Raw genomic sequence first — 56,281 nt, 5'->3', positions numbered from 1 at the left:
TCGGGTCCGGCGAAAAAGACGTTGGGTGGGCTGCGCGGCAAGGAAATCCCGCTCTCCGCCCTGTCCGACAAAGAAGCCCCGCCCAAACGCACCTCCTGCGGCCTGACCGAGTTCGACCGGGTTTTGGGCGGCGGCTTGGTGCCATCTTCGGCCATCTTGGTCGGCGGCGATCCGGGCATCGGCAAATCAACGCTTTTGCTGCAAGCGGCGGCGAAATTTGCCATGGCGGGACTGAAGGTCATCTATATTTCCGGCGAGGAATCCGCCGCCCAAGTGCGGATGCGGGCGCAACGGTTGGGCCTTGGCAATGCGCCGGTGCGGCTCGGGGCGGAAACCAACCTGCGCGATATTTTGACGACGCTTGAGGCGGAAATGCCCGATTTGGTGATCATCGACTCGATCCAAACCATGTGGGCCGACAATGTTGAAAGCGCACCGGGATCGGTGTCTCAGGTGCGCGCGGCGGCGCATGAATTGGTGACTTTTGCCAAATCGCGCGGTGTCTCGGTGGTTTTGGTCGGCCATGTCACCAAGGATGGGCAACTCGCCGGGCCGCGCGTGGTCGAGCATATGGTCGACACGGTGCTCTATTTTGAAGGCGAGCGCGGGCATCATTTCCGGCTCTTGCGCGCGGTCAAAAACCGCTTTGGCCCGGCGCATGAGATTGGCGTGTTTGAAATGACCGGCGATGGGTTGCGCGAAGTGACCAACCCCTCCGCGCTCTTTCTGTCCGAACGCGATCAACCGGTGCCGGGATCGGTGGTTTTTGCCGGGATCGAGGGCACGCGGCCGGTGTTGGTCGAATTCCAGGCGCTCGTCGCCCCCTCGCCCCACGCCCAAGCCCGGCGCACAGTTGTGGGCTGGGACGGATCACGTTTGGCGATGATCCTGGCGGTGCTCGAAAGCCGATGTGGTATTCCCTTTGCCGGGCTGGACGTTTATCTGAACGTGGCAGGTGGGATGAAAGTGTCGGAACCTGCCGCCGATCTGGCGGTGGCGGCGGCGTTGATTTCGGCCCGCGAAGATCAGGCTTTGCCAAAAGATTGTGTGGTTTTCGGGGAACTTTCGCTCTCAGGGAGCTTGCGACCCGTTGGTCAGACCGAAAACAGGTTGAAAGAAGCCAAAAAACTTGGTTTTTCATCGGCCATCGCCCCCGCCCGTTCCAAGGCCGGGGAAAAAAGCGGCATGGACGTCCGGCAGATGAGCGATCTGGTGGGGTTTGTCGGAGAGGTTTTTGGCGCGGGCTAACGCGCTCAGAGTTCAAAAGAGAGGCGCCATGGAAGGCTTTACAATCATCGACGGCATCGTCGCATTGGTCATCGTCGTATCGGCGATCCTGGCCTATTCACGCGGGTTTGTGCGCGAAGGCATGGCGATTGCCGGATGGATCGTCGCCGCGATCCTTGGCTACATGTTTGCCCCCAAAGCCGTGCCTTTGGTCAAAGAAGTGCCCTATCTGGGCGATTACATCTCTGGATCTTGCGAACTCTCGGTAATCACTGGCTTTTTCGCGGTGTTCGCCGTGGCTTTGATCGTCGTGTCGATTTTTTCACCGCTGTTTTCCTCCGCCGTGCAACGCTCTGCCTTGGGCGGGGTGGATCAGGGGCTTGGTTTCCTGTTCGGCGTGATCCGTGGCATCATTTTGGTCGCCATCGCTTTGGTCATCGTTGACCGCGTCTCGACTGGCGACCCAATCGCCGTGTTGGAAGACTCGCGCACCGCCAAAGTTTTTGCCCGCTCGCAAGATAAGCTGGACGAGAGCCTGCCCGAGGATGCGCCAGATTGGATCACCTCGCGCTATCAATCCTTGGTTTCGACCTGTACTGAGTAAATCACCATCCCTTCGGGCGGCACCGATCAAAAGCAGCCGCCCTTTTCATAAACCCCACCTTAAGAGCCACGGAACCCGCCCGTCTCACGACTGGAGCACAAGAAGTGATGAAATCTTTTGTGATCCTTTCGTGACACTGGGCCTCTTAGGTCTTAAAGGGTGGGACGAACCGCACAGCGTAGGATTCGGAGCTTGACCGAGATGCTCGAAATGCCCCCCGCTCACCCTTTTGACGATGACAAATTAAAAGAGGAATGCGGCGTTTTCGGCGCCGTTGGCGTTGCCGATGCCGCCTCTTTTATCGCCCTTGGCCTGCATGCGCTTCAGCATCGCGGCCAGGAAGCCGGCGGGATCGTCACCTATGATACCGAGGCCGGGTTTCAATCGGCGCGCCGCTTTGGCTATGTCCGCGACAATTTCACCAGCCAAAAAGTGATGGAAACCCTGCCCGGACCGATCGGCATCGGCCATGTGCGCTATTCCACGGCAGGCTCCAAAGGCAACACCGCGATCCGCGATGTGCAACCGTTCTTTGGTGAATTCGCCATGGGCGGGGCTGCGATTGCCCACAACGGCAATATCACCAACGCCGTCGCCCTGCGCCGCGAGTTGATCGAACGTGGATCGATTTTCCAATCCAGCTCGGATTCGGAATGCATCATCCACCTGATGGCCCGCTCGCTGCAACGCAACATCCCTGAGCGGATGAAAGACGCGCTGCGCCGGGTCGAAGGTGCGTTTTCCGTCGTCGCCATGACCCGCACCAAACTCATTGGTGTCCGCGATCCGCGCGGTGTACGCCCCCTCGTGTTGGGCAAGGTCGGCGACAAAGGCTATGTGCTCTCATCTGAGACCTGCGCGCTCGACATCATCGGCGCGGAATTTGTCCGCGAGATTGAGCCCGGCGAAATGGTGGTGATCTCGGATGGCAAAGTCCAAAGCTCGAAACCATTTGAGCCGAAACCCTCGCGGTTCTGCATCTTTGAGCATGTATATTTTTCCCGTCCCGACAGCATCTTAGAGGGGCGTTCCGTCTATGAAACCCGCCGTCAGATCGGCGTGGAATTGGCGATTGAAGCGCCTGTGGAGGCCGATCTGGTCTGTCCGGTGCCCGACTCCGGCACGCCCGCCGCCATCGGCTATGCGTTTCAATCCGGCATCCCCTACGGCATGGGCATCATCCGCAACCAATATATGGGGCGGACGTTTATTGAGCCATCGGAGCAGATCCGCAACATGGGGGTGCGTCTGAAATTGAACGTCAACCGTGCACTGATCCGCGACAAACGGATCATTCTGGTCGATGACTCGGTGGTGCGCGGCACAACCTCGCAAAAGATCAAAGACATGCTATTGGACGCAGGCGCGGCCGAGGTCCATTTCCGCATCGCCTCTCCGCCGACCATGTGGCCCTGTTTTTACGGCGTCGACACGCCGGATCGCGACAAATTGCTGGCCGCATACATGTCGGTCGAACAAATGCGCGTGCATTTGGGCGTCGATAGCCTTCAGTTCATCTCGCTCGACGGCTTGTATCGCGCGGCAGGCGTGGCCGAAGGCCGCGATGCCACCGCCCCGCGCTATTGCGACGCCTGTTTCTCCGGCGAATACCCGGTGGTGCCTTCCGATATGATCGACAAAGGCTTCAAACTGAAGGCCGCCGAATAAGTGGCCTCCATCCTCGATCTTGATCCCCGCTGGCGCGCCCTTATGGCGAAAGGCGGGGTGATTGACATTGGCTTTGATCATCCGTCTGAGTGGCCCCATGCGCCGCGTGGCGATCTGGCCTTTGTCAAAGAGGGCGCGGATCAATTGGCCTCGGAACTCTGCCGCTTGGATGAAACACGGTATCTGCGCGCCACGCTTACCCTGCCCATTCGCGGCGCAGAGGATGCTTTGGTGATCGCGCTTTGGGCCGAGGTGCCGCATCCGGTGTTTTACGCCTATCTTCAACATCTTGACGGTGGCCCCCTGCCCGAAGACACACCCGCCAGTCTGGCCAATGATCTGTCGCCTTTGGCCGCCCAAGACAGCGCTCTGACGCTGAGCTTTGACGATGGCTCCGCGCGGCCCAGCGTCACACTGACGGGCATCGCGGATATGTCCTTTGACGATCTTCTGACACTCTATGAGGCCAGTGGGACACTTGCGCGCGCCGATCTCACCGCCCCTTGACCGCGCCGCAATTTCCCCGCACACATCCCTCTGATTTGGCCTCTAATTTGGCCTCTTATTTGGCGTCCAAACTGGCCTCCCTCCGGCCCTGATGACTGGGAAGAACACATGACAGACCACACAAAAGTCGCCCTCATCACCGGCGCATCACGCGGACTTGGCTTTTTCCTTGCCGAAGCTCTGGCCCCGGCCTATCACATCGTCGCCGTTGCCAAGACCACAGGCGCGCTCGAAGAGTTGGACGACCGGATCAAAGCCAAAGGCGGCGACGCCACATTGGCCCCGATGGATGTGACCAATCCGGACGCGATGGCGCATCTGTGTCGTGGCATTTTTGACCGCTGGGGGCATCTCGACCTGTGGGCGCACACGGCGATCTACGCACAGCTTCTGTCGCCTGCCGATCACATCGACCCCAAAGACTTTGACCGCACCATCGGCACCAATGTGACCGCCACGGGCAAGTTGATGCCGATGATTTCGCCGCTTTTGAACATGGCCCCCACCCCCGCCGATGTGCTGTTTTTCGACGATCCGCATGCGGGCGAGAAATTCTTTGGCGCCTACGGGGCATCGAAAGCCGCGCAGATTGCCATGGCCAAAAGTTGGCAGGCCGAGGTCGCACATGTCGAAAAAGCGCCGCGCATTCATGTGCTGTCCCCGCGCCCGATGCCGACGGGCACCCGCGCGCGGTTTTTCCCCGGCGAAGACCGCGCCACGCTGACCCATCCGCGCGACGAAGCGCCGCGTTTGCTCAAAGAGATCGGGCTGATCTGAGTGCCGCTGATGACGGCCACGGATTACAAAGGCGCGAACAGGTCGATCTTGTAGCCATCCGGGTCCGCCACGGTGGCGTAGCGTTGGCCCCAAAACGCATCCCAAGGGGCGTCCACCACGGTGAACCCGGCGCTTGCAATCTCGCCCGCCACCCGGTCCACCTCTGTCGGCGCGGCACAGAGCATGGCAAAACCCGAATGGTTCGCGGGCCGTGGCTTTTCCCCGATCAGTGTTTCCGACAATGTCGCCGCGTCAATCATCAACCGCACCGACCCCGGCACGGTGTTGGGTTCGACGTGATCGGCATTGGTCTCGACCCCGTCGAAATCAAACCCCAATAGGCGATAAAACGCCACAGATCGCGCCATGTCGGTGGCGGTCACGGCGATTGCGTCGAGCACGGGGCGTGGGGCGGTTACAGACATACTCTCTCCAGTTCACAAAAGGCGTGTTGCGGCACCTTTAGACCTCAGGTTTTTCCCGAAACGCCATAAATATCAGGGCTGCGGCGGGCCACTGACCTTGCCGCGATTCCGAGCCTGCTTTAAGGAGGAAAGGAAGACAAGTGCCAGTCAGACAAAAGGGCCCCTCCATGCGCATCCTGATCACCAACGATGACGGCATCAATGCGCCGGGCCTCAAAACGCTTGAGGCCATCGCCCATACGGTTGCCGGTCCCGAAGGCGAGGTCTGGGTCGTCGCCCCCGCGTTTGAACAATCCGGCGTCGCGCATTGCATTTCCTATTCTCACCCGACCATGATCACCGAGATTGCCCCGCGCCGCTGGGCTGCCGAAGGCTCGCCTGCCGATTGCGTTTTGGCCGGGCTGCATGACATCTTGCCGCAGCGGCCGGATTTGGTGCTCTCTGGCGTCAACCGGGGCAATAACGCGGGTGAAAACGTGATGTATTCCGGCACGATCGGCGGCGCAATGGAAGCGGCGCTACAAGGCGTGAAAGCCATTGCCTTATCGCAATTCTTCGGACCGCAAAACGCCACACTTGAGGATATGTTTGAAAGCGCTGCCGTGCATGGGGCCGAAGTGGTCAACACGCTTCTGACCCAAGCGCCCTGGGGCGAAGGCGCAGATTACACCTTGTTTTACAACGTGAACTTTCCACCTCTCCCGGCCTCTGAGACCAAAGGCCTCGCCATTTGCCGCCAAGGCCGCCGGAAAACGCCGGGCTTTGGCATCGAAGGCCAAGTCTCGCCCACCGGGCGGCGGTTCTTGTGGGTGCGCGGGTCCGAGCAATCGGTCGACACCGGCCCCGGCACCGATGTGACAGCCAATTTGGCCGGCCATATCTCGGTCACACCAATGCGTGCCGATCTGACCGCGCATGACATGCTCAAAGGCCTCTCCGCCTTGGAAAAAGCCGTCTGATGACCATGAACCCCGAAGCGCAGATGCAGTTCCTCTACACCCTCCGATCCAAAGGGGTAACCGATGGGCGCACGCTTCAGGCCATGGAAAAAATCGACCGCGGCGTCTTTGTCAAAGGCCTGTTTGCCACCCGCGCCTATGAGGATATGCCGCTGCCCATCGCCTGTGGCCAAACGATCTCGCAACCCTCCGTGGTGGGGCTGATGACACAGGCGCTCAATGTGCAACCGCGCGATAAGGTGTTGGAGGTCGGCACCGGCTCCGGCTATCAGGCCGCGATCCTCAGCCAACTGGCCCGCCGCGTCTATACCGTGGACCGCTACCTGCGCCTTGTGCGCGAGGCACAACTCGTGTTTGACAGCCTCGGCATCGTCAATATCACTGCCATGGCGATTGATGGCAGCTACGGCCTACCCGATCAGGCACCGTTTGATCGCATCCTTGTGACCGCCGCCGCGGAGGACCCTCCCGGCCCGCTCTTGGCGCAGCTCAAAACAGGCGGTATCATGGTTTTACCAGTGGGGCAGTCGGACACGGTCCAAAGCCTTATCAAAGTGACACGCACCGAGACCGGGTTTGACTACGAAGAACTCCGTTCAGTGCGCTTCGTGCCCCTCGTCGAGGGGATGGGTCAGGAGTAAACGAACCCTCCGCAAGAGGGGGTGACAGGGGCGGCCATGGGGCCAATCTCCAACAGAGGGCAAAGCCCAAGGACTTGAGGATAGAGCCATGACGATTTCATCTTTGGTACAGACGCGCGGAACTGCGCAAAACAGAATGCGCGCCCTTTTGCTGGGGTCGGCCCTTTTGGCGCTGAGTGCGTGCGACAAACCGATCGACTTTGACATGCGCGGTCTGACCGATGCGTTTTCGACCGCCCCCGCCGCCAACGAGGCCAAAACCGCCGCCAAACCTGTGCCCAACGCGCAAGGCGTGATTTCTTATCCGAATTACCAAGTGGTTGTGGCCAAACGTGGCGACACGATCGGTTCTGTCGCGGCGCGTGTCGGCCTTCCCGTGACGGAATTGGCCCGCTACAACGGCATCCCGGTGGACGTGACCCTGCGCCCCGGCGAAGTGATCGCGTTGCCCCGCCGGATCGGCGACGGCCAATCCACCGCGACCCCAACCGGCACCATTGCCACGGGCGAACGCATCGACATCGCGGCTCTGGCAGATGAGGCCATCACCGACGCTGAGACCAAAACAACCACCACGCCGATTGCCCAGAGCAATCCGTCCGAACCGGTGGCCGGTATGGAACCGATCCGCCACCAGGTTCAGCGCGGCGAAACCGCCTATTCCATCGCCCGCAAATACGGTGTCTCCGTACGCGCCTTGGCCGATTGGAACGGGCTTGGATCGGACCTTGCTGTCACCGAGGGCCGCTATCTTTTGATCCCGGTGAAAACCTCCGAGGGCGTCTCTGAGACCGCCATCACGACCGAGCCGGGCAAAGGGTCGGCCACCCCCACACCGCCCTCTGCCGCCGCCCCCCTGCCGGACCCGGACTTGGCCAAACCGGCCCCTGCGGTCACCAAACCGGCCGCGGACCTTGGCGCAACACAGACGTCAAACTCAGAGATGGCCAAACCCGTCTCCGGCGCAATCATCCGCGATTACGACAAGACTAAATCGAAATTCATCCTGTTTTCCGCCCCCGCAGGCACGCCGGTGAAAGCGGCCAAGGACGGGACAGTCAAATTGATCTCGACCAACGCCGACGGGGTGAAAATCATGGTGGTCGATCACGGCGACGGCCTGCAAACCGCCTATAGCTTTATCGACAGCATTTCGGTGAAAAAGGGCGCCAGCGTCAAACGCGGTCAGACCATTGCAAAAGTGACAGCCAACGAATTCAACGCGTTGCAATTCATGGTCTTCAAAGGCACACAAACCGTCGATCCGACGCCCTATTTGAACTGACGGGTTTGAGTATTTTTTCACGGTAAAGACAAAAGGCCGCGCAGAGATATGCGCGGCCTTTTGGGTTGATTGGCGTTGATCTGTTTTACGGTACAGGCGGGAGCGCCGATGACCGCTCATGTTTCCGAGAGTAAAAGCCTCACTTACCCAAGCGCGATGCCTTTGCGCCCAGCCAAATCCGTGAAATATTGCCACGCCACCCGGCCAGAGCGCGAGCCGCGGGTGGCTTGCCATTCCACCGCCTCGGCGCGCAGCGAATCGTCGTCAATGTCGACCCCATAGGCGTCACAATAACCCCGGATCATTGTCAGATACTCATCTTGCGAACAGGGATGGAAGCCCAGCCATAGACCGAAGCGATCCGAAAGCGAGACTTTTTCCTCTACCGCCTCCGAGGGATTGATCGCAGAAGAGCGTTCGTTTTCAATCATATCGCGCGGCATCAGGTGCCGGCGATTTGAGGTGGCATAGAACAACACATTGTCCGGGCGGCCCTCGATCCCGCCATCCAGCACGGCTTTGAGCGATTTGTAATGTTCGTCATCATGGCTAAACGACAGGTCGTCACAAAACAGCAAAAACCGATACTCGGAGCCGCGCAAAAGCGCCAACAGCCGCGACACAGTGCCAAGGTCTTCGCGCTGCATTTCCACGATCTTGAGGCCCAACCCGTCGGCCACTACAGCCGCATGAACGGATTTCACCAAGGACGATTTGCCCATCCCCCGCGCCCCCCACAACAGCGCATTGTTGGCCGATAGGCCGCGCGCGAATTGGCGGGTGTTTTCAAGCAAGGTGTCACGCGACCGATCCACACCGACGAGCAGAGACAGATCGACCCGCGACACGTTTTGAACCGGCACAAGCGCGTCCGGTTCGGTGTGCCAGACATAGGCATCTGCCCCGTCAAAATCAGGTGCGGCCAGAGGTGCGGGGGCCATACGTTCCAGGGCCTCCGCAATACGTTTGAGGGTCTTTTTGCTCATGGCAACCTCGCTCATTTCTCGTCGTCAAACTCACCGAACAGGTCTTCGTCTTCTCCCAATACGCCAGCGGCGCGCAGCTCTTCGGTGCGTTTCTTTTCAACGCGGGCGACGAGGAAGATGGAGATTTCGTAGAGGCCATAGACCACGACAAACAGGATCAATTGTGTCGTCACATCCGGCGGCGTGACCAGGGCGGCGACGGTCAAGATGCCCACGACCGCATATTTGCGGGTTGAGCGCAGCCCGTGCGCCGTGGCCAATCCGGCCTTACCCATCAGGGTCAACAGCACCGGAAGCTGAAAGCACAACCCAAAGGCCACGATCATTTTCAACGTAATATCAAGGCTCTCATTCACCTTCCCGTTGAACACGATGTCAATGCCCGTGTCCTTGGTCGCGGTCGCCACATCGCCGCCATTGGCAACAAGCGCGCCGACAAAAGAGGGCAGATCGGCAAAGCCCAAAAAGAACGTCATCGCCAGCGGCACAACCACATATTGCGCGAAAGCCGCGCCCATGAGGAACAACACCGGCGAGGCGATGAGAAAGGGCAAGAATGCATTCTTTTCATTGCGGTACAGCCCCGGCGCGACAAAGCGCCAAAGCTGATAGGCGATCACTGGAAAGGCCAGAGCCAGCCCGCCGACCATGGAAATGCGGATCAGGGTAAAGAAATATTCTTGCGGTGCGGTGTATTGCATCACCGGGTTCGGATTGCCCAAGGCGCGCATGGATTTTTCGATCGGGATCAGCAGAAAATCAAGGATCGGACTGGCCACGGTAAAACAGATCACCATCGCCACGACAAAGGCCAAAGCGGCCCGGATCAACCGGGTGCGCAGCTCGGCCAGATGTTCGACCAACGGGGCGGAGCTGTCTTCGATATCGCTGTCAGTTTGGCTCATGCCTCGCCCTCATTCGATGTGGTCATCTTCGCGGCTTTGACGGGTTTGGCCGCCGCTTTTTTAGGGGCGGCTTTCGGGGCCGTTGGCTTTTTTGCAGCGGCGGGTTTGGCCACAGCCGACTTAGCCGCTGTCGCCTTAGCTGCAGGTTTCTTTGCAACAGGCTTTTTTGCCGCCGGTTTCTTCGCCGCAGGCGCCTTTACGGGGGCCGCAGCCGCCTCTGCCTCAGCCGCTTTGCGTTCGGTCGCCTTCTTCGCCGCACTCTCTGAAATTTTCTTGGCCGCCTCAGCTCGCTCGGGGCTCAGCTCATCTTTCTGGAGCGCCGTCGTTTTCGGCGCAGCCTTGCCATCAGAAGACTTCATCGGGTCCCATTTTTCAAAGGTCGATGCCGCCTCGTTGAGCTTATCAAGCCCGAATTTCTTTGGGTTTGTCGCGCCTTTGAAGGCGTCCGAGGCCTCTTTGATCCCACTCTCGTCGGCAGCACTTTCCATCGCCCGCGAAAACTCCCGCGCCATGGATTTCGCCCGCGCCGTGAACCGTCCCAGCGTTCGGAACATCCCCGGCAGGTCCTTTGGGCCGACGACGATCAACGCCACGACCCCGATGACCAAAAGTTCTGACATGCCCATGTCAAAGAAGAGCGGAATGGACGGCATCACGATAGCACTCATGCGCACACGCCTTTTTCACAAAAACCCAAAAGAAGCGGATCGACCCGCCCCAAACGAGGCTCAGATCCGGCGAAGGCGAGACTGGTCCCGCCAAAAGACAGGGTTTAGACCTTGTCTTTTTCTTCTTCGGGGGTGACGTCTTTTGCGACCTGTGCGGCTTCGTCTTCGATCTCTTTGGTGCCCTCAGAAACGCCTTTTTTGAACGACGTGATGCCTTTGCCGACTTCGCCCATGAGGCCGGAAATCTTACCGCGGCCAAACAGGACCAAAACGACGACAGCGATGAGCAGGAGGCCGGGAAGGCCGATATTGTTGAGCATGTGGTTCTCCATCGGTGCGGGCGATGCGCCCGGTGATCAAATCTCGCGAGAAATAGGATTAGGCGGCTCTGAGACCAAGGAAAAGGCCAAAACGACGGATTCCGCCCCGATGCACAACATTGGCGCGATGGGCAGGGGTAGAAAAACACTACTGACAGGTTTATGTCAGTTGAAACAGCCCATGGTGACGGTGTTGAAACTCGAATCGGAGACATTATGTCTGATATTCAAATCATTGAAACTGTTACCTTCCGCACCATCGCCGGGGTGAGCGAGAGCGACCTCACTGCGGTGGCCAAGGGGCTAGACGCTACCTGGATCGGTGCGAGGGCTTTCGCGCCCGCACTCTTTACAAGGACGCAAGCGGGCTTTGGCATGAGCACTATGTCTGGGCCAATGACGCCGCGGCCAAGGCGGCGGATGCCGGGTTTATGGCCGCCCCTGAGGCACAGGCGTTCATGGCGCTGGTGGACCGCGACACGGTGAGCATGGGCCACGCCCCCATCACCCTCGCCCGCACCACATCGGCCGAGGCGGCATAACCATGGCAGGCGGTCGCAAGCAAACCGGTATCCGGCGCAGCGACCGCCTGTTCGATCTCATTCAAATTCTACGCGACGGCAAGCTGCACAAAGGCCATGAACTGGCCGCAAAACTTGAGGTCTCGGAACGCACGATCTGGCGCGACATGGCCACGCTGCGGGCCTCGGGCGTGCCCGTCGAGGGCGAGCGCGGCGTCGGCTATATGGTCACCTCCCCAATCACCTTGCCGCCGATGAACCTGAGCATGGGGGAATTGGAGGCGCTGCATTTGGCGGTGGCGATTTTGAGCGAGGCGACCGACCCGGAACTGGCGCAAAACGCCCAAAGCCTTGCCGCCAAGATCGACGCCGTGCTGCCCGAAAACTCCGGCCCGCCCAGTGCCGGGTGGGGCTTTGCGGTGTTCCCCTTTGCCGATGCCGCCGCCGGATTTCGCCATATGCCCGGATTGCGTGAAGCGGTGCGGGAGAAAAAGCGGCTGCGGATCACCTATAAGGCACTTGATGATCAGACCAGTACCCGCGTCATCCGCCCGCTTCAGCTAGAATATTGGGGGCGTGTTTGGACCCTCTCGGCATGGTGTGAGACGCGGCAGGATTTTCGGGTGTTTCGGGTGGATCGGATTGAGCGGGTGATCGACACCGGCGCGCGGTTTGTCGATGAACCGGGGAAAACACTTGCGGAGTTTGTCGCCCTGCAAAAGGCCAAATGTTAGCCAAACATTAGGAAGCGACTGGAAAGACGAAACACCGATCCCGGCGCATCATCAGCCACATCGGTGTGCCCGTTTTGGGCAAAAACACCGAGGGCACCGTGGCTTTCAACATCGAGCCGTCAAAATCCATCCGAAATTCCACAAGGCTCTCACGCCCCATGAACCGCGCGCGTTCGACAATGGCACGCGCGGGCGCGCCGTCTTGCGGCGTGGGATTGGGCCCGCGCCCGTCGCGATCAAAGTCGATGCGCAAATGTTGTGGCCGAATGACAATCTCAACCTCCGTGCCATCCGGGCGCGGCGGGCAAAGGAATTCGCCAAAGGCGGTGGTCACGGCCATATTGCGAACCGTGCCGCGGATCACATTGATATCGCTGAAAAACGCGGCGGCCTGACGGTCCACCGGAGCGTTGTAAATATTATAGGGCGCCCCCTGTTGGACGATCTTGCCGTCTCGCATCAGGCAATCTCATCGGCCATCCGCATCGCCTCATGCGGCTCGTGGGTGACCAGAAGCACCGCGGTGTTTTCGGCCTTGAGCACATCCAGAGTGCTGTCGCGAATGTCATCTTTGAGGCGCTCATCAAGCCCGGAAAACGGCTCATCCATCAGCATGATTGAGGGGCGCGGGGCCAAAGCCCGCGCGAGCGCGATGCGTTGCTGTTCGCCCCCCGACAATTCATGCGGGTATTTGTCGATCGCACGCAAAAGATCGACCTTTTCAAGCAACTCGCGCACCCGCGCTCTTTTGTTCGATTTGTCGCCTTTTATCCCAAAGGCCACGTTGTCTTCGACCGATAAATGCGGGAAAAGTGCAAAGTCTTGAAACATCAAACCGATCGAACGCCGCTCCGGCGGCACCCGAAATTGGGTGTCACAGACCAGATTCCCATCGACATAAATTTCGCCCGTATCCTGCATATCACGCCCGCGATGATCCGCAGCGTCGTCGATTTGCCGCAGCCAGACGGCCCCAACAGACAGGTCACCTGCCCCGGCATGACGGTGAGCGACACGTCAGATACCACCTCGCGCCCCTCAAAGGCGCGGGTGATGTTGCGGATTTCTAACCGGGGGGTGGTCACGGGATCAGTCACAGGATCGGTTGCGCATATATGGTTTGTCTGACGAAAACTCTAAGGCTCCCTATCAGTCCAAACCCGCCTTAGCAACAGGAGGACGCGGGTGCGTCCGCGGTGCTTGCGATCAAACTGTCAAATGGGCTGGTGCCACCACAGCCCGCGAACAGGCCAAAATGGGTTGAAAAATCGCCGATAAAGTCGAAATGCGGCGCAAAGCGCGTGTCTTTGAGCATTTTGAACGTGTTGCCACAGACCGGAAACACCCGCCCCGTATCCATCACATGCCCCGCATCCAGAGCAAAGGCATGTGGCGCGCCGGGCACGGTGCCTTTGTAGATCACCGCCTGACCATAGTCTTCGCACTCCGGTTCAAGATCAAGTTTGAACAGGCGATAGGTGGCGGACATGAAGGAAATCGGCGCTACTTTCGCCTCCAGTTCCGCATTTTCCACAGTCAAAGCGCGATGGGTGACGCGGCGCGGATCGGCAAAGCCAGCTGCCCGCGCCATATGTTCGAAATCAGTCCAATAGAGCGCGCCGGAGAGGCATTCGCCATACAGCACCGGATCGGCCCGCAGCGCCTCAGGCACGCGGCGGTCGGCATAGACATCAGAAAAATACATCTCTCCGCCCGGCTTCAACAACCGATAGGCCTCACGCAACACGGCGGGTTTATCCATTGCAAGGTTCAACACGCAATTGGAGACGATGATGTCAAAAGACCCCGCGTCCAGCGGCACATCATCGAGTTTTTCGATGTAGCCCTCATAAAACGCCACATTTGAGGCGGCATAGCCAAAAGCCTTGGCGTGATAGTCCTGATGGGCACGGGCCACGGCCAATTGTTCTTCGGTCATATCGACACCGGCGACAAACCCGGCCTCGCCCACCATCTGCGCCAGCGCATAGACATCGCGCCCGGCACCACAGCCAAGATCCAAAACCCGTGTGCCTTCAAGCACATCCGGAGCAATCAGACCACAACCATAATAGCGCGTGAGCACATCGTCATGAATGTTGGACAGCGCCTTTTTGAGCGCATCGGGCATGTCCCCCGCCGTGCAACAGGCGTTGGTTTTCAAATCCGAACTGCCCTGAAGTACCTTACCGTAATAGTCCTGAACATCTGCGTGGCTCATGCTGGCCTCTCCCATTGTCGCGGGCTTAGATTTCGCGACTCATGGAACAAGCGCAAGTGAAAACACCACATATGCCAAAGCCGTGATACCCGCCGCCCAAAGTGCGGGCGGCGGAGCGGGTCACATCGTGGTCGTCGTTGCCCCGCCATCCAAGAGGATGTTTTGCCCGACCATAAAGCCCGCGAATTGCGAACACATGAAGGCGCAGGTGGCACCAAACTCCTCAGCCGTGCCGTAACGCCCGGCGGGAATGGCCGCTACTTTTGCAGCGCGAATCTCTGCCGCGGGTTTGCCCGAAGCCTCCGAGGCCGCCTTGTCCAAGGACACCGTGCGTCGGTGGCATGAAGCCCCGGCAACAGGTTGTTCATGATCACACCCTTGGCCGCCACCTGCCGTGAGGTCCCGGCAACATACCCCGTCAGCCCGGTGCGCGCAGCGTTCGAGAGGCCTAAAACGGCAATCGGCGCCTTGACGGAGACGGAGGTGATATTCACCACCCGGCCCCAGCCCCGGTCCATCATCCCCGGCACCAGCGCTTTGATCAACGCAATCGGCGTCAACATATTGGCATCCAACGCCTTTATGAAATCTTCGCGGTCCCAATCGGTCCACATACCCGGCGGCGGGCCACCCGCATTGGTGACCAAAATATCGACCTCTCCCGCAGCTTTGAGCAGGGCGGCGCGGCCATCGTCCGAGGTCACATCGGCGGCAACGGTGGTGACCGAAACGCCGAAATCCTGGCGAATCCCGGCGGCGGCACGCTCCAACGCCTCGCTCCCGCGCGCATTCATCACCAAATCCACCCCCGCCTCGGCCAAGGCACGGGCACAGCCCAGACCAAGCCCTTTGGAGGAGGCACAGACCAAAGCCCGCTTTCCACTGATCCCAAGATCCATCCTTATCTTCCCTTCGTGATCGTCGCGTTGATGTCGTCGCATATCGCCTTGTTTTAGGGCTCCCCCCGGCGGATGTCACCTTTCATCGCTCTTTTTGGGCCGCTGACCTCGGAGAGGCAGAGCCAAGTATCCGTTATATGAAGCCGATGATGTGGCACTCACGCGTTCACCAAAATGGCACGATTTCCACCCAATCCCCCCGACATTGAACCAGTCCTGACAAAATCCTGCCACTGTTTCCAAATAGCTTGAATGCGTTGTGATGAATGTTGGTGTCACGAGTGTGCGGAGTAGAACAGTGTACAAACAAGACGTTTCCAGACATACTTCTTGCCGGGGGATGGAACAGAACGGATTCGATATGGGCTTGCTCCGCAGGTTCAGAGGGAGCTTTTGTTTCCGCGAAGTGAACGAATGTGGCCGGGGGTGATGATGAACACGCAGATGAGAGGCAAAACACAAAACCACATGGCGCCGACTGGCCCCGTGCAGACACTTCCAGTGTACCGCGCCGTCGATTTTTGTGTCCGAAATGGCATCAATCTTGGCGAACCTATTGGACATGCTGATGAAATCGAACTGGCCGATGCCTATTGCCTGAAAAAAACCGCCAAGCGTGACCGCCTGTCCATTGCGGTGGATGAAACGGGTTTGAGCATTGCGGCAAACTCCCAATTGGGTCAGACCGGAGCCGAACTTCATCTCGATTGCATGGCGACGTTTATGGCCGGTTCAGGCGCGACAGTTGAGGCGCTGATTCTGATTGAAACCGATGCGACAGGCCTGATCGAAGACACCTATCTCTTGCCCTTTGCCCCGATTGATCCCGACATCGAATATGTGCTGGTCAAGATCGACCGGGACGGCGCGCGGGCGCGTCTGGCAGAAGTCGCCTGTGTCGCCTTTACCCAGGGCACAAGGATCACCTTGGCCAATGGGCTACAAAAACCAATCGAAGAGTTGGCCGTGGGCGACCGTGTTTTGACCCGCGACCATGGACCGCGGGAAATCCGTTGGATCGGTCAACAAACCGTCCGCGCCACCGGCGCCTTTGCCCCCATTGTGATCAAACAGGGCGCTTTGAACAACGAACATGATCTGATTGTATCGCCAAACCACCGGATTTTCATCTATCAACGCCGCGACCATGCCCGCGCAGGACGTGCCGAAGTTCTTGTAAAGGCAAAACTTTTGGTCAATGGCGTCAATGTCGTTCAGACCGAAGGCGGGTTTGTCGATTATTTCCAATTGCTGTTTGACAGCCATGAAATCATCTACGCCGAAGGTATCGCCGCCGAGAGCATGTTTGTCGATGGGCAGGTGCGATCCGCCCTCCCCGCAGACATTCAGGCCCGGATCAGAACCACCCACGCCTTCGCTGAGTCGCCACGCGCGTTTGAATTGCATGATGGCATGTTGGAGCCCTCCGTTGCGGCGGAACTGCTGCGCTCGGCCTCGGCGAATTGAGTATTTAAAGCGTCACACCTTTGACCTGAGACAGGGCAAAGGCGTGACGCTGCCAGACATCTCGATGGTGTGGGCGTTCCGCCATAAGCCCGTGAAACAGGTTTATGGCGGAACGTTCTAAGCTGCAATGAAGACAAGAGGCGCTCCCGTTTGGGGGCGTTTTTTGTTAGGCCATAACGCGGCGTCCCCCAAAACCGTCTGGCTGGACGTAGCATCGGTTCGTCAAGATTTGCGAGACATCAGCGTGCATAACCCCATTGCCGCCTCGTCCCCGCCCCGCTATATCCGCCCTCATGTCAAACGCCACACATACCGCCCTTGTCCTGCCTGACGAAATTGCGCGTCGGCGCACCTTTGCCATTATTTCTCACCCGGACGCCGGTAAAACGACGTTGACGGAGAAGTTCCTGTTGTACGGGGGCGCGATCCAGATGGCGGGTCAGGTGCGGGCCAAAGGCGAAGCGCGGCGGACGCGCTCGGACTTTATGCAGATGGAAAAGGACCGCGGGATTTCCGTGTCGGCCTCGGCCATGTCCTTTGATTTTGACGGCTATCGCTTCAATCTTGTCGACACGCCTGGCCACTCGGATTTTTCCGAAGACACCTATCGCACGCTGACGGCGGTGGATGCGGCCGTGATGGTGATTGATGGGGCGAAGGGCGTTGAAAGCCAAACACGCAAGCTGTTTGAAGTGTGTCGCATGCGCGACCTTCCGATCCTGACCTTTTGTAACAAGATGGACCGCGAGAGCCGGGATACTTTTGATATTATTGATGAAATTCAAGAGAATCTGGCGATTGACGTGACCCCGGCAAGCTGGCCCATTGGCGTGGGCCGCGACTTTGTCGGCTGTTATGATGTGATCAATGATCGTCTTGAATTGATGGACCGGGCGGACCGTAACAAGGTCGCAGGCAGCATCAAGATCAACGGCTTTGAGGATCCAAAGCTGGCCGAACATGTGCCTGCGCATCTGTTGGATCAGCTCAAGGAAGAATTGGAAATGGCGCGCGCATTGTTGCCCGCGTTTGACCGTCAGGCGTTCTTGGACGGCACCATGACGCCGATTTGGTTCGGCTCTGCGATCAACTCCTTTGGCGTCCAGGAATTGATGGCCGGGATCGCCAAATTTGGCCCCGAACCACAGGTGCAAAAGGCCACACCGCGCCCAATCAGCCCGGATGAGACCAAGGTCATGGGCTATGTGTTCAAGGTGCAGGCCAATATGGACCCGAAACACCGCGACCGCGTGGCCTTTGTCCGCTTGGCGTCGGGGCATTTCAAACGCGGCATGAAATTGACCCATGTGCGCACGAAAAAGCCAATGGCGATCTCCAACCCGGTGCTGTTTTTGGCCTCTGATCGCGAATTGGCCGAAGAAGCCTGGGCCGGAGACATCATGGGCATCCCGAACCACGGCCAACTGCGCATCGGCGACACCTTGACCGAGGGAGAAGACATCCGCGTCACCGGCATCCCAAGCTTTGCGCCTGAGCTGTTGCAAACGGTGCGCGCCGGCGACCCGATGAAGGCCAAGCATTTGGAAAAAGCCTTGATGCAATTTGCCGAAGAAGGGGCCGCGAAAGTGTTCAAACCCGCAATTGGGTCGGGCTTTATCGTCGGCGTGGTCGGCGCGTTGCAGTTTGAAGTGCTGGCCAGCCGGATTGAATTGGAATACGGGTTGCCGGTGCGGTTTGATGCGTCGCAATTCACCTCGGCGCGCTGGGTCACGGGGCCCAAGGCCGAGATGGACAAGTTCATCAACACCAACAAACAGCATATTTCCTATGACCACGATGGCGACCCGGTGTTCTTGACCCGCTTGCAATGGGACATCGACCGGATCCAACGCGATTACCCGACGCTGACCCTGTCAGCGACCAAGGAAATGATGGTCTGACATCGTTTAAAATGAGACAAATCGAACCAAAAAGGCTGACCACAGTGATACGGTCAGCCTTTTCTTTTCATAATCGAACATTCTTCTGCAAAGCCCACTTTAGGCGATCGTCAGATCCATACTGATCTCACAGTCCAAAACCTTGGACACCGGACAGCCGGTTTCAGCCGCCTTTGCCGCCTCTTCGATCAGCGCCTTGTCACCCTCCGCCCGGATTGAAACCGTCAAATGCGCTTTCACAATCTTCGGCCCACCCTCCATCGACAGGTGAATGGTGGATTTGGTATCGATCTGATCGGCGGTGATGCCGCGTTCCGCCAATTGACCCGACAGCGCCATCGAGAAACAGCCCGCGTGGGCCGCGCCAATCAACTCTTCGGGGTTGGTGCCTGCGCCGTCTTCAAAGCGGGTGTTGAACCCATAGCGCGCGTCCGCGAGTACGCCGCTTTGCGTCGACACACGCCCTTTGCCTTCCTTCAGGTCACCACTCCATGTCGCAGATCCATGCTTTTTAATCATCGTGCATCTCCTCTTTGGTTTCCTCTGACACCACTGTGCCAGACGTACAAAGTGATTCACAGTTGCAATCAGTGCGCAAATCGCAGCATTCCTTGACCTTTTCGTGATTGAAGCGTATGAGGCGTCCCACAGACGTATCGGCAATATGGCCGAACGGGCCGCGCGGGATTTGCGGCCGAAAAAACAGCCGCAATATCGCGAAAGGCACGACTTGACCAAATTTTCCGACTTAAACCTTGCTCCCAAAGTTCTCAAAGCCATTGAGGACGCTGGCTACGAAACGCCGACCCCGATTCAGGCTGGCGCAATTCCCCCCGCCCTTGAGGGCCGGGATGTCTTGGGCATCGCCCAGACCGGGACAGGCAAAACCGCCTCATTCGTTTTGCCAATGATCACGCTCTTGAGCCGTGGACGGGCCCGTGCCCGGATGCCACGCTCGCTCGTGCTCTGTCCGACCCGCGAATTGGCCGCACAGGTGGCGGAAAACTTTGACACCTACACCAAATACATGAAGCTGACCAAAGCTCTGTTGATCGGTGGCGTGTCGTTCAAGGAACAGGACATCCTGATCGACAAGGGCGTGGATGTTTTGATCGCCACTCCGGGTCGGTTACTCGATCATTTCGAACGCGGCAAATTGATCCTCTCTGACGTCAAAGTCATGGTGGTGGACGAGGCCGACCGGATGCTCGACATGGGGTTCATCCCCGACATCGAACGCATCTTTGGCCTGACGCCGTTCACCCGCCAAACCTTGTTTTTCTCGGCCACAATGGCGCCGGAAATCGAGCGGATCACCAACACCTTTCTGTCAGCCCCGGCCCGCATCGAAGTGGCCCGCCAAGCCACCTCTGGCGAGAACATCGAACAGCATGTGGTGATGTTCAAAGGCTCGCGTCGCGACCGCGCAGCCTCGGAGAAACGTCAGCTTTTGCGTACGCTGATCGACCTGGAGGGCGAGAAACTCGACAATGCCATCGTGTTTTGTAACCGCAAGACCGATGTCGATATCGTCTCGCAATCCCTGAAAAAATACGGCTATGACGCGGCTCCGATCCATGGCGATCTGGAGCAAAGTCAACGCAACGCCACTCTTGAGGGCTTTCGCGGTGGCAAATTGAAAATCCTCGTGGCCTCCGATGTGGCCGCGCGTGGATTGGATGTGCCCTCCGTGACCCATGTGTTCAACTTTGACGTGCCAAGCCACGCCGAGGACTATGTTCACCGGATCGGCCGCACCGGGCGTGCCGGCCGCGATGGCAAAACCATCATGCTCTGTGAGCCGCGCGACGAAAAGAATTTCGCCGATGTGGAACGTCTGATTGGCAAAGAAATCCCGCGTTTGGACAATCCTCTGGGCAGCGTGGCCGAGGCGGAGACCACGACGCCGGACCAAGCCCCGGCAGAGGCCAAATCTGAGGACAAACCGAAACGGACCCGCTCGCGCAGCAGCAGAAGCCGCAAATCTGACAAGACGGAGACTGCGGTCGAGACGACAGAGGTGCAGGCCCCTGAGAGCCAGACGCAAGAGGCCCGCGAGGCCACTGTGGAGGCAAAGACGGAATCGCGCACCAGAGAACGCGCTCCGCGTGAACAGCGCGAGTCGTCGCGCACGTCACAGGCCGCCTCCGATAGCAAATCCTCAGAGAACCGCGACCGCAGCAGCAGTTCGCGCAGCCGCGGTCGGCGCGACGATGATAAAAAGGTTGTGGGTCTGGGCGATCACCTACCCTCTTTCATTGCACTAAGCTTTGACGAACGCAGCGCCAGCTAAAGCCAAAGCACCCTTTGCAAAAATTCAAAAACCCGCGCTTTGGCGCGGGTTTTGTTTTGTGCATTTGCAGATTCGGCCAAAACCCTCCCCGCAGCCAAAACAGCTACGGGGGCAAATTTAATTGGACAGGCGGGAGATCACGATTTGGACCTCCGGCTTTTTGCCAGTCTCTTCATGCGTCGATTTACGGATGATGCGGCGCATCTCTTCTTCGAGTTTGCCGTCGTCCGAAAGGGTCTTGGGCTTGGCGCGCATCAGGAATTGGTTCACATCCTCTTCCAACACATCCACCAACGGCGCGCGTGACAGGCCGACTTCAGGCAGGCCACGCACTTCGCACCAGCAATCGCCCAAAGGCTCGTTGTCCTCAATGATCACCGTGGCAACAATCAACCCGTTCATCGCCATGCGAATCCGGTCGCGCACAATGCCATCCATCGCGCCGATTTGGATCGACCCATCGAGATACGTCCGCCCGGTTTCAACATATTCAACCACGCGTGGGGCATTGCCCGCCAGATCAAGACACACACCATTCGGCGCAACCACAGCCTGAAACCCGTTGGATTCCGCAAGTTTCGCATGTTCGCGCAGGTGGCGGTGTTCGCCGTGCATCGGGATGACGACCTGCGGTTTAACGACCTCATGCAGCGTCGCAAGATCGGGACGGTTGGCGTGACCTGAGACGTGGAACAAGCCGTCCTGGTCGGAAATCACGTTCACATCCATTTCGGAAAACGCGTTGACGATCCGACCGACAGAAACTTCGTTGCCGGGGATGGTTTTCGAGGAGAAAATCATCGTGTCCCCGGCTGCGAATTTCAGGCCAAGGTATTTGCCACGCGACAATTGTGCGGTGGCCGCGCGATGTTCGCCCTGCGACCCGGTGGTCAGCAACATCAGGTTTTCACGCGGAATATCGGTGGCGTTCTCGGGTGATACCGTGGCGGGGAAATCGGAAATGATCCCGGTTTCAATCGCGGCGGTGATCATCCGGCGCATCGCGCGGCCCAAAAGCACCACGGATCGTCCCGCCTGCGCCCCGGCCACGGCCAAGGTTTTGACCCGGGCAATGTTGGAGGCAAATGTGGTGGCGGCAACCATGCCGTCAAGTCCGGCGATCAGCTCGGTGAGCGGGCCGATGACTTCGGATTCGGAGCGCCCCGGATTGGGCGAAAACACATTGGTGGAATCGCACACCATGGCTTTGACGCCGTCTTTGGACACCTCTTCCCACAGCGCGCGATCAAAGGCCTCGCCCACCACCGGGGTCTCGTCGAGTTTGAAATCGCCAGTGTGGATGACCCGTCCGGCAGGCGTGTCGATGACCAAGGCCGAGCTTTCAGGGATCGAATGCGAGATCGGCAGGAAGCCGACGGTAAAGGCCCCAACGGTCGTCGTGTCCGGCCATTTCGAAACCGTTTTGATTTGCAGCTCATCATGACCGTGCTCTTCGAATTTCAACCGCGCGAGGTGGGCGGTGAAGGCGCGGGCATAGATCGGCGCGCCGAGACGGGGCCAAAGATGGCCGACCGCGCCAACGTGGTCTTCATGCGCATGGGTGATGAAAATCGCGTCGATCCGGTCCTTGCGCTCCACCAGCCAAGCGATGTCGGCAAAGATGAGATCAACACCGGGGGTGCCATCCATCGAGGGGAACGTCACGCCGAGATCGACGACGATATAGCGTTCGCTGCCCGCCGGGCCATAGCCGTACACATAACAGTTCATGCCGATTTCGCCGGCGCCGCCTAACGGGAGGTAAAGAAGTCTATCGCTCATATGTTGCCCTGATCCTTATTATATTGGTGAATGACCACGAGGCCGCGAATGGTCAGGAATTCGTCAAATGCGTCAAAGAGTTTGTGGCCCTGATTGAACAAAGGCGCAAGGCCTCCGGTGGCGATGACTTGCATCGGGCGGGCATATTCGTCCTTGATCCGGTTGCAGGTCTCGCGCACGAGGCCGACGTAGCCCCAGAACACCCCCGATTGCATACAGGCGACGGTGTTGGTGCCGATCACCTTTTCCGGCATGGTCACGTCCACATGCGGGAGAGCTGCGGCTTTGAGGTGCAGAGATTCAAGCGAGGTGTTGACCCCGGGAGAGATCACGCCGCCAACATAAGCGCCATCTTCGGCCACGACATCGAATGTGGTGGCCGTGCCGAAATCAACCACAATCAGATCGCCGCCAAAGCGGTCAAACGCGGCGGCGGAATTGACCAGACGGTCGGGGCCGACCGTTGTGCCCTCGTCCACACGCGGCGCATGGGGCAAAAGACATTCGGGTTTGCCGACCACAAGGGGACGACAATCGAAGTAACGATTGGCCAGAACCCGCAGGTTAAACACCACCCGCGGTACGGTGGAGGATATGATCACCTCGGTGATGTCGGCCTCGATTTTTTGAAAATTCATCAAAGTCGCAAGCCAGACATAATATTGATCCGCCGTGCGTTGATGTTCGGTCGAGGTGCGCCATGTGGCGATGAAATCGGTCCCGTCCCAGATGGAAAAGACGGTGTTGGTGTTGCCGGTGTCGATACAGAGAAGCATTTAAAAATAAACCTCAGCGGCGGGGATGGTGAGTTTGCCATTGGATGTGGCGAGCACAAGATTGCCAAAGGCATCGACGGTTTCAAACGTGCCATGGTGCTCTTCGCGCATGGTACGCGCCCGGATCGGTTGGCCCAAACGCGCGGCCCGCGCGAGCCAGGCGGTGCGGATCGGCGCGAAGCCATAGGTGACAAATTGCGCCTCCCAATGGGCGTAAGCCGGGGCAAGCAGGTCCAGGAAGTCTTCGGGCACAACCAGCGCCCCGGTTTCATCGGCCAAGGAGACCGGGGCCACCGCGCCCTCCTCAAGCTGCGCCGGAACGGGGGCTGCGACAAGATTGACGCCAATGCCAATGGCCAAATGCGCAGGCCCACGTTCCAAAAGGATGCCCGCGACCTTGCCGCCATTGAGCAAAACATCATTGGGCCATTTCAGTGAAAACGGATCGGTGCGCCCGGTGGCGGCGACGAAAGCGTCATAAAGCGCCAGCGAGGCCACGAAGGAGCGCAAAGCCACCAGTTCCGGCCGCTCTGTAGGGAACATCAACAAGGTGGCGGCAAAATTGCCCTCGGGCATGGACCAGGCCCGGCCGCGCCGACCGTGGGCGGCGGTTTGCGACAGGGCCAAAATCCATTGCGAAAATGCGGAAGAGGCCGCGACACGCGCGGCCTCCGACATGGTGCTGTCCACCGAGGGCAGGACGGTGCGCCCTACCCCTTCGGGCCATCTGTGCAGATTACTTGACAAGGGCTTCGGCCGCGAGCGCCGCCATACCATCGACGCCAAACATATTGACGATCCCGACCAGCATGATCAGCGCAGAGAGGGTCAAAAGCGCAAAGGTCACTGGCGAGGATACTTTGTCCAAAGGATCGGTTTCAGCGCCGAAGTACATGTAATAGACGATGCGCAGGTAGTAGAACGCGCCGATCACCGACGCAATCACACCGAAGATGGCGAGATAGACGAGACCCGCCCCCCAAGCGGCCTGAAGCACGGCCAGTTTCCCGAAGAACCCAAGCATCGGCGGTACGCCCGCGAGCGAGAACAACAGCACCAGCAAAGCCAGCGCCTTGGCAGGGGAATTGCGCCAGTACAGGTTCAGAGAGGCGATGTCCGTGACCGGCTGACCATCGCGTTCCATTGTCATGATAAAGGCAAAGGTGCCGATGTTCATCGTGACATAGATCGCCATGTAGATCAGCGCCGATTGCACACCCTCGGCATTGCCCGCCGCCAAGCCCATAAGCGCAAAGCCCATGTGGGAGATCGAGGAATAGGCCATCAGGCGTTTGATGTTGGTCTGACCGATCCCGGCAATCGCGCCCAAGAACATCGAGGCCACGGCGATGACCGCAAGCACCTGTTGCCAATCGCCGGTGATACCACCAAAGGCGTCATGCAACACGCGGGCGAAAAGACCCATCGCGGCCAATTTCGGCGCGGTGGCGAAGAAGGCGGTGGTCGGTGTCGGAGCACCCTCGTAGACGTCCGGGGTCCACATGTGAAACGGCACGGCGGAAACTTTGAACGCCAGACCGGTCATGATGAAGACGAGACCAAAGAGCACCCCGAGTGGCGCGTCAACCGAGACGACCGAGAGGATACCGGCGAAAGACGTGGTGCCGGCAAAGCCGTAGACCAAGGACGACCCGTAGAGCAAAAGCCCCGACGAGAGCGAGCCCAACACGAAATATTTCAGGCCCGCTTCGGTCGATTTCACGCTGTCACGGCGGAAGGACGCGATGACATACAAGGACAGAGACATCAACTCGAGGCCCAGGTAGAGCGCCATCAAATCGCCTGCAGAGACCATCACCATCATGCCGATTGTCGAGAACAGCACAAGGATCGGGTATTCGAATTTGGCGAAACCGCGTTTGTCGAGGAAGTCATAAGACATCACCAAAACGGCAGCCCCGGCCAAGAGGATGCCAACCTTGCCAAAGCGCGAGAAGGCGTCGTCGATGAACATGCCGTGAAAAGCGTCCACCGATCCGCCGCCCCCCAAACCGATGAGCAAAGCGACGATGACAAAGACCGCGGCCGTCACCCAAGTGATCGCGCCCGCGAGTTTGTCCTTGCCGGTGTAGACCGCGAAGAGGAGCGCGAGCATGCCGTAAATGGCAAGCAAGGTTTCTGGGAGGACGATGGAGAAATCGTTGGAGGTCATGGTCCTGATCCCTTAGTGGCTTGCCGCTTCGACGACCAGATCGGCCGGCAGAGCTGCGTGATAATTGTCGATGAGGGCGGTGACCGACGGGCTGATGACATCCAGCACCAGCGCGGGGTAGACGCCCAGGAGAAGGGTCATGGCGATCAGCGGCGCAAAAATCCATTTTTCACGCGCGCTCAGATCGGTGATCGCCTTGAGGCTTTCTTTGATCAGATCGCCCAAGACCACGCGGCGGTAGAGCCAGAGCGCGTAGGCGGCGGAGAAGATCACGCCCGAGGTCGCAACCAAAGCGATCCAGGTGTTGGCTTGGAACATGCCGACGAGGGTCAGAAATTCACCAATGAAGCCCGAGGTGCCCGGCAGGCCGACGTTGGCCATGGTGAAGAACATGAACACCAGCGCATAGGCGGGCATCCGGTTCACCAGACCGCCAAAGGCGTCAATCTCGCGGGTGTGCATCCGGTCATAGATCACGCCAACGCAAAGGAAGAGCGCGCCGGAAACAAAGCCGTGCGAGATCATTTGAAAGATCGCACCGTCGAGGCCTTGTTGGTTCATCGAAAAGATACCGGCGGTGACATAGCCCATATGCGCGACCGAGGAATAAGCGATGAGCTTTTTCATATCCTCTTGCACCAAGGCCACCAGCGAGGCGTAGACGATCGCGATCACCGAGAGGACCATGACGAAATCGGCCAGGTTGGCGGAGGCCACCGGGAACATCGGGATCGAGAAACGCAGGAAGCCGTAGCCGCCCATTTTCAACAGGATCGCGGCCAGGACCACGGAGCCCGCTGTCGGGGCCTGAACGTGCGCATCGGGCAACCAGGTGTGCACCGGCCACATCGGCATTTTCACCGCAAACGAGGCGAAGAAGGCCAAGAAGGCAAGGGTTTGGAAACCGCCAACGATGTTAAAGCCCAGCACCTTGATCGTCTCGGAGGAGAAATCATGGGCCAGCAATTGCACGATGTCGGTGGTGCCTGCGTCAATATACATCGCAACCATCGCCACCAGCATGAGCACCGAGCCCAAGAAGGTGTAGAGGAAGAATTTGAACGCCGCGTAGATGCGGTTTTTGCCGCCCCAGATGCCGATGATCAGGAACATCGGGATCAGGCCGCCTTCGAAGAACAGGTAGAACAGCATCAGGTCGAGCGCACAGAACACGCCGAGCATGAGCGTTTCCAACAACAGAAACGCGATCATGTATTCTTTGACGCGCAGCTTGACGTCCCACGCGGACCAGATCGCCAAAGGCATCAAAGCGGTCGTGAGCATGACGAACAGAACCGAAATCCCGTCCACGCCCATTTTGTACTTCATCCCCATGATCCAGCTGTGTTCTTCGACCATCTGGAACCCAGTGTCCGAGGCATCAAAGCCAAAGAGCACGAACAGAGAGATCACAAAGGTGACCACGGTCGCCAAAAGCGCCACGCGTTTTGCGTTGAGTTGAGCCACCGCATCCTCGCCGCGCAGGATAAGCGCGAGCACGAGGGCGGCCATTGTCGGAAGGAAGGTGACGATAGAAAGCACGTTATCCATCAGTGTGCCCCCCCGCCGATCGACATCCAGGTAATCAAGATCACAATCCCCAAGACCATGCTAAATGCATAGGTAAAGATAAAGCCCGACTGCGCCCGGCCAGCAAGGCGGGTGAAGAAGGGCACGATGCCCATGGCGACGCCGTTGATCGCACCATCAATGGTGTCCTCGTCGCCGCGTTTCCAAAAGAACCGCCCCAGTGCCAAAAGCGGACGTACGATGAGCGCGTCATAGATCTCGTCGAAATACCATTTGTTCAGCAAGAACCGGTAGGCGACGGGTTGGCTGTCGGCCAGACGTTTCGGCAGGCTCGGGCTTTTGATGTAGAAAATCCAAGCTGTGATGAAGCCGATGAGCATCGCGATGAAGGGCGAGACCTTGACCCAGGTCGGCGCGTGGTGCGCGTCATCAAGCACGGTGTTTTCAGGCCCAACAAAGATCGCGCCTTGCGGAGCCATCGCCATGTCGCCGTGACCTGCTTCAGCAGCAACCATCGGTTCCCCGTGGGTCGTGGTCGCCGCGTCCCCATGTGCCGGAGCGGCTTCGCCCTCGGCCATGACCTCTTCATGCTGCATGGGAAGACCGAAGAATTCGGTGAATGTCTCATGATCGCCAAAGAAGCTGTTGTACCAGATCATCCCGCCGAACACCGCACCCAACGCCAAGACGCCAAGCGGCACCAGCATGACAAGCGGGCTTTCATGCGCATGATCATGAGCATGATGATCGCCGCGGGCTTTGCCGTAGAAGGTCATGAAAATCAGGCGCCACGAGTAGAAGGAGGTGAACAAGGCCGCGATGACCAGCATCCAGAAGGCATAGCCGACACCGGAGGCATAGGCGCTTTCGATGATGGCGTCTTTCGACAGGAAGCCCGCGAAACCGAAATGCGTCAACGGAATGCCGACACCGGTGATCGCCAGCGTACCGATGATCATCATCCAGAAGGTGAACGGGATTTTCTTACGCAGCGCGCCATAGTTGCGCATGTCTTGTTCGTGGTGCATCGCGTGGATCACGGAACCCGCAGACAAGAACAACATGGCTTTAAAGAACGCATGCGTCAAAAGGTGGAACATCGCCGGGCCGTAGGCGCCGACACCTGCGGCCACGAACATGTAGCCGAGCTGCGAACAGGTCGAATAGGCGATGACGCGTTTGATGTCGTTTTGCACAAGGCCGACGGTGGCCGCGAAGAACGCCGTGGTGGCCCCGATGTAGATGATGAACATCTGCGCTTGCGGTGCGTATTCAAAGATCGGCGACATGCGGCAGACCAGGAACACACCGGCGGTGACCATGGTTGCGGCGTGGATCAGCGCCGACACAGGCGTCGGGCCTTCCATCGCGTCCGGCAACCAGGTGTGCAAGAACAACTGCGCCGATTTCCCCATCGCACCGACGAACAACAAGAAGCCGATCAGGTTGGCGGCGTTCCAGTCGGTCCACAGGAAATGCAACCGCGTCTGGGCCAACATCGGCCCCGCAGCAAAGACATCATCCAAGCGAATGCTGTCGGTGAGGAAGAACAGACCAAAGATGCCGAGAGAGAAGCCAAAGTCACCCACGCGGTTGACGATAAAGGCTTTCATCGAGGCGGCGCCGGCAGAAGGCTTTTTGAAATAGAAGCCAATCAACAGGTAAGAGGCGAGACCCACGCCTTCCCAGCCAAAGAACATTTGGGCCAGGTTGTCGGCGGTGACCAGCATCAACATGGCGAAGGTGAAGAGCGAGAGATAGGCAAAGAAGCGCGCGCGGTACGGTTCGCTGTCTTTGAAATTCTCGTCATGGGCCATGTAGCCGAAGGAGTAGAGATGCACGAGGGCGGAGACCGTGTTGACCACAATCAACATGATCGCGGTGAGGCGATCCATGCGAATGCCCCAATCGACCGACAGCGCCCCGGATTCGATCCAGCGCAGCACAGTGATGTGATGGGTCTCGCCATCTTGGCCGAGGAACACGACCCAAGACAGCAATGCCGCCAGGAACAAAAGACCCGTGGTCAGATATTGCGCGCTCTTTTCGCCAATCACACGCCAGCCAAAGCCCGCGATGATCGCGCCCACAAGAGGCGCAAAAAGGATGATCGTTTCCATGGACTTTACCCTTTCATCACGTTGACGTCTTCGACGTCGATCGTGCCGCGGTTGCGGAAGAAGCTCACAAGAATGGCCAACCCGATCGCCGCTTCAGCGGCGGCCACGGTGAGCACCAGCATCGTGAAAATCTGCCCCGTCAAATCCCCGAGATACGAGGAGAAAGCGACAAGGTTGATATTGACCGACAGCAGGATCATCTCGATGGACATCAAAATGATGATGACGTTCTTTCGGTTCAAAAAGAGCCCGAAAATGCCGATGACAAACAGCGCCGCTGCGACTGTCAGGTAATGTTCAAGTCCGACCATGCCGTCCCTCAGTTCTTTCTCTCACGCCGCGTATCGCGGCCTTTGGTTCGGGGCGCGCATCGCGCAGGCGTGCCCCTCGTAATTTCGTCAGGCAGGCTTAAAGCCCCTGCCCCGGTTTGACGTCCTTGAGTTCCATGGCTTTGCCCGGATCGCGGTACATCTGTTGCAACACGTTTTGGCGTTTGACGTCCGAACGGTGGCGCAGCGTCAATACGATGGCACCGATCATCGAGACCAAAAGCACCAGACCCGCGAGTTGGAACAACATCAGATATTGGTCATACATCAACAGGCCCAAAGCGGCGGTGTTGTGAATCTCTGCCGCGTCCGGGGTGACCGACTGGCGCAGGGCTTGTGCCCCCTCCGAGGTGGTCCAATCGCCAAAGGCAAGCCCCATCTGCAACAGCAACACCACACCGATCAGCAAAGCGAAGGGCAGGTATTTCGCCATCCCGGCTTTCAACTCGGCAAAGTCCACGTCCAACATCATCACCACGAAGAGGAACAGAACCATGACGGCCCCGACATAGACGATGATCAACAACATCGCGACGAATTCCGCGCCCAACAGCACGAAAAGCCCGGAGGCGGACAAGAACGTCAGGATCAGCCAAAGCACGGAATGCACCGGGTTTTTAGAAACCACAGTGAAAAGCCCGGCCACCAACATCACGATGGCGAAGGTGTAAAAAGCGAAATCTACGACAGTCATTCACTGCCCTCCTGCGTCTCGGAGAAGACGGCCTGCGCCAACTCCAGTGCCTTTGACATTGCGGGCACACCGCCCAACATCGACATTTGATAGATCACTTCCGCGATCTCCTTTTGCGTGGCCCCCGCTTGTATCGCGTGGCGCACGGTCATTTTAAACGGCACCTCGGCCTGAGCCCCCAAAACCGTTTGCCCGGCAAGCACGACGAGCAGGCGGGTTTTGGCATCCAAACCGTCCTTGTTGAACGCATTTCCCCAAAACATTTCCAATTGTTCCTTCGACATGGTCGGGAACAGCTTGTCGAACGCCGGCATCTGGAAATTTTCCAAAGCCGGGTTGAAAGAGGCAGCCATCTTTTGGCTTTGTTCGATCATTCTGCGAAAAGTTTGGTGAAATCATTCATGGGAATCCCTTACCGATACGGTGCATCGAGTTCGAGGTTACGGGCGATTTCCGCTTCCCACACCGCGCCGTTTTCAAGCAGTTTTTCCTTGTCGTAAAACAGCTCTTCGCGGGTCTCGGTGGCGAACTCGAAATTCGGACCTTCGACGATGGCATCGACCGGACAAGCCTCTTGGCAAAAGCCACAGTAGATGCATTTGGTCATGTCGATGTCATAGCGCGTGGTGCGGCGCGAGCCGTCTTCGCGCGGTTCGGCATCAATGGTGATCGCCTGCGCCGGGCAAATTGCTTCGCACAGTTTGCAGGCAATGCAACGCTCTTCGCCGTTCGGATAGCGACGCAGCGCGTGCTCGCCGCGGAAACGCGGAGACAGAGGTCCCTTTTCATGCGGGTAGTTGATCGTCGCCTTGGGCGCAAAGAAATACCGCAACCCGATTTTGAAACCGGCAATGATGTCGGTCATCAGGAAGTATTTCACAGCGCGGCTGTAATCGAAGGGAGTGTCGGTTTGAGCCATGATCAGCCTCCAATCGCCCAGCGGGCATAGAACCCACCGAAGACTTCGAATTTTGCAAGGAATGCCACCAGAACGACCCAGAACAGCGACAGCGGCAGGAAGACTTTCCAACCAATGCGCATCAACTGGTCGTAGCGGTAGCGCGGCACGATGGCTTTGACCATCGAGAAGATAAAGAAGAAGAACAACATCTTGCCGACGAGCCAGAGGATACCGTCCGGCAGGAATTCAACCGGGGAGTTCCAGCCGCCAAAGAACAAGATCGACACGAGCGCGCACATCAGCACCACGGCCATCAATTCGCCCATCATGAACAACAGGAACGGTGTGGAGGAATATTCGACCTGATAACCAGCCACGAGTTCCGATTCCGCTTCGGGCAAATCGAACGGCGGGCGGTTGGTTTCGGCCAGCGCGGAGACGAAGAACAACACCACCATCGGGAAATGCGGCAACCAGTACCAAGAGAAAATCCCGGCCCCGTCTTGCGCCGCGACGATGTCGCCAAAGTTCATCGAGCCGGTGGAAATCACCACACCGATGATGATCAAGCCGATGGAGACCTCATAGGAAATCATCTGTGCCGCAGAGCGCAGCGCCCCCAAGAACGGGTATTTCGAGTTCGACGCCCAACCGCCCATGATCACGCCGTAGACCTCAAGCGAGGAGATGGCGAAGATATAAAGGATCGCGACGTTCAAATCGGCAATCACCCAACCCTCGTTCCATGGGATCGCTACCCAGGCGATACAGGCGGTGACAAAGGTGATCATCGGCGCAAGGTAAAAGACAAATTTGTCCGCCCCCGCAGGCACAACCACCTCTTTCACGATGTATTTGATAAAGTCCGCAAAGGACTGCAACAAACCAAAGACGCCCACGATATTGGGGCCTTTGCGCATCTGGACCGCCGCCCAGATTTTACGGTCGCCATACATCAAAAAGGCGAGCGCAACGAACAAAGGCACCAAGACCAACAGACATTGTCCGAGGACCAGGAGCGCAATGCCCAGATTTGTTGTCGTGAAAAATTCGACCATGTCTTAGCCTCTCACACCATCGGTATTCTATTTTCCCGGCAGTTTGCCACCACGACCTCAGCGTCGAGTTTGCTTACACCATCGGGGAGCGCTGGCGAGATGGTGTAAACAGCATCCGCGCGCCAAATTCCAGCCTCTTGTGCGACATTCGTGCGCACATGTCGTGCAAATCCGAAACCACGGATCAGCGTATATTGCGCGGCGGCGCATTCTGCATAAGCCACCACATTTTTTTCGCCCTCATGGCCCCGAAAGGACACAAGAAAATTGACCAGATCGCCGTCCAAAAGCCGGGTCTCAACACCGAGATACTCACGGACCTGCGCCGCACGCCCCACCTGTGCGTTCGGGGTCGCAGGAGCCGCCATCGCACAGCCCGCAAGCGGGACGAGCGCAGCCAGCGCCAGCGCCTGAACGGCGGAGGGATATGCGGTGGGTGCGGCCATTATTCCGCAGCCATCGCCGTGTCTTTGCGGGCTTTCGCCTGCGCCGACAATTCCGCCATCAATGCGGATGCCCGTGCAATCGGGTTGGTCAGGTAGAAATCTTTGACCGCATTGCGGAAGGTGGCCGTGCCAAGCTTTTTGGTGGCCAAGGGTGACCATGTATTTTCCGCCACCTCGTCGATCAGTGCCAGATGCGGCACCTCAGCGATCAAAGCGTTGCGCAACTGCGCCAGTGAGTCATAGCCCAACTTGGCCCCGACTTCGGCAGAGAGCGCGCGAATGATCGCCCAGTTTTCTTTTGCCTCGCCAGGTGGGAAAGCGGCGCGTAGCGCAAGCTGCGGGCGACCTTCGGCGTTCACGAACAAGCCGTTTTCTTCGGTGTAGGCAGCGCCCGGCAGGATCACGTCAGCGCGGTGTGCACCACGGTCGCCGTGGCTGCCTTGATAGATGACAAACGCGCCCTCGCCCACTTCGACCTCATCCGCGCCGAGGTTGTAAATCGCTTCGGCCCCGTCGAGCGCCGCCGCCAGGCCGCCCTCGGTGGTGGCATTCACATCCATCGCACCGACGCGCGAGGCCGCGGTGTGCAGGATCATCAGCTTGGATTTGGTGGCTTCAGCCAACTGCATCGCGGCGGCCAAAACGGCCTCGCCATCGGCTTCGTTGATTGCGCCTTGGCCGACGATCACGAGTGAAGGCTGATCGAGAACCGCGCCGTAGTCTTTGTTCAACAGGCTGTCCAAAGCGGCACGGTCGGTGCCAACATGGGCATATTTATAGGTGAGATCAACGGCTTCGCCGACCAAACCGATATTGGCGCCATTGGCCCAAGCGCGGCGGATACGCGCGTTCAACACCGGTGCTTCGTCGCGCGGGTTGGTGCCGATGAGTTGGATGAATTTCGCCTCATCAATGTCAGCGATCGTCGCAGTGCCCGCATAAGCGGCACGGTTGCCGCTTGGCAGTTTTGCGCCATCAATGCGGCATTCAATCGCCCCACCCAGACCTTCGACCATTTGTTTGAGCGCGAAAACCGCCTCAACCGGGGCCAAATCGCCAACCAAAGCGGTGACTTTTTTGCCCTTCAAACCCGCAGCGGCGGCAGAGAGAGCCTCAGACCAAGTGGCTTTGCGCAGCTTGCCGTTTTCACGGATGTACGGCGTGTCCAAACGCTGACGACGCAGACCGTCCCACACGAACCGGGTCTTGTCGGAAATCCATTCTTCGTTCACGCCATCATGGTTGCGCGGCAGGATGCGCATCACTTCGCGCCCCTTGGTGTCGACGCGGATGTTAGACCCGAGCGCATCCATCACGTCGATGGATTCGGTCTTGGTCAATTCCCACGGACGGGCGGTGAAGGCGTAGGGTTTAGAGGTCAGCGCACCGACCGGGCAAAGATCAATGATGTTGCCCTGAAGGTTCGAAACCAGCGTTTCGTTCAAATAAGAGGTGATTTCGGCATCTTCGCCGCGCCCGGTTTGGCCCATCTGGGTGATGCCCGCGACCTCGGTCGTGAAGCGCACGCAGCGGGTGCAGGAAATACAACGGGTCATCGTGGTCGCGACGAGCGGGCCAAGATCAAGATCCTCGGTCGCACGTTTCGGTTCGCGGTAGCGCGAGAAATCCACACCATAGGCCATGGCTTGGTCCTGCAAATCGCATTCGCCGCCTTGGTCGCAAATCGGACAATCGAGCGGGTGGTTGATCAGCAGGAATTCCATCACCCCTTCGCGGGCCTTTTTGACCATCGGCGAATTGGTTTTCACCACCGGCGGCGCACCCTCCGGCCCCGGACGCAAATCTTTGACCTGCATCGCGCAACTTGCGGCGGGTTTCGGCGGACCGCCGACAACTTCGACCAGACACATGCGGCAGTTGCCCGCAATAGAGAGCCGTTCGTGGTAGCAAAACCGCGGCACTTCGACACCAGCCTGTTCGCAGGCCTGAAGCAGTGTCAGGCGCGGATCGACCTCGATCTCGGTCCCGTCAATGATGATTTTGCGCGTATCTGCCATGTTCTAATCACCTGTTTTTCATGAGTTTGCCAAGCGCTGTCTTGTCGCAATCTCAGCTGTTCCAAAGGCACAGAGCGCCTTCGTATTGTTAGGATCGACACCGCGCGCCGACAACATGTCGTCCGCCGCTTGTGCCAGTTGCGCAAGATAGGATTCGTCGCGCAGCAAAATGATTTGAGCCGAGCCATACCCGGTCTCGTCGATATAGGCGACCATCTCGGCCGTCTGTTTTTTAAGCTGCGCCTTGCGCGGCGCAATCGTGTCACACTCTGAAATCAACCGGGTCGAAATCAGCGACTGAACCATGATCTCTTTGATCACGGTATCCTCGGTGATCAGCTTTTGTGTCTGCGCCAGTGCGGGCGTGGCCAAAAGCGTCATCGCGATCAAAGCGACATGATATGTCAAACGCGCGCTCATGATTTATCCTTCAAAAAAGACCCAATGATCGAGCCGCGTGCAATCTCCGCTTTGCCAAAGGCACAAAGCCCCTCCGATGTGGTCGGGTCAAAGCCAGAGGCGCGAATATAGGCGGTTCCGAGGTCGCGAATGCGCGCCTCTTCGGCGTCGCTATCGACATAGGCACGGATTTCATCGTCCGAATAGCCCAACGCGGAGGCTTTGCTTTTCAGCCCCCACAGAAAGGACAGGCCTTTCATTTTCTTCACGTCGATGGTCGGGCATTCATCCGCAACCTCAATCGCCAGCCCGGCCCAAAGCATGTTTTGGTCAATCTCTTTGACCTCGCGCAGAGGCGGCAAATCGGCGGCGGCCACAGGCCCGGCGATGAGGGCAAAGGCCAATGTCAAAGAAGAGGCGATATGTTTGAAAGATGTCATAGGGTCACTCCGCAGCTATGGGCCGACAGCTTTTCGTTTTGAAAAGCGTGGCCTCCGTCAGATACGACCAGCCAAAGGCATGATCGCTGTCCCCATGTGTGTCTTTGTAGGCCAGGCGTTCGAGCGCCTCGTCCAATGTGGGCTTATGCCCTTTCTCGACAAACCACATCACAAAATGCGGCCTGGTCATGACCTCGAACCACTCTTGGCGGCGGTCGTAGACCTGTTTGTGGACCGTGTTATAGACGAAGTTTTCCAAAGACTGGACATCTTCCCACACGGTCAGGTTGGAGACGAATTGCGCGTCTCCACCGATGGCGTTTTCAGTGTTGCCAGTCCCCGGCTCCCCGGAGCCCTCCATCATCCACACGAAACCCGGCATGCGTTTGCCAAGCCCGTTGATCCGGTCCAGCGCGCCCATGAACTCCGCCACGCGCGGGTCATCGGTGGGCGCGATGAGGCGTCCAACGTTGAGTTCCGCGATATGATGGCTGGTGTTCATGATTGCTCTTCAGTCCCAGATCACTCTGCCGCCATGGCGCCCATGCGCCCGGTTTTCTTGGCTTTGATACGGTCTTCGATCTCTTCGCGGTAGTGGCGGATGAGACCTTGGATCGGCCAGGCGGCGGCGTCGCCAAGCGCACAAATGGTGTGGCCTTCGACCTGTTTCGTGACATCGAGCAACATGTCGATCTCTTCGATCTCCGCGTCGCCCGTGACCAAACGATCCATGACGCGCATCATCCAGCCGGTGCCTTCGCGGCACGGTGTACACTGGCCACAGCTTTCGTGTTTAAAGAACGACGCCAGACGCCAGACGGCTTTGATCACATCGACCGAGTTGTCCATGATGATCATACAGCCGGTGCCGAAGGAGGATTTGTTTTCCCGCATCCAGTCGAAATCCATGATCGCATCTTCCAAAGCGTCTTTCGGCAAGATCGGGCAAGACGCCCCGCCCGGAATGATGGCTTTGAGATTGTCCCACCCGCCGCGAATACCGCCGCCGTGACGTTCGATCAATTCACGCACCGGCATGGACATGGATTCCTCAAACACGCAGGGCGTGTTGACGTGGCCAGTGAGGGCAAACAATTTGGTGCCGACGTTGTTCGGACGCCCAAAGGACGAGAACCACTCCGCGCCACGCCGCAGAATAGTCGGGACAACAGCGATGGATTCCACGTTGTTCACCGTGGTCGGGCAACCATAAAGACCCGCGCCCGCCGGGAAAGGCGGTTTCATCCGCGGCATGCCCTTTTTGCCCTCCAGGCTTTCGAGCAACGCGGTTTCTTCACCACAGATATAGGCCCCTGCCCCATGGTGCAGATAGACGTCGAAATCATAGCCGGATTTGCACGCGTTGCGCCCGATCAGACCGGCATCATACGCCTCGTCAATTGCCGCCTGAAGCGCCTCTTTTTCGCGGATATATTCACCGCGAATGTAGATGTAAGCGGCACAGGCACCCATGGCGAACCCGGCGATCAGCGCGCCCTCGACCAGCGTGTGCGGGTCGTGACGCATGATTTCGCGGTCCTTACAGGTCGCGGGTTCGGATTCATCGGCGTTGATCACCAGATAGGCCGGGCGTCCGTCAGACTCTTTCGGCATAAACGACCATTTGAGGCCCGTCGGGAAACCCGCACCGCCACGACCCCGCAGGCCGGAGGCCTTCATCTGGTCGATGATCCAATCCCGGCCATTGGCCATGATGCCAGCCGTGCCATCCCAGTGGCCACGCTTTTGCGCGCCCGCAAGGCTACGGTCATTCATACCGTAGAGGTTGGTAAAGATCCGATCCTGATCCTTGAGCATAGCTCTCGTCCCTTCAGTCCTGCTGACGCCGGTCGCGCCAGATCTGATAAATCACCACAAACGCCCAGACAAATGCCGCGAGCGCTGCCAGATCGAGGAGAAACACGAAACGCGTTTGCATCGCGAATTTCCCGCCCAACCATTGCGCCCCGAGCCACACCAGCATTGTCACGGCGATCACCACGGAGACCATCCGTGCCTTCTTCGCCAATGCTTGGTCTTTATCGGGGGCCATTTTTCTTCCTTAGTAGACGTCGCCCTTTTGGACGCGTTTCGAAAACTCTGTCTCGCCGCCTGCGGCAAGGATTTTGGCCTGTTCGGCCCATTTGCTCAGCTGTGCCGCCGAGGTGCCTTTGAGTGCTGCCCCCAGATCTTCGATCTCGGTGGCGCTCAGGGCCGCAACCTGGGCGAAGGTCACGATGCCACGTTCATGGAGTTGGACCTCGATCTTCGGCCCCACGCCTTTGATCTCTTTGAGATCATCCGCGCCAGAAACGGCCGCAGCGGCCGGGACTTCAGCCACGGTTTCGGCAACCGGCTCAACCACCTCTTCAACCACCTCAGCAGGCTCATCCTCAATGGGACGCGCCCGCTCAGAGGCCGCAGCCGCAGCCGAGCGCACTTCGCGCGTGTCCGCCGCATGATGCTCCACCGCAATCTCCGGTGCCGCAGACATCGGCTCATCGCCCACGGAGGTCGCCGCCATCAAGCCAGCCGTGGTCACATCCGCCTCAGGGTGACCGTTGTCCACGGAACGCATTGTCTCCTTGTCCTCGGTCTCCTTGTCCTCGGTCTCCGAGTCCTCATACCAGCCGATCCACAACAGGATCGCCACCAAAAGCGCCACAAGAACGCCAACGATCAAAGAAGCCGCCGTGGAATAGCCTGCAATCCACAACAGCGCCATAAAGGCCAAAACGCCTATGATGGCTGAAATCAGCCCAATCTTAAGGGTTTTCCCCGAAGTCGTCTCAGTCATCGCATCGCTCCTTTAATCCCTGTTGGTTCAATACCATACGGGCCTTTTGGCCTCTTAGGTCAGTCGTATTTGGCGCGTTTGGAAAACTCGGTGCTGCCGCCTGCCGCCAAAATCTTGGCTTGATCGACCCAACCATCACGTGCAATGCGGCCTTTGAATTTCAGGTTCTCATCGACCCATTCAATTTCCTCAGCGGTCCATTTGGCAATTTGGTCGAAATGCCAGAATCCCATGGCATTCAACGTTTCTTCCAATTTCGGGCCCACACCTTTGAGCATCTTGAGATCATCGGCCCCGGCTTTGCGCGGGGCTTTCATCGTGCGGGGTTTCTTTTGGGCGGGCGCGTCTGCCACAGCGGCGTCTACTTTAGGTGCCACAGCTTTGGGCGTCGCTTTGGGGGCCGCCTTTTTCGCCTCTGCCGCCTGTTGCACGGCGGATTTCGCCGGGGCTGCGGGTTTCGGCGGGGTCGGTTTTGATCCGCCTTTGGAAATCCATGGCGTCAACAGCGGCACTTCGGTGCCATCAATGCGTTTGATCGTGTCGCCAATGTCCACCGCGCGCTGCACAGAGCCGTTGTACTGTGCGCCCGTGCCTTTGTACTCGGCCAAAGTCACCAGTTCACCCGCAGGCTCGGACGAGAAGCGGCCGGTTTGCGAGCCGGGAAGCGGCACATTGCCGGCGGCCATGTCGTCCAAGAGTTTGGAGAAATTCTCCGCCGTCAGGTCTTCATAATAGTCTTTGCCGATCTGGGCCATTGGCGCGTTGGCGCAAGCGCCCAGACATTCGACCTCTTCCCACGAAAACTTGCCATCTGCAGAGACCGTATGCGGCGTCGGGGAGATTTTCTCTTTGCACACAGAGATGATGTCGCCAGAGCCACAAATCATACAGGTGGTGGTGCCACAAACCTGAATATGCGCCACCGAACCGACAGGCGCGAGTTGGAACATGAAATAGAAGGTCGCCACTTCGAGCACGCGGATGTAGGGCATGCCCAACATATCCGCGACCGTTTCCAGCGCCGGTTTGGTCAACCAACCAGTCTGTTCCTGCGCCCGCCACAACAGCGGGATGACCGCAGAGGCCTGACGCCCTTCAGGATATTTCGCGATTTGGCCCTCGGCCCAGGCAAGGTTTGCCGGGGTGAATGCGAAAGAGGCCGGTTGTTCATGATAAAGACGGCGCAGCATTAGCGGTCGACCTCCCCAAACACGATGTCCATGGTGGCGATGAGGGCGGACACGTCAGCCAATTGGTGACCTTTCGCCATATGATCCATCGCCTGCAAATGTAGATAGCCGGGCGCGCGCAATTTGGCGCGGTAGGGTTTGTTGGTGCCGTCCGAGACCATATAGACACCGAATTCGCCTTTGGGCGCTTCGACGGCTGCATACACTTCGCCCTCGGGCAATTTGAAGCCCTCGGTGTAAAGTTTGAAGTGGTGGATGAGCGCCTCCATCGAGGTTTTCATATCCGCCCGCTTCGGCGGGGTCAGCTTGCCACGCGCCAAGACATCGCCTTGGTTTTCCGGCAATTGCAGCAGGGCCACCGCCTGTTTGATGATCTTGGTCGACTCGTACATTTCCTGCATCCGGCACAGATACCGATCATAGCAATCGCCATTGGTGCCGACCGGAATTTGGAAATCGAATTCGTCGTAGCACTCATAAGGCTGCGCCCGGCGCAAATCCCATGCCATGCCGGAGCCGCGCACCATCACACCCGAAAAGCCCCAATCCAGCGCCTCTTGTTCGGAGATCACACCAATATCCACGGTCCGCTGTTTGAAAATCCGGTTTTCGGTCAGCAAGTAATGGATGTCGTCCAAAATTTTGGGGAAGTGATCGGCCCAGGCGTCGATATCCGCCAAAAGCTCCGGCGGCAGGTCCTGGTGCACACCACCGGGCCGGAAATAGGCGGAGTGCAGACGCGCACCACAGGCGCGCTCGTAAAAGATCATCAGCTTTTCGCGCTCTTCAAAGCCCCAAAGCGGCGGAGTCAGCGCGCCGACGTCCATCGCGCCGGTGGTGGTGTTCAACAGGTGGTTGAGCACGCGGCCAATCTCGGAATAGAGCACGCGGATGAGCGAAGCGCGTCGCGGGATTTCGACACCTGCGAGTTTCTCGATCGCCAAGCACCATGCATGTTCCTGATTCATCGGCGCCACATAATCGAGGCGGTCGAGATAGGGCAGGTTTTGCAAATAGGTGCGGCTTTCCATCAGCTTTTCGGTGCCGCGGTGCAACAACCCAATATGCGGGTCGGCGCGTTCCACAATCTCACCGTCAAGCTCAAGCACCATCCGCAACACGCCGTGCGCAGCCGGGTGTTGGGGGCCAAAGTTGATGTTGAAATTGCGGATCTTTTGTTCGCCCGGTTGGGCGTCCCGCGAACCATCATCATAGGTATTTTGCCGGATGTCGCCGTCCATCATTCAGATCCTCGCCATATTCGCCTGCCACCGCGCGGGTAACGGGCCAAAGGTCTTTTCTACATAGGCATATTGCGGGGCCAGAAATTCCGCCGCTTCACACCGCTGTTTGTCACTCAGTTTCAATTTCACGCCCTCATGGGCACGGAGTTCTTTTTTCACGGGGTTCTCCGCGATCCCCAAAAAGGCGCAGAGCGTCTTAAGCCCCTCGCCCGTCAAAAGGTCTTCGGTAAAGCCCACCAGGAGCTTGCCTTCGGGGACCGCGCGTTTGAGCTTTTCCGCGATCTCCACATAATCCCCACGTGACGTAATTTGGGTTTCCAGCCCTTGTTTCACGACGCGGTCCATGATCCGCTGCGCCTTGTCTGGAATCTGTTCACCGGGCTGTAGCTGGTGTATCGCCTGCATGCGCACATGCGACCACAACCGCCCCACCGGGTCGCGCATCAAAAAGACAAAGCGCACATCGGGCGCCATATGCGCCATCCGTCGCAGCCGCGCCTCGGACAAAAGCGCATAGGCAGGCGTGATGTCACAAGCAACTTTGCGCTCGTCGAGTCCCTCCAGAAGGTAAACGAGATAATCTTCCTCACCGTCTTCACCACGCTCCAACATGCTTACCACGGCAGCTACATCGGCAATCTGGCGTTGAATATTCAGGCTTTTCCACACATCCAGATCAGCTTCGGCCGCGGCCAGTTGCCGTTCAAGATCGGCCCGCCGTCGCGATAAGGTCTTCAACTGATACTGATAAGTATCGAAGTCCACCGTGTCGAAATAGTGAATCTCTTTGATGGACCGCGCATAGACGTCCGGGTGATTGCGCAAATAGCGGTAAAGCGAGCTTGTGCCCGCTTTGGTCGCACCTACACAGATCAAGATGGCCGGATCGTCACTCACGGGGCTTACGCTCCCTTCTCGTCACCGGGGAGGATGTATTTGGCCCCTTCCCACGGAGAAAGGTTGTCAAACTGGCGGTATTCCTGAACCAGGGACACCGGCTCATAAACCACGCGCTTGAGTTCATCGTCATAGCGCACTTCGGTGTAGCCGGTGGTTGGGAAATCCTTGCGCAACGGGTAACCACGGAAACCGTAGTCGGTTAGGATGCGCCGCAGATCCGGGTGGCCGGAGAAAATGATCCCAAACATGTCGAACACTTCGCGCTCAAACCAACCGGCGGAGGGGTGAACCGAGATGATCGAAGGGATCGTCTCATCTTCGCGCACGGCGGTTTTGATCCGAATGCGGTGGTTTTGATACATCGACAGAAAGTGATAGACCACGTCAAACCGCGCCTCGCGGCTTGGGTGATCCACCGCGGTGATGTCCACCAGCGAGGAGAATTTGCAGGTGCCGTCGAGTTGCAAAAACTCCACGAAATCCACAATCCCCGCCGGTGTCACCGTGATCGTCAATTCGCCAAAGGTGATCTCGGTCGAAATCACATCCTCCGGGCGTTTGAATTCAATATGGGCGCCGAGTTCTTGAAGGGCTTCGCTCATCGTCAATCTCCTTAGCGCGCAATCGTGCCAGTGCGGCGCATTTTGCGTTGCAACTGAAGAATGCCATACATCAACGCCTCAGCAGTCGGCGGGCAACCCGGAACATAAATGTCGACGGGCACAATGCGGTCACAGCCGCGCACAACCGAATAGCTGTAGTGATAATAACCACCGCCATTGGCGCAGGACCCCATCGAGATCACATAGCGCGGTTCTGGCATCTGGTCATATACCTTGCGCAGAGCCGGGGCCATTTTATTGGTCAGGGTGCCCGCAACGATCATCAAATCGGACTGACGCGGAGAGGCGCGTGGCGCTGTGCCGTAGCGCTCAAGATCATAGCGCGGCATCGAGGTGTGCATCATCTCGACGGCGCAGCAGGCCAAACCAAAGGTCATCCAGTGCAACGAGCCGGTGCGCGCCCAGTTGATGAGATCCTCGGTCGAGGTCAACAGAAAGCCTTTGTCCTGAAGCTCTTTGTTCAGCACTTGAGTGGAATTCTCTTTGTCCACGCCCGCAGTATTTGCAGAGGTCATCACGCCCATTCCAGCGCCCCTTTCTTCCATTCGTAGGCAAAACCTACGGTCAGAACGCCCAAGAACACCATCATCGACCAAAATCCGGTCATGCTCAGGTCCTTAAAGGCGACGGCCCAAGGAAAGAGAAAGGCGATTTCGAGGTCAAAAATGATGAACAGGATCGACACAAGGTAGAACCTGACGTCGAACTTCATCCGCGCGTCGTCAAAGGCGTTAAAGCCACATTCATAGGCCGACACTTTTTCCGGATCCGGGTTGCGTACGGCAATGATGAGGGCGGCGAAAATAAACACAAGACCCAGCGCAATGGCGAGGCCAAGGAAGATGACGATGGGGAGGTAGTCCCGAAGCAAAACGTCCACGTGCGGCTCCTTGATAGGCGCGCGTGCGGGTCTCTGAAAGAGAAGCGACCTTAGGCGCGCGGCAATGCTAGCTTGTCGTGGTTTAGCCCTCTGTGGCAGAGGGGTCAACCGAACCGAGGTGGAGAAAGCCCTTTGTTTCGAGGCCGCTGACAAGTTTTTTTGATCGAAATGCGACTTGGAGCGGATTGTGCCGTGAAATTCAGCTTTGACGCGATTCGAAGCGCTTTACCCTATCGTTTCACTCGGATATAGGGACACGTCCCCTCCAGAAGATATAGGGTACCCCGCCGATATATGATGTGACCGCCTAAGCGCACTCTGCGACCGCCGCCACCTCATCGCGAATGATCCGCGCCAGTGTCGCACAGTCCTCAAGCGAAAAGGTCAAGGGCAGGCGCATATCGACAATCGCCCGCAACACCCGGTCACTGTCGGGCAAAGGCTGAGGATCAGCGTAGCGCCAAGAATCATAGCGCGAGGTAAAGGCCACCGGCTCCGCCGCGCCAAACCATTTCAAATCCACACCGCGCTTGCCGCAGCCCGCCACCACCGCTTCGATTTTTTCGTCCGGCCAATCGAGTAAAAGGAACTGAATCGACGAGCCAACAAAGCGTTCTTGTTGCGGACGCACAATGCGCGTCAGCCCCGGCACATCTGCCAGCCCCTCCTCAACCATCCGGTAACGCGCGTTCCAATTGTCCACCTGAGAGGTCAGGTTTTGCAACTGCACCCGCAGGATCGCCGCCCGCAAATGATCCATCCGACCCGACACATTTGGCGTGTCATATTTGATCTTTTCGAACACTTCCGGGGCCGGTCCGGCGGTGTGTTTGGGGTATAACATGTACGAACCGGACAACATGATGGCGCGCGCCGCGATTTCATCCTCATCGGTGACGAGCAACCCGCCCTCCCCCGAATTGATGTGTTTATAGGTCTGGGTCGAATAGCAGCCGATGATCCCGTGCCGCCCCGAGGGCACACCATCCCAAGCCGCACCCATCGTATGCGCGCAATCTTCGATCACCGCCACACCCGCGCCGTTACAGATATACATCAGCGCATCCATATCCGCGATATGCCCACGCATATGCGACAGCATCAAAACCTTGGCCCCGCTCTCGGAGATTTTCACCTGAAGATCATCGAGATCAATCACCAGCCCCTCGGTCACCCCAACAAACACCGGGCGCGCACCGACCGACGCAATCGCGCCCGGCACGGGGGCCAAGGTAAAGGCATTGGTCAAAACCGGCTCCCCCGGCTGCACCTCAAGCGCGCGCAGAGCACAGCCCAACGCATAGCCGCCCGAGGCCACGGCGAGGCAATATTTCGCCCCGGTGACGGCGGCAAACTCCTCCTCCAAAAGCGCAACCTCGCCTTTTTCCCCCGGCAAAGTGTTGTAACGATGCAGCCGTCCCGAACGCATCACTGCTACGGCGGCCTCAATCGCCGCCTCCGGGATTGGCTCTTGTTGCGTGAAATTTCCGGTGAAGACCTCAGATGTCATCCGATCAACTCCTGTGTCACGCGGGCCAGATCATCATAATGATGCAACAGCGCCTCGGGAGACAAATCACGCACGCCCTCGCCATCCGGGCCAAAGGTCACCAACGCACAAGGTACGCCCGCCGCCCGCGCCGTTTTGCGGTCCGTGTCGGTGTCCCCCACCAAAAAGCTCTGCGCCAAGACCCCGCCCGCCTCTGACACAGCGGCCAGATAGGGTTTGGGATCAGGTTTCGAGACCCCCACTGTTTTCGCGCCAATCATCGAGGCAAACAAATCGCGCACGCCCAAACGGGTGAGCAACCGATCGGCCAGATCCTCGGGCTTATTGGTGCAGATGCCCACCGCATAGCCCTTTGATTTCAAACCCTCAATCGCGGCAACCGCGCCGGGATAAAGCTGTGTGTGGATATCAATCGCCTCGCCATATGCTGCCAGCAAAAGCGGATATTGCGCCATCACGTCGGCCTCGGAAAACCCCGGCTGCACCTTTGAAAACCCAAGCGTCAACATCGCCCGCCCGCCATGAAAGGCGGTGGACGCGTCCGCGACCGGGTCCAACACATCACCATAGCCAAGCCCACGAAAACAGGCATTGGCGGAGGCGATCAGATCGGCGGAAGTGTCCGCCAACGTGCCATCGAGATCGAAAATCACCGTGCGCATGGTCTCTCCCTATGCCTCTTCTTCGCTGTCGCAACTCCGACCCGGTCACCCAGCTTTGGCAAACTGTCGCGCATCGCTGTAATGTGACGTCAAAATAAGTGAAGCGGTTTCACCGCAACTGGCCTTGCGGCCCTCTCTCCCATGGGTAAAACGACAGACAGATAAAGAAAAGAGCAGATCGGGACCCAAATCACATGGCCACAGCCCTCATTCTTTTGGCCGCAGGCCAAGGCACGCGGATGAACTCCGACCTCCCCAAGGTGTTGCACCCCATCGGCAACGCGCCGATGTTTGCCCATGCGCTGGCCTCCGGTGCCGCATTGGACCCTGCCCGCACGGTGGTCGTGGTTGGGCACGGCGGCGATCTTGTGGCGCGCGAAGCGCATAAGATTGACGAGGACATCCTCATCGCCCGCCAAGACGAACAACTGGGCACTGCCCATGCGGTGTTGCAGGCAAAGGAGGCTTTGGATGGGTTCGAGGGCGACGTCTTCATCCTCTATGGCGACACGCCTTTTGTGTCTGAAGATACGATCTTGCGCATGGCCGAAGCCCGCCGGACCCATGACGTGGTGGTGCTGGGCTTTGAGGCCGCTGATCCGGGTCGCTACGGACGCTTGGTGATGGTCGGTGACAAACTGACCCGCATTGTAGAATATAAAGACGCCACGGAAGCCGAACGCGCGATCACCCTGTGTAACTCCGGGCTGGTCGCCGCAGACGCTAACGTATTGTTTGACCTGTTGGACCAAGTCGGAAATGACAATGCGGCGGGGGAATATTACCTGCCCGACATTATTGAAATCGCTTGGAAATCGGGATGGACAGCGACGGCGGTCTCTTGCGCCGAAACCGAAACCTTAGGCGTCAACACCCGCGCGGAACTGGCCCGCGCCGATGGCATTTTCCAAGCCGCCAAACGCGCCGAGGCGCTGGAGAATGGCGTCACGTTGATGGCGCCTGAGACGGTATTTTTCTCGCTCGACACCTATCTGGGCCGGGACGCAGTGATTGAACCGAATGTGATCTTTGGCCCCGGCGTGACGGTCGAAAGCACCGCGCGCATTCGGGCCTTCAGCCACCTTGAGGGCTGTCATGTGTCGATGGGATCGACCGTCGGTCCCTTTGCACGGCTGCGCCCCGGCGCGGAACTGGCGAACAACGCCCATATCGGCAATTTCGTCGAGGTCAAAAACGCTCAGATCGGCGAAGGCACCAAGGTCAATCACCTCAGCTATATCGGCGACGCCGACATCGGCGATGGCACCAATATCGGCGCGGGCACGATCACCTGTAACTATGACGGCGTCTTCAAACACCGCACCACGGTGGGACGCGATGCCTTTATCGGCTCCAACACAATGCTGGTCGCCCCGGTCACCGTGGGCCATGAGGCGATGACCGCGAGCGGATCTGTGATCACCTCTGACGTGCCAAACGGCGCCTTGGCAATTGGACGCGCCAAGCAAGTGAACAAACCTATGTTGGCGGTGCGAATGTTCGAAAAGTTAAAGTCTCTCAAAGCTAAAAAGCAAAAAGGGCAGTAAAATGTGTGGTATTGTCGGTATCTTGGGAAATCATGAAGCCGCCCCGATCCTTGTCGAGGCGCTTAAACGGTTGGAATATCGCGGCTATGATAGCGCCGGGATTGCCACGGTTCACGAAGGCAAGATCGAGCGTCGCCGCGCCGTTGGCAAGTTGGCGAACCTGTCGGATTTGTTGGTGCATGAACCTCTGGCGGGGAAAACCGGCGTGGGCCAAACCCGCTGGGCCACCCATGGCGCCCCCTCCGTGACCAACGCCCACCCGCATAAATCCGGTCCTGTCAGCGTTGTCCATAACGGGATCATCGAGAATTTCCGCGAATTGCGCGCAGAGCTGGCCGAAAAGGGCTATCCCCACAACACCGACACCGACACCGAGCCGGTCGCGCTTTTGTGTCATAGCTTCATGGATGCGGGCAAAACGCCGGTGGAAGCCGCCATGGCGACGGTGGACCGGCTTGAAGGCGCCTTTGCGCTCTGTTTCATGTTCGACGGCGAGGAGGATCTTTTGATCGCGGCCCGCAAAGGCGCGCCGCTGGCCATCGGTTACGGTGACGGCGAGATGTTCGTTGGCTCAGACGCCATCGCGCTTGCCCCCATGACCCATCAGATCACCTATCTCGCAGATGGCGACCGCGCCGTGCTCAGTCGCGTGAGCGTCGAGATTTTCGACGAAACCGGCGCACAGGTCCAGCGCGAGCGTCGCGAAATCCGCATGGATTCCGCGCGGATCGAAAAAGCCGGGCACAAACATTTCATGGCCAAGGAAATTGCCGAACAACCAACGGTAATTTCCGAGGCGCTGGCCTATTATCTGGCCAATGACGGTGCGGGGATCATCCTCCCCGATCCGGGCATTGATTTCTCCGCTTTTGATCGCATCACCATGGTCGCCTGTGGTACGGCGTTTTATGCCTGTTACACAGCGAAATATTGGTTCGAACAGGTGGCCCGTATTCCCGTCGAGATCGACGTGGCGTCCGAGTTCCGCTATCGCGAACCGCCCGTCTCCGCCAACACTTTGGCAATTTTCGTCAGCCAATCAGGTGAGACCGCTGACACTTTGGCGGCTCTGCGCTATATGAAGGGCAAGGCCAAAACCATCCTGTCGGTGGTCAACGTGGCGGAAAGTTCGATTGCGCGCGAAAGCGACATTGCCCTGCCGATCCTGGCCGGTGTCGAGGTCGGCGTGGCCTCGACCAAAGCGTTTTCGTGCCAGTTGACGGTCCTCGCACTTTTGGCGCTTGAGGCGGCCCGCGCACGTGGTGAAATGAGCGCTGATACGCTGGCCACCCGCCTGTCAGAACTACGCACATTGCCGGGGCTTTTGACCCGTGCACTTGACCTTGATGAAACGCTGAACGCGGTGTCAAACGAACTGTCCGAGGCAAAAGACGTGTTGTTCCTGGGGCGCGGGATGATGTTCCCTCTGGCTCTGGAGGGCGCATTAAAACTCAAAGAAATCAGCTACATTCACGCCGAAGGTTATGCGTCCGGCGAATTGAAACACGGCCCCATCGCGCTCATCGACAGCCACACCCCGGTGATCGTTTTTGCCCCACATGACGCCTTGTTCGACAAGACCGTGTCGAACATGCAAGAGGTCATGGCGCGCGGTGGAAAAGTGTTGTTGGTCTCGGACAAAAAGGGACTTGAAGTGGCACGCGAGGGCGTCTGGCAAACGGTGCAAATGCCCGAAGTGCCGGACCTTTTTGCCCCGATCCTCTATGCCATTCCGGCGCAATTGATCGCCTATCACACGGCGGTGGCCAAGGGCACGGATGTGGATCAGCCGCGCAATTTGGCGAAATCTGTGACCGTGGAGTAACCGCAAAATGTCGGATCAGTTTCCCAACATCAGTGACGAGCACCGCGCCTTTATCGAAGCGCAACACATGTATTTCGTCGGCACAGCGGCGCCTGAGGGCCGGGTTAATGTCTCTCCCAAGGGCATGGACAGCCTGCGCGTTATGGGACCAAACCGGATCGTTTGGATGAATTACACAGGGTCTGGCAATGAGACCGCGGGGCATCTGCCGCGCGCGAACCGAATGACGCTCATGTGGTGTTCGTTTGACAAAAAGCCGCTGATCCTGCGTGCCTATGGCACCGCCCGCTCCGTGCATATGACCGACCCCGATTGGGACGAAATGGCCGCGCTGCTTACGGTGGAACCACACACGCGGCAGTTCTATGACATGACGGTCGATTTGGTGCAAAGCTCCTGTGGTTTTGCCGTGCCCTATATGACATTTGACAAAGACCGTCCGGTGCTGAGCCAATGGGGCCAGACGCGGGGCGAAGACTATATTCACGACTATTGGCGTCGCAAAAACACGCAAACGATTGACGGGTTTGACACCGACATTCTGCGCCTCAATTTGGGAGAAGATCAATGACGCCACAGGACGCGATCAGCGCGCTGAACGCCGCCGCGGACCCCACCCGCGCCGCCGATTTGGCCACGCGATTTGGGGATGGGGATTACCTTGGCGTGGCCCCCGCCGCCCTCGAAGAGATGGCGCGCGATTGGCGTCAGGCGGTGGCCTTTCCCGAGCGGCTAGACCTCGCGCGCGTGCTTTGGGCCACGGGCGTGTTTGATGCGCAACTGATGGCGGCCAAGCTTTTGACACAGGCCCGGATCAAAGACGATGCTGAGATTTGGACGCAGATTTGCGACTGGTTGGAGCAAGCCACAACATGGCCAATCATTGACGCCTTGTCTGCCGCAGGCGGCCGTCGCATCGCCGCGGACCTGTCGAAAATGGAAAAGGTGCATGCCTTGGTCCAATCCGAACGTGGCCTGGATCGCCGCGCCGCTTTGATGTTGTCCATGCCCTTGGCGAAACTGGCCCACCCGACGGATGCCGAGAAACTGGCCATTGATGACGTGCTGTTTTGGCTGACCTATGCGCTGCAAGATGCCGACAAAGATGTATCGCGCACCGCCGAAACATGGCTGAAAAGCCTTGGCAAACACGATGTCAAACGGGCGAAGATGGTGCGGCGTGTGGTTCAAAGCCGCGTGAGCGACAGCTAATGCCCTTGGCAGAACTCGGCGCGCGCCCTAAATAGTCTGACATGTCCAACGCCCTCGCCCCACGCCTCATCGACCCATTTGCCCGCGCGATCACCTATCTGCGGGTGTCGGTGACGGATCGGTGCGATTTCCGCTGTGTCTATTGCATGTCGGAAAACATGACGTTTCTGCCGAAAAAAGAATTGCTCACGCTCGAAGAGTTGGACCGGATGTGTTCGACCTTCATCGGCTTGGGGGTTGAAAAACTTCGGATCACCGGCGGCGAACCTTTGGTGCGGCGCGGGATCATGACGTTTTTCGACGCGATGTCGCGGCATTTGGACAGCGGCGCATTGAAGGAACTGACCGTCACCACCAATGGCTCACAACTCGACCGTTTTGCCACTGACCTTTATGCGGCGGGGGTGCGGCGCATCAACGTCTCGCTCGACACATTGGATGCGGCGAAATTTGAACGTGTGACGCGCTGGGGCAAGCTCGATAAAGTGCTTTCCGGCATCGACGCCGCACGCAAGGCAGGGCTCAGAGTCAAGATCAACACCGTGGCGCTCAAGGGCTTTAACGAAGACGAGTTGTTCAGCCTCACCGACTGGTGCGCCCGCGAGGATATGGACCTGACCTTTATCGAGGTCATGCCGATGGGCGATCTGGGCAATGAGGACCGCGTGGGCCAGTATTGGGCCTTGGACGATTTGCGCGCGCAGCTTGCAACACAGTTCACCCTCACCGATCTGACGGAACGCACGGGCGGTCCGGCGCGCTATATTCGCCTTGAAGAAACCGGGCAAAAGATCGGGTTGATCACGCCTTTGACCCATAATTCTGCGAAAGCTGCAACCGGGTCCGGATGACCTGCACCGGCGAATTGTACATGTGCCTGGGCCAAGAGGACAACGCCTCTCTGCGCGACATTCTACGCGCCTCGCCCGAAGATGACGCCCCTTTGATTGCTGCCATCGAGGCCGCAATCCTGCGCAAACCCAAAGGCCATGACTTTGATTATTCGCGGCAAAAGGCGGATGGTCAGGTCTCGCGCCACATGTCGCACACGGGTGGGTGAGCTTTGAAAGCTCAGACCCAAACCACAGCCACAAGCGCGACCAATGCCGGAACGGTTTGAATAAACAGGATTTTGCGCGACGAACTGATCGCGCCATAAATCCCGGCCACGGCCACACAAAGCAGGAAAAACACCACCACATCGGCCTTTGCGGCCGCCAGCCCCCAAATCAACCCCGCTGCCAGAAAGCCGTTATAGAGCCCTTGGTTCGCGGCCAGAGCCTTGGTCGATTTGGCAAACTCTTCGCTGGTGCCAAAGGATTTTCGGGTGCGCGGGCGCTCCCACGCAAACATTTCCAGGTAGAAAATATAAACATGCAGCAAGGCCACCAAGGCGGCCAGAAAAATGGCGAAAAAAGACATGTTCACTCCCGAAAGCCGAGTTTGACGGCCCCGATCGGGACCGCCTGTTTCCTTAGCTGATCACCGTTTCACATCACGCCGCAGGCAGGCGGCTTTCCACCATTTCGGCATACCAAGAACAGCCCGCAGGCAGGGTCTCATCGTTGAACATATATTTCGGGTGATGCACCGGGGCACCGGGGCCGTTGCCGACGATGATATAGGCTCCGGGACGTTCCTCAAGCATATAGGCAAAATCCTCGCCCCCCATGACCAGCGGGTATTCCCCACAGCCGCCCGACACTTTGGTGGCAGCTTCAATCGCGTATTCGGTTTCTTGGTCGTGGTTGACCATCACCGGGTAGCCGCGGTGATAATTGACCTCGATCTCAGCCCCGTAAGTGCGCCCACGCCCGCACAGATCGCTTTGATCCGCTCTTCGGCCTGATCACGAATGCCTGCGTCGAGTGTGCGCACGGTGCCTTTCAACAGCACACTGGCGGGCAGCACGTTATGGGCTTTTGAGGAGGATTCGATGGTGCAGACGGAGACCACGATTTGTTCGGTCGGATCGACATTGCGCGAGGCAATGGTTTGCAGCGCCAGCACAAGATGCGCGGCGGTCACGGTGCTGTCGACGGTTTCATGCGGCTTGGCGGCATGGCCCCCCTTGCCACGCACCACGAGGTCGAACTCGTCGGCCGCGGCAAAAAACGGGCCCGGACGGATCGCGAATGTGCCGGTCTCCAAGTTCGGCCAATTGTGCATGCCATACACTTCGTCAATGCCGAAACGGTCCATCAACCCCTCTTCGCACATCACCCGGCCACCGCCGCCACCCTCTTCGGCAGGCTGGAAAATCATCACGGCGGTGCCGTCGAAATTCCGGGTTTCACAAAGATATTTGGCCGCGCCCAAAAGCATCGAGGTGTGGCCATCGTGACCGCAGGCGTGCATGACGCCTGGATTTTTCGACGCATACTCCGCCCCGGTTTCCTCCAAGATCGGCAATGCATCCATATCGGCGCGCAACCCAATGGTGCGGCCTTTGGTGTCGGTTTTGCCTTTGATCACCCCCACGACCCCGGTTTTGGCCATGCCTTCGACCACCTCGTCACACCCGAACTCACGCAACAAATCCGCGACCTTTTTCGACGTGCGCGGCAGGTCGAATTGCAGCTCAGGGTTTTCGTGGATGTCCCGTCGCCATGCGGTGATTTCGGGAAGCATTTCTGCGAGGCGGTTTTTGATCGGCATTTTGGGCTCCGAGGGTCATGTGAAAAGGCCGCCCGATGGGGCATCTGGCCTGAGGTCGCGTTTAAGGGACGGCGATGACGCGCCCGAGGCAAGTGCCGATTTCGCACAGCCCCCCTGTTCGCGATTGAATAAGGTGAAAGTGATCGTGCTTTGTGCGAAGGTCAAGGGAATGTGCCACAAAATTTATCGCGTGGTAAAAAAAGTTACAAAAAACGTCACGTTGGGTCTTGCGGCCTCGGTCCGAGGTGATACCGTTTGAACAATTCAAGCCCCGGACAGCCGGAGCAAACATAACAAAAGTCAACAACACCAACAACTTGGGGGTCTGCGCATGGCCGATGGGGCCGCACCCGTGCTCAATGTCCGGGACCTGACGACTGTTTTTAAAACACGGTCCGGTGCCGTTCATGCCGTGAATTCCGTTTCCTTCTCGCTCAAGCCCGGTGAATTATTAGGCATTGTTGGCGAGTCTGGTTCGGGCAAATCCGTGACGATGATGTCGCTCATTGGGCTGATCCCCGCTCCGCCTGCGATTGTGTCGGGCGAGGCGGTTGAATTTGGCGGCCTTGATTTGCTGACAGCACGCGACGATGAGCTGCGGCGCATTCGTGGCGCACGCATCGGCTTTGTCTTCCAGGACCCGATGACCTCGCTGAACCCGGTGTTCACCATCGGCTATCAGATCATGGAGCCACTCAGAAAGCACATGGGGATGACCAAACCGGAGGCGCGCGCGCGGGCGCAGGCGCTTTTGGAATTGGTCGGCATTCCTGATGCCGAGCGGCGGTTGAAAGACTATCCGCACCAGTTTTCCGGCGGGATGCGCCAACGGGTGATGATCGCCATCGCGCTGGCCTGTGATCCCGAAGTGTTGATCGCCGATGAACCGACAACCGCGCTCGATGTGACCATTCAGGCGCAGATTTTGGAATTGATGCATGAGCTGCGCGCCAAATTGGGCATGGCGGTGATTTGGATCACCCATGATCTGGGCGTGATTGCCGGCATCGCGGACCGGGTGTTGGTGATGTATGGCGGGCAGATTGTTGAACATGCCGATGTGCGCGACCTGTTCAAACAGCCGCGCCACCCCTACACCCGCGCATTGTTGCAAACCGTGCCACGGGTACGGGGTGAACGCGCCGAGCGGTTGGAAGTGATCGAAGGCCAGCCGCCGATCCTGCATGCCGCCCCCTCAAGCTGTTCTTTCGCGGCGCGCTGCCCCTTTTCCTTTGAGCGTTGCCTGCGTGAAAACCCGGCCCGATTTGAGGTTGGCCCCGGTCACGATGCCGCCTGTTTTTATGATTTTGATGCCGGAGGCCCGCGCGATGTTGGATGATCCGAAAGTGTCTAAAATCCTGGTCGAAGTGCGCGATCTCAAGATGCATTTCCCGATCCACGCCGGTGTTTTGAAAAAACGCGTTGGCGAGGTGAAGGCGGTCGATGGCATAAGCTTTGACATTTACGAGGGCGAAACGCTTGGCCTTGTGGGCGAATCCGGTTGCGGCAAATCCACCGTCGGGCGGGCGATTTTGCGGCTCTACGACATCACCGAAGGCTCGGTGAAAATTGACGGCATCGAGATCGGTCATACGCCGCAGTCAGAGCTGCGCACCATGCGTCCGACGATGCAAATGGTGTTCCAAGACCCGCAAGCCTCGCTCAATCCGCGCATGTCAGTGTCCGCCATCATTGGCGAGCCCTTGGACGAGCACACCAAGATGAGCAAGATTGAGAAGCGCGCCAAGGTGATGGACCTGATGGATCAGGTCGGGTTGAACCGTGATTTCGCCAACCGCTATCCGCATGAATTTTCCGGCGGTCAAAGGCAACGGATCGGCATCGCCCGTGCCTTGGCCCTGAATCCGAAATTCATCGTCTGTGACGAACCGATTGCCGCACTTGATGTGTCGATCCAAGCGCAGGTGGTAAACCTTTTGGAGGATTTGCAGGCCGAACATGGCTTGACCTACCTGTTTATTTCGCATGACCTGTCGATGGTGCGCCATATCGCGGACCGGGTGGCGGTGATGTATCTGGGCCGGGTGGTCGAGTTGGCCAGCCGCGAGCAACTGTATGAAGCGCCCAAACACCCCTACACCCAAGCGCTGTTGTCCGCCGTGCCCGAACCCGATCCATGGATCGAGGATAAGATCGAGCGGGTGATTTTGCAGGGCGATGTGCCCTCCCCCGCCAACCCGCCGAAGGGCTGTAATTTTTGCACGCGCTGTCCGCAGGTCATGGAGATTTGCAAAACGGACGAGCCACCGACTTTTGAGATCGCACCCGGCCATGTGACCGCCTGCCATCTTTATTCCGCAACAAACACAGAGAGCGCCAGTTAAGGCGCCGGCCCACCGAGGACAAAAAGAGCATCCAACAAGGAGAGGTTAATTATGAACTTCAAAACAGTCTTAATGGGCGCAGTGGCGGGTATCGCCATGGCTCCCGCCGCTTTCGCAGAACGCGGTGCGGACGGCCACGTCAATATCATCTATTGGCAAGCCCCTTCCACGATGAACCCCTATCTGTCAGGCGGCACCAAGGAGCTTGAAGTCGCGTCACTCGTCCTCGAACCGCTGGCGCGTTACGACGAAACCGGCGCGATGGTGCCGTTTTTGGCCGAAAGCGTACCGACCGTTGAAAACGGTGGTGTCTCCGCAGACCTCAAAACGATCACATGGAAGCTCAAAGAGGGCCTGAAATGGTCCGATGGCTCCGATCTGACCTCCGCAGATGTGAAATTCTCTTGGGAATATTGCACCTCGGAAGGTGGCGGTTGTGCGCAGTCCGAGAAATACAATGACGTTGAAAGCGTCGAGACGCCGGACGATCTGACCATTGTGGTCCATTTTGCTGTCGCCAAACCCTTCCCTTATGGACCTTTCGTCGGCGCACAAGCCCCGATCATTCAAAAAGCGCAGTTTGCCGATTGTACCGGCCCTGCGATGGCCTCTTGCACCGATCAAAACTTTGCCCCCATCGGAACCGGCCCGTTTGTGGTGGATGAGTTCAAGACCAACGACGTTGTGTCGATGTCCGCCAACCCGAATTACCGCGATCCGATGAAACCGGCCTTTGCAACCGCGACCGTCAAAGGCGGTGGCGATGCCGCAGCCGCAGGTCGTGCGGTTTTGGAAACCGGCGAATTTGACTACGCATGGAACCTTCAGCTTGCCCCCGACGTGTTGGCCGATATGGAATCCAAAGGCAAAGGTCATTTGGAAGTCTCCTTCGGCACGCTGGTGGAACGTATCATGGTCAACTACACCGACCCCGATCCGGCCCTTGGGGAGGAGCGCGCCACCGCGGCGCATCCGCACCCGATCCTGTCCGACAAAGCCGTGCGTCAGGCGCTGTCCATGGCGATTGACCGCGAATTGTTGGTCGAAATCGGTTATGGCGCGGCGGGTAAAGTGACCTGTAACGTACTTCCCGCTCCGGCAATCTACGCCTCGACCGCCAATGACGCCTGCATGACTCAAGACATCGAAGGCGCGAAAGCACTTTTGGAATCCGCTGGCTGGGTTGACTCCGACGGCGACGGCATCCGCGAAAA

Annotated in this window: 55 protein-coding genes and 4 pseudogenes (1 of these 59 cut by a window edge); 21 read left to right on the top strand and 38 right to left on the bottom strand. The window is 58.3% G+C overall.

Features of this window, described 5'->3' with window-relative positions; translation table 11 throughout:
• The 5 genes from radA to C8029_RS10915 all read left to right on the top strand — a co-directional run.
• A protein-coding gene (radA, locus tag C8029_RS10935) for a DNA repair protein RadA (RefSeq protein WP_009570825.1) crosses the window boundary here: on the top strand, positions 1-1,248 show its 3' portion. 123 nt of this gene lie to the left of the window's left edge; the window shows 1,248 of its 1,371 coding nt (coding positions 124-1,371); its start codon lies beyond the left edge, outside the window; its stop codon occupies positions 1,246-1,248.
• A 28-nt stretch (positions 1,249-1,276) separates the two neighbouring features.
• Positions 1,277-1,831: a CvpA family protein gene (locus C8029_RS10930; protein ID WP_009570826.1), complete on the top strand. Its 555-nt coding sequence runs from the start codon at positions 1,277-1,279 to the stop codon at positions 1,829-1,831.
• Between the two features lie 201 nt (positions 1,832-2,032).
• On the top strand, positions 2,033-3,499 hold the full coding sequence (purF, locus tag C8029_RS10925; protein ID WP_152002910.1) for an amidophosphoribosyltransferase: 1,467 nt from the start codon (positions 2,033-2,035) through the stop codon (positions 3,497-3,499).
• Positions 3,500-4,006, top strand: coding sequence for a DUF2199 domain-containing protein (locus C8029_RS10920; RefSeq protein ID WP_152002901.1), 507 nt, complete (start codon positions 3,500-3,502; stop codon positions 4,004-4,006). It begins immediately after the preceding gene.
• A gap of 108 nt (positions 4,007-4,114) precedes the next feature.
• A complete protein-coding gene (locus C8029_RS10915; RefSeq protein WP_152002900.1) occupies positions 4,115-4,783 on the top strand; it encodes an SDR family NAD(P)-dependent oxidoreductase in 669 nt (222 codons plus the stop codon).
• A gap of 23 nt (positions 4,784-4,806) precedes the next feature.
• Here the strand turns inward: C8029_RS10915 and C8029_RS10910 are convergent, their stop codons facing one another.
• On the bottom strand, positions 4,807-5,208 hold the full coding sequence (locus C8029_RS10910; protein ID WP_152002899.1) for a VOC family protein: 402 nt from the start codon (positions 5,206-5,208) through the stop codon (positions 4,807-4,809).
• A 167-nt stretch (positions 5,209-5,375) separates the two neighbouring features.
• Between C8029_RS10910 and surE the strand changes: the two genes are divergently transcribed.
• From surE to C8029_RS10895, 3 genes are all read left to right on the top strand, one after another.
• On the top strand, positions 5,376-6,167 hold the full coding sequence (surE, locus tag C8029_RS10905) for a 5'/3'-nucleotidase SurE (RefSeq protein WP_009570831.1): 792 nt from the start codon (positions 5,376-5,378) through the stop codon (positions 6,165-6,167).
• Positions 6,167-6,808, top strand: coding sequence for a protein-L-isoaspartate(D-aspartate) O-methyltransferase (locus C8029_RS10900; RefSeq protein WP_009570832.1), 642 nt, complete (start codon positions 6,167-6,169; stop codon positions 6,806-6,808). The genes surE and C8029_RS10900 overlap by 1 nt, the downstream gene beginning before the upstream one ends.
• Positions 6,809-6,896: 88 nt before the next feature.
• On the top strand, positions 6,897-8,093 hold the full coding sequence (locus tag C8029_RS10895; RefSeq protein WP_009570833.1) for a LysM peptidoglycan-binding domain-containing M23 family metallopeptidase: 1,197 nt from the start codon (positions 6,897-6,899) through the stop codon (positions 8,091-8,093).
• A 143-nt stretch (positions 8,094-8,236) separates the two neighbouring features.
• On the opposite strand, the gene C8029_RS10890 is transcribed toward C8029_RS10895, so the two are convergent.
• The 4 genes from C8029_RS10890 to C8029_RS10875 form a co-directional block, all read right to left on the bottom strand.
• A complete protein-coding gene (locus tag C8029_RS10890) occupies positions 8,237-9,079 on the bottom strand; it encodes an ATP-binding protein (RefSeq protein ID WP_152002898.1) in 843 nt (280 codons plus the stop codon).
• Between the two features lie 11 nt (positions 9,080-9,090).
• Positions 9,091-9,984 (bottom strand): twin-arginine translocase subunit TatC, encoded by an 894-nt coding sequence (tatC, locus tag C8029_RS10885; protein ID WP_009570835.1) that lies wholly within the window; start codon positions 9,982-9,984, stop codon positions 9,091-9,093.
• Positions 9,981-10,652 carry a Sec-independent protein translocase protein TatB gene (gene tatB / locus C8029_RS10880; RefSeq protein WP_009570836.1) on the bottom strand — a complete coding sequence of 224 codons (672 nt, stop codon included), beginning with the start codon at positions 10,650-10,652 and terminating at the stop codon, positions 9,981-9,983. Before tatB ends, tatC begins: the two co-directional genes overlap by 4 nt.
• A 104-nt stretch (positions 10,653-10,756) precedes the next feature.
• Positions 10,757-10,972, bottom strand: a complete 216-nt coding sequence (locus C8029_RS10875; protein ID WP_009570837.1) for a twin-arginine translocase TatA/TatE family subunit — start codon at positions 10,970-10,972, stop codon at positions 10,757-10,759.
• On the opposite strand from C8029_RS10875, the gene C8029_RS10870 reads away from it, so the two are divergent.
• Both C8029_RS10870 and C8029_RS10865 read left to right on the top strand, forming a co-directional pair.
• A complete protein-coding gene (locus tag C8029_RS10870) occupies positions 10,965-11,243 on the top strand; it encodes a hypothetical protein (RefSeq protein ID WP_152002897.1) in 279 nt (92 codons plus the stop codon). The two genes, C8029_RS10875 and C8029_RS10870, sit on opposite strands and share 8 nt — an antisense overlap.
• Positions 11,244-11,516: 273 nt before the next feature.
• Positions 11,517-12,227 (top strand): helix-turn-helix transcriptional regulator, encoded by a 711-nt coding sequence (locus C8029_RS10865; protein ID WP_009570839.1) that lies wholly within the window; start codon positions 11,517-11,519, stop codon positions 12,225-12,227.
• Between the two features lie 7 nt (positions 12,228-12,234).
• Here the strand turns inward: C8029_RS10865 and C8029_RS10860 are convergent.
• The 3 genes and pseudogenes from C8029_RS10860 to C8029_RS10850 all read right to left on the bottom strand — a co-directional run bounded on the left by C8029_RS10860 (position 12,235) and on the right by C8029_RS10850 (position 15,347).
• Positions 12,235-13,312, bottom strand: a pseudogene (locus tag C8029_RS10860) (ABC transporter ATP-binding protein).
• An 80-nt stretch (positions 13,313-13,392) separates the two neighbouring features.
• Positions 13,393-14,448 carry a methyltransferase domain-containing protein gene (locus tag C8029_RS10855; protein WP_009570841.1) on the bottom strand — a complete coding sequence of 352 codons (1,056 nt, stop codon included), beginning with the start codon at positions 14,446-14,448 and terminating at the stop codon, positions 13,393-13,395.
• 120 nt (positions 14,449-14,568) lie between these two features.
• Positions 14,569-15,347: pseudogene (locus tag C8029_RS10850) on the bottom strand (SDR family oxidoreductase).
• Between the two features lie 468 nt (positions 15,348-15,815).
• Here C8029_RS10850 and C8029_RS10845 point away from each other — a divergent pair.
• Complete coding sequence (locus C8029_RS10845) at positions 15,816-16,814, top strand: Hint domain-containing protein (protein WP_040401926.1); 999 nt, start codon at positions 15,816-15,818, stop codon at positions 16,812-16,814.
• A gap of 293 nt (positions 16,815-17,107) precedes the next feature.
• Positions 17,108-18,715 carry a peptide chain release factor 3 gene (locus tag C8029_RS10840; protein WP_152002896.1) on the top strand — a complete coding sequence of 536 codons (1,608 nt, stop codon included), beginning with the start codon at positions 17,108-17,110 and terminating at the stop codon, positions 18,713-18,715.
• A 99-nt stretch (positions 18,716-18,814) separates the two neighbouring features.
• Here C8029_RS10840 and C8029_RS10835 read toward each other — a convergent pair whose 3' ends face one another.
• Complete coding sequence (locus tag C8029_RS10835; RefSeq protein WP_009570845.1) at positions 18,815-19,234, bottom strand: OsmC family protein; 420 nt, start codon at positions 19,232-19,234, stop codon at positions 18,815-18,817.
• 211 nt (positions 19,235-19,445) lie between these two features.
• Here C8029_RS10835 and C8029_RS10830 point away from each other — a divergent pair, with 211 nt between their 5' ends.
• Positions 19,446-21,008: a DEAD/DEAH box helicase gene (locus tag C8029_RS10830; protein WP_152002895.1), complete on the top strand. Its 1,563-nt coding sequence runs from the start codon at positions 19,446-19,448 to the stop codon at positions 21,006-21,008.
• Between the two features lie 117 nt (positions 21,009-21,125).
• Here the strand turns inward: C8029_RS10830 and C8029_RS10825 are convergent, their stop codons facing one another.
• The 27 genes from C8029_RS10825 to C8029_RS10695 form a co-directional block, all read right to left on the bottom strand.
• Positions 21,126-22,790, bottom strand: coding sequence for a ribonuclease J (locus C8029_RS10825; protein ID WP_009570847.1), 1,665 nt, complete (start codon positions 22,788-22,790; stop codon positions 21,126-21,128).
• Complete coding sequence (locus C8029_RS10820; protein ID WP_009570848.1) at positions 22,787-23,566, bottom strand: type III pantothenate kinase; 780 nt, start codon at positions 23,564-23,566, stop codon at positions 22,787-22,789. Before C8029_RS10820 ends, C8029_RS10825 begins: the two co-directional genes overlap by 4 nt.
• The gene (locus C8029_RS10815; protein WP_152002894.1) at positions 23,567-24,343 is read right to left on the bottom strand and encodes a biotin--[acetyl-CoA-carboxylase] ligase; all 777 of its coding nucleotides are present in this window, start codon (positions 24,341-24,343) and stop codon (positions 23,567-23,569) included.
• Positions 24,303-25,739 (bottom strand): NADH-quinone oxidoreductase subunit NuoN, encoded by a 1,437-nt coding sequence (nuoN, locus tag C8029_RS10810; protein WP_009570850.1) that lies wholly within the window; start codon positions 25,737-25,739, stop codon positions 24,303-24,305. Before nuoN ends, C8029_RS10815 begins: the two co-directional genes overlap by 41 nt.
• A 12-nt stretch (positions 25,740-25,751) precedes the next feature.
• The gene (locus C8029_RS10805; RefSeq protein WP_152002893.1) at positions 25,752-27,290 is read right to left on the bottom strand and encodes an NADH-quinone oxidoreductase subunit M; all 1,539 of its coding nucleotides are present in this window, start codon (positions 27,288-27,290) and stop codon (positions 25,752-25,754) included.
• A complete protein-coding gene (gene nuoL, locus C8029_RS10800; protein ID WP_152002892.1) occupies positions 27,290-29,389 on the bottom strand; it encodes an NADH-quinone oxidoreductase subunit L in 2,100 nt (699 codons plus the stop codon). The genes C8029_RS10805 and nuoL overlap by 1 nt, the downstream gene beginning before the upstream one ends.
• 5 nt (positions 29,390-29,394) lie before the next feature.
• Positions 29,395-29,700, bottom strand: a complete 306-nt coding sequence (nuoK, locus tag C8029_RS10795; RefSeq protein WP_009570853.1) for an NADH-quinone oxidoreductase subunit NuoK — start codon at positions 29,698-29,700, stop codon at positions 29,395-29,397.
• A 97-nt stretch (positions 29,701-29,797) separates the two neighbouring features.
• Positions 29,798-30,412 (bottom strand): NADH-quinone oxidoreductase subunit J, encoded by a 615-nt coding sequence (locus C8029_RS10790; RefSeq protein WP_152002891.1) that lies wholly within the window; start codon positions 30,410-30,412, stop codon positions 29,798-29,800.
• Entirely contained in the window at positions 30,409-30,786 is a 378-nt protein-coding gene (locus tag C8029_RS10785) for a carboxymuconolactone decarboxylase family protein (RefSeq protein ID WP_152002890.1), read from the bottom strand. The genes C8029_RS10790 and C8029_RS10785 overlap by 4 nt, the downstream gene beginning before the upstream one ends.
• Before the next feature lie 38 nt (positions 30,787-30,824).
• Positions 30,825-31,331: an NADH-quinone oxidoreductase subunit NuoI gene (gene nuoI / locus C8029_RS10780; protein ID WP_009570856.1), complete on the bottom strand. Its 507-nt coding sequence runs from the start codon at positions 31,329-31,331 to the stop codon at positions 30,825-30,827.
• A gap of 2 nt (positions 31,332-31,333) precedes the next feature.
• On the bottom strand, positions 31,334-32,371 hold the full coding sequence (nuoH, locus tag C8029_RS10775) for an NADH-quinone oxidoreductase subunit NuoH (RefSeq protein ID WP_009570857.1): 1,038 nt from the start codon (positions 32,369-32,371) through the stop codon (positions 31,334-31,336).
• 11 nt (positions 32,372-32,382) lie between these two features.
• On the bottom strand, positions 32,383-32,817 hold the full coding sequence (locus tag C8029_RS10770) for a YNQ4 family lipoprotein (protein ID WP_009570858.1): 435 nt from the start codon (positions 32,815-32,817) through the stop codon (positions 32,383-32,385).
• Positions 32,817-34,835, bottom strand: coding sequence for an NADH-quinone oxidoreductase subunit NuoG (gene nuoG / locus C8029_RS10765; protein ID WP_009570859.1), 2,019 nt, complete (start codon positions 34,833-34,835; stop codon positions 32,817-32,819). The genes C8029_RS10770 and nuoG overlap by 1 nt, the downstream gene beginning before the upstream one ends.
• Before the next feature lie 18 nt (positions 34,836-34,853).
• The gene (locus C8029_RS10760; protein WP_152002889.1) at positions 34,854-35,255 is read right to left on the bottom strand and encodes a DUF5333 family protein; all 402 of its coding nucleotides are present in this window, start codon (positions 35,253-35,255) and stop codon (positions 34,854-34,856) included.
• On the bottom strand, positions 35,252-35,674 hold the full coding sequence (locus tag C8029_RS10755; RefSeq protein ID WP_009570861.1) for a DUF5333 domain-containing protein: 423 nt from the start codon (positions 35,672-35,674) through the stop codon (positions 35,252-35,254). The genes C8029_RS10760 and C8029_RS10755 overlap by 4 nt, the downstream gene beginning before the upstream one ends.
• Before the next feature lie 4 nt (positions 35,675-35,678).
• Complete coding sequence (locus tag C8029_RS10750; protein ID WP_009570862.1) at positions 35,679-36,176, bottom strand: DUF3291 domain-containing protein; 498 nt, start codon at positions 36,174-36,176, stop codon at positions 35,679-35,681.
• Between the two features lie 20 nt (positions 36,177-36,196).
• Positions 36,197-37,492, bottom strand: coding sequence for an NADH-quinone oxidoreductase subunit NuoF (gene nuoF / locus C8029_RS10745; RefSeq protein ID WP_009570863.1), 1,296 nt, complete (start codon positions 37,490-37,492; stop codon positions 36,197-36,199).
• A gap of 13 nt (positions 37,493-37,505) precedes the next feature.
• Entirely contained in the window at positions 37,506-37,727 is a 222-nt protein-coding gene (locus C8029_RS10740) for a DUF5337 domain-containing protein (protein WP_009570864.1), read from the bottom strand.
• A 9-nt stretch (positions 37,728-37,736) separates the two neighbouring features.
• Complete coding sequence (locus C8029_RS10735) at positions 37,737-38,471, bottom strand: helix-hairpin-helix domain-containing protein (RefSeq protein WP_009570865.1); 735 nt, start codon at positions 38,469-38,471, stop codon at positions 37,737-37,739.
• 59 nt (positions 38,472-38,530) lie between these two features.
• Positions 38,531-39,661: an NADH-quinone oxidoreductase subunit E gene (locus C8029_RS10730; protein WP_009570866.1), complete on the bottom strand. Its 1,131-nt coding sequence runs from the start codon at positions 39,659-39,661 to the stop codon at positions 38,531-38,533.
• Positions 39,661-40,905 carry an NADH-quinone oxidoreductase subunit D gene (locus C8029_RS10725; RefSeq protein ID WP_009570867.1) on the bottom strand — a complete coding sequence of 415 codons (1,245 nt, stop codon included), beginning with the start codon at positions 40,903-40,905 and terminating at the stop codon, positions 39,661-39,663. The genes C8029_RS10730 and C8029_RS10725 overlap by 1 nt, the downstream gene beginning before the upstream one ends.
• On the bottom strand, positions 40,906-41,802 hold the full coding sequence (locus C8029_RS10720) for a sulfotransferase (RefSeq protein WP_152002888.1): 897 nt from the start codon (positions 41,800-41,802) through the stop codon (positions 40,906-40,908).
• Positions 41,803-41,807: 5 nt separating this feature from the next.
• Positions 41,808-42,407, bottom strand: a complete 600-nt coding sequence (locus C8029_RS10715; RefSeq protein WP_009570869.1) for an NADH-quinone oxidoreductase subunit C — start codon at positions 42,405-42,407, stop codon at positions 41,808-41,810.
• Positions 42,408-42,418: 11 nt separating this feature from the next.
• Positions 42,419-42,952 carry a NuoB/complex I 20 kDa subunit family protein gene (locus C8029_RS10710; RefSeq protein WP_009570870.1) on the bottom strand — a complete coding sequence of 178 codons (534 nt, stop codon included), beginning with the start codon at positions 42,950-42,952 and terminating at the stop codon, positions 42,419-42,421.
• A complete protein-coding gene (locus C8029_RS10705; protein WP_009570871.1) occupies positions 42,943-43,308 on the bottom strand; it encodes an NADH-quinone oxidoreductase subunit A in 366 nt (121 codons plus the stop codon). Before C8029_RS10705 ends, C8029_RS10710 begins: the two co-directional genes overlap by 10 nt.
• A gap of 307 nt (positions 43,309-43,615) precedes the next feature.
• Positions 43,616-44,818, bottom strand: coding sequence for a DegT/DnrJ/EryC1/StrS family aminotransferase (locus C8029_RS10700; RefSeq protein ID WP_152002887.1), 1,203 nt, complete (start codon positions 44,816-44,818; stop codon positions 43,616-43,618).
• Positions 44,815-45,480, bottom strand: a complete 666-nt coding sequence (locus C8029_RS10695) for an HAD-IA family hydrolase (RefSeq protein ID WP_152002886.1) — start codon at positions 45,478-45,480, stop codon at positions 44,815-44,817. Before C8029_RS10695 ends, C8029_RS10700 begins: the two co-directional genes overlap by 4 nt.
• 194 nt (positions 45,481-45,674) lie before the next feature.
• Between C8029_RS10695 and glmU the strand changes: the two genes are divergently transcribed.
• The 5 genes and pseudogenes from glmU (at position 45,675) to moaA (ending at position 51,124) form a co-directional block, all read left to right on the top strand.
• Entirely contained in the window at positions 45,675-47,027 is a 1,353-nt protein-coding gene (gene glmU, locus C8029_RS10690; RefSeq protein ID WP_152002885.1) for a bifunctional UDP-N-acetylglucosamine diphosphorylase/glucosamine-1-phosphate N-acetyltransferase GlmU, read from the top strand.
• A gap of 1 nt (position 47,028) precedes the next feature.
• On the top strand, positions 47,029-48,852 hold the full coding sequence (gene glmS / locus C8029_RS10685; protein ID WP_152002884.1) for a glutamine--fructose-6-phosphate transaminase (isomerizing): 1,824 nt from the start codon (positions 47,029-47,031) through the stop codon (positions 48,850-48,852).
• Positions 48,853-48,859: 7 nt separating this feature from the next.
• The gene (locus C8029_RS10680; RefSeq protein WP_152002883.1) at positions 48,860-49,423 is read left to right on the top strand and encodes a pyridoxamine 5'-phosphate oxidase family protein; all 564 of its coding nucleotides are present in this window, start codon (positions 48,860-48,862) and stop codon (positions 49,421-49,423) included.
• On the top strand, positions 49,420-50,064 hold the full coding sequence (locus C8029_RS10675; protein ID WP_152002882.1) for a DNA alkylation repair protein: 645 nt from the start codon (positions 49,420-49,422) through the stop codon (positions 50,062-50,064). The genes C8029_RS10680 and C8029_RS10675 overlap by 4 nt, the downstream gene beginning before the upstream one ends.
• Before the next feature lie 41 nt (positions 50,065-50,105).
• Positions 50,106-51,124: pseudogene (moaA, locus tag C8029_RS10670) on the top strand (GTP 3',8-cyclase MoaA).
• Between the two features lie 11 nt (positions 51,125-51,135).
• On the opposite strand, the gene C8029_RS10665 reads toward moaA, so the two are convergent.
• Both C8029_RS10665 and C8029_RS10660 read right to left on the bottom strand, forming a co-directional pair.
• Entirely contained in the window at positions 51,136-51,486 is a 351-nt protein-coding gene (locus C8029_RS10665; protein WP_009570879.1) for a DUF1304 domain-containing protein, read from the bottom strand.
• Positions 51,487-51,559: 73 nt separating this feature from the next.
• A pseudogene (locus C8029_RS10660) lies at positions 51,560-52,722 on the bottom strand (M20 aminoacylase family protein).
• Between the two features lie 331 nt (positions 52,723-53,053).
• Here C8029_RS10660 and C8029_RS10655 point away from each other — a divergent pair.
• From C8029_RS10655 to C8029_RS10645, 3 genes are all read left to right on the top strand, one after another.
• Entirely contained in the window at positions 53,054-54,061 is a 1,008-nt protein-coding gene (locus tag C8029_RS10655; RefSeq protein WP_009570881.1) for an ABC transporter ATP-binding protein, read from the top strand.
• Positions 54,051-55,067: an ABC transporter ATP-binding protein gene (locus tag C8029_RS10650; RefSeq protein WP_040401933.1), complete on the top strand. Its 1,017-nt coding sequence runs from the start codon at positions 54,051-54,053 to the stop codon at positions 55,065-55,067. Before C8029_RS10655 ends, C8029_RS10650 begins: the two co-directional genes overlap by 11 nt.
• Positions 55,068-55,118: 51 nt before the next feature.
• The coding region (locus tag C8029_RS10645; RefSeq protein ID WP_152002881.1) for a peptide ABC transporter substrate-binding protein at positions 55,119-56,281 on the top strand (1,163 nt) is incomplete at its 3' end.

Source organism: Roseobacter sp. TSBP12 (assembly GCF_009129705.1).
Classification (GTDB): domain Bacteria; phylum Pseudomonadota; class Alphaproteobacteria; order Rhodobacterales; family Rhodobacteraceae; genus Celeribacter; species Celeribacter baekdonensis_A.
This window is presented reverse-complemented; position numbering and strand designations above follow the sequence as displayed.

What these genes read in the sequence shown, in the direction of transcription:
- C8029_RS10930 (WP_009570826.1), top strand. Translation starts at nt 1,277, where the DNA reads ATGGAAGGCTTTACAATCATCGACGGCATCGTCGCATTGGTCATCGTC.
- purF (WP_152002910.1), top strand. Translation starts at nt 2,033, where the DNA reads ATGCTCGAAATGCCCCCCGCTCACCCTTTTGACGATGACAAATTAAAA.
- C8029_RS10915 (WP_152002900.1), top strand. Translation starts at nt 4,115, where the DNA reads ATGACAGACCACACAAAAGTCGCCCTCATCACCGGCGCATCACGCGGA.
- C8029_RS10910 (WP_152002899.1), bottom strand. Translation starts at nt 5,208, where the DNA reads ATGTCTGTAACCGCCCCACGCCCCGTGCTCGACGCAATCGCCGTGACC.
- surE (WP_009570831.1), top strand. Translation starts at nt 5,376, where the DNA reads ATGCGCATCCTGATCACCAACGATGACGGCATCAATGCGCCGGGCCTC.
- C8029_RS10900 (WP_009570832.1), top strand. Translation starts at nt 6,167, where the DNA reads ATGACCATGAACCCCGAAGCGCAGATGCAGTTCCTCTACACCCTCCGA.
- C8029_RS10895 (WP_009570833.1), top strand. Translation starts at nt 6,897, where the DNA reads ATGACGATTTCATCTTTGGTACAGACGCGCGGAACTGCGCAAAACAGA.
- C8029_RS10890 (WP_152002898.1), bottom strand. Translation starts at nt 9,079, where the DNA reads ATGAGCAAAAAGACCCTCAAACGTATTGCGGAGGCCCTGGAACGTATG.
- tatC (WP_009570835.1), bottom strand. Translation starts at nt 9,984, where the DNA reads ATGAGCCAAACTGACAGCGATATCGAAGACAGCTCCGCCCCGTTGGTC.
- tatB (WP_009570836.1), bottom strand. Translation starts at nt 10,652, where the DNA reads ATGAGTGCTATCGTGATGCCGTCCATTCCGCTCTTCTTTGACATGGGC.
- C8029_RS10875 (WP_009570837.1), bottom strand. Translation starts at nt 10,972, where the DNA reads ATGCTCAACAATATCGGCCTTCCCGGCCTCCTGCTCATCGCTGTCGTC.
- C8029_RS10865 (WP_009570839.1), top strand. Translation starts at nt 11,517, where the DNA reads ATGGCAGGCGGTCGCAAGCAAACCGGTATCCGGCGCAGCGACCGCCTG.
- C8029_RS10855 (WP_009570841.1), bottom strand. Translation starts at nt 14,448, where the DNA reads ATGAGCCACGCAGATGTTCAGGACTATTACGGTAAGGTACTTCAGGGC.
- C8029_RS10845 (WP_040401926.1), top strand. Translation starts at nt 15,816, where the DNA reads ATGGCGCCGACTGGCCCCGTGCAGACACTTCCAGTGTACCGCGCCGTC.
- C8029_RS10840 (WP_152002896.1), top strand. Translation starts at nt 17,108, where the DNA reads ATGTCAAACGCCACACATACCGCCCTTGTCCTGCCTGACGAAATTGCG.
- C8029_RS10835 (WP_009570845.1), bottom strand. Translation starts at nt 19,234, where the DNA reads ATGATTAAAAAGCATGGATCTGCGACATGGAGTGGTGACCTGAAGGAA.
- C8029_RS10825 (WP_009570847.1), bottom strand. Translation starts at nt 22,790, where the DNA reads ATGAGCGATAGACTTCTTTACCTCCCGTTAGGCGGCGCCGGCGAAATC.
- C8029_RS10820 (WP_009570848.1), bottom strand. Translation starts at nt 23,566, where the DNA reads ATGCTTCTCTGTATCGACACCGGCAACACCAACACCGTCTTTTCCATC.
- C8029_RS10815 (WP_152002894.1), bottom strand. Translation starts at nt 24,343, where the DNA reads ATGGTATGGCGGCGCTCGCGGCCGAAGCCCTTGTCAAGTAATCTGCAC.
- nuoN (WP_009570850.1), bottom strand. Translation starts at nt 25,739, where the DNA reads ATGACCTCCAACGATTTCTCCATCGTCCTCCCAGAAACCTTGCTTGCC.
- C8029_RS10805 (WP_152002893.1), bottom strand. Translation starts at nt 27,290, where the DNA reads ATGGATAACGTGCTTTCTATCGTCACCTTCCTTCCGACAATGGCCGCC.
- nuoL (WP_152002892.1), bottom strand. Translation starts at nt 29,389, where the DNA reads ATGGAAACGATCATCCTTTTTGCGCCTCTTGTGGGCGCGATCATCGCG.
- nuoK (WP_009570853.1), bottom strand. Translation starts at nt 29,700, where the DNA reads ATGGTCGGACTTGAACATTACCTGACAGTCGCAGCGGCGCTGTTTGTC.
- C8029_RS10790 (WP_152002891.1), bottom strand. Translation starts at nt 30,412, where the DNA reads ATGACTGTCGTAGATTTCGCTTTTTACACCTTCGCCATCGTGATGTTG.
- C8029_RS10785 (WP_152002890.1), bottom strand. Translation starts at nt 30,786, where the DNA reads ATGATCGAACAAAGCCAAAAGATGGCTGCCTCTTTCAACCCGGCTTTG.
- nuoI (WP_009570856.1), bottom strand. Translation starts at nt 31,331, where the DNA reads ATGGCTCAAACCGACACTCCCTTCGATTACAGCCGCGCTGTGAAATAC.
- nuoH (WP_009570857.1), bottom strand. Translation starts at nt 32,371, where the DNA reads ATGGTCGAATTTTTCACGACAACAAATCTGGGCATTGCGCTCCTGGTC.
- C8029_RS10770 (WP_009570858.1), bottom strand. Translation starts at nt 32,817, where the DNA reads ATGGCCGCACCCACCGCATATCCCTCCGCCGTTCAGGCGCTGGCGCTG.
- nuoG (WP_009570859.1), bottom strand. Translation starts at nt 34,835, where the DNA reads ATGGCAGATACGCGCAAAATCATCATTGACGGGACCGAGATCGAGGTC.
- C8029_RS10760 (WP_152002889.1), bottom strand. Translation starts at nt 35,255, where the DNA reads ATGAGCGCGCGTTTGACATATCATGTCGCTTTGATCGCGATGACGCTT.
- C8029_RS10755 (WP_009570861.1), bottom strand. Translation starts at nt 35,674, where the DNA reads ATGACATCTTTCAAACATATCGCCTCTTCTTTGACATTGGCCTTTGCC.
- C8029_RS10750 (WP_009570862.1), bottom strand. Translation starts at nt 36,176, where the DNA reads ATGAACACCAGCCATCATATCGCGGAACTCAACGTTGGACGCCTCATC.
- nuoF (WP_009570863.1), bottom strand. Translation starts at nt 37,492, where the DNA reads ATGCTCAAGGATCAGGATCGGATCTTTACCAACCTCTACGGTATGAAT.
- C8029_RS10740 (WP_009570864.1), bottom strand. Translation starts at nt 37,727, where the DNA reads ATGGCCCCCGATAAAGACCAAGCATTGGCGAAGAAGGCACGGATGGTC.
- C8029_RS10735 (WP_009570865.1), bottom strand. Translation starts at nt 38,471, where the DNA reads ATGACTGAGACGACTTCGGGGAAAACCCTTAAGATTGGGCTGATTTCA.
- C8029_RS10730 (WP_009570866.1), bottom strand. Translation starts at nt 39,661, where the DNA reads ATGCTGCGCCGTCTTTATCATGAACAACCGGCCTCTTTCGCATTCACC.
- C8029_RS10725 (WP_009570867.1), bottom strand. Translation starts at nt 40,905, where the DNA reads ATGATGGACGGCGACATCCGGCAAAATACCTATGATGATGGTTCGCGG.
- C8029_RS10715 (WP_009570869.1), bottom strand. Translation starts at nt 42,407, where the DNA reads ATGAGCGAAGCCCTTCAAGAACTCGGCGCCCATATTGAATTCAAACGC.
- C8029_RS10710 (WP_009570870.1), bottom strand. Translation starts at nt 42,952, where the DNA reads ATGGGCGTGATGACCTCTGCAAATACTGCGGGCGTGGACAAAGAGAAT.
- C8029_RS10700 (WP_152002887.1), bottom strand. Translation starts at nt 44,818, where the DNA reads ATGACATCTGAGGTCTTCACCGGAAATTTCACGCAACAAGAGCCAATC.
- C8029_RS10695 (WP_152002886.1), bottom strand. Translation starts at nt 45,480, where the DNA reads ATGCGCACGGTGATTTTCGATCTCGATGGCACGTTGGCGGACACTTCC.
- glmU (WP_152002885.1), top strand. Translation starts at nt 45,675, where the DNA reads ATGGCCACAGCCCTCATTCTTTTGGCCGCAGGCCAAGGCACGCGGATG.
- glmS (WP_152002884.1), top strand. Translation starts at nt 47,029, where the DNA reads ATGTGTGGTATTGTCGGTATCTTGGGAAATCATGAAGCCGCCCCGATC.
- C8029_RS10680 (WP_152002883.1), top strand. Translation starts at nt 48,860, where the DNA reads ATGTCGGATCAGTTTCCCAACATCAGTGACGAGCACCGCGCCTTTATC.
- C8029_RS10675 (WP_152002882.1), top strand. Translation starts at nt 49,420, where the DNA reads ATGACGCCACAGGACGCGATCAGCGCGCTGAACGCCGCCGCGGACCCC.
- C8029_RS10665 (WP_009570879.1), bottom strand. Translation starts at nt 51,486, where the DNA reads ATGTCTTTTTTCGCCATTTTTCTGGCCGCCTTGGTGGCCTTGCTGCAT.
- C8029_RS10655 (WP_009570881.1), top strand. Translation starts at nt 53,054, where the DNA reads ATGGCCGATGGGGCCGCACCCGTGCTCAATGTCCGGGACCTGACGACT.
- C8029_RS10650 (WP_040401933.1), top strand. Translation starts at nt 54,051, where the DNA reads ATGTTGGATGATCCGAAAGTGTCTAAAATCCTGGTCGAAGTGCGCGAT.